The sequence below is a fragment of the Peribacillus sp. SIMBA_075 genome, assembly GCF_046534585.1.
This window is the reverse complement of the sequence record NZ_JAWRYN010000041.1, coordinates 1-45,583: the sequence shown is the minus strand read 5'-3', so window position 1 is coordinate 45,583 and position 45,583 is coordinate 1. Positions and strand designations below refer to the sequence as shown.

The 45,583-nt window shown below is 36.6% G+C and carries 43 protein-coding genes; 36 read left to right on the top strand and 7 right to left on the bottom strand.

Features of this window, described 5'->3' with window-relative positions:
- Window positions 1-1,299: 1,299 nt before the first annotated feature.
- On the bottom strand, window positions 1,300-3,312 hold the full coding sequence (mobQ, locus tag SB775_RS22060; RefSeq protein WP_410863320.1) for a MobQ family relaxase: 2,013 nt from the start codon (window positions 3,310-3,312) through the stop codon (window positions 1,300-1,302).
- Window positions 3,313-3,527: 215 nt separating this feature from the next.
- Between mobQ and SB775_RS22055 the strand changes: the two genes are divergently transcribed.
- The 5 genes from SB775_RS22055 to SB775_RS22035 all read left to right on the top strand — a co-directional run bounded on the left by SB775_RS22055 (window position 3,528) and on the right by SB775_RS22035 (window position 6,462).
- The gene (locus SB775_RS22055) at window positions 3,528-3,794 is read left to right on the top strand and encodes a hypothetical protein (protein ID WP_061466459.1); all 267 of its coding nucleotides are present in this window, start codon (window positions 3,528-3,530) and stop codon (window positions 3,792-3,794) included.
- A gap of 5 nt (window positions 3,795-3,799) precedes the next feature.
- On the top strand, window positions 3,800-4,072 hold the full coding sequence (locus tag SB775_RS22050; RefSeq protein WP_410863318.1) for a DUF3847 domain-containing protein: 273 nt from the start codon (window positions 3,800-3,802) through the stop codon (window positions 4,070-4,072).
- An 865-nt stretch (window positions 4,073-4,937) separates the two neighbouring features.
- Window positions 4,938-5,237 carry a hypothetical protein gene (locus tag SB775_RS22045; RefSeq protein WP_410863316.1) on the top strand — a complete coding sequence of 100 codons (300 nt, stop codon included), beginning with the start codon at window positions 4,938-4,940 and terminating at the stop codon, window positions 5,235-5,237.
- Window positions 5,238-5,474: 237 nt separating this feature from the next.
- Complete coding sequence (locus SB775_RS22040; protein WP_048687620.1) at window positions 5,475-5,885, top strand: hypothetical protein; 411 nt, start codon at window positions 5,475-5,477, stop codon at window positions 5,883-5,885.
- Entirely contained in the window at window positions 5,872-6,462 is a 591-nt protein-coding gene (locus tag SB775_RS22035) for a hypothetical protein (RefSeq protein ID WP_410863315.1), read from the top strand. Before SB775_RS22040 ends, SB775_RS22035 begins: the two co-directional genes overlap by 14 nt.
- A 760-nt stretch (window positions 6,463-7,222) precedes the next feature.
- Here SB775_RS22035 and SB775_RS22030 read toward each other — a convergent pair.
- Together SB775_RS22030 and SB775_RS22025 are read right to left on the bottom strand one after the other, a co-directional pair.
- Window positions 7,223-8,878, bottom strand: coding sequence for a helix-turn-helix domain-containing protein (locus tag SB775_RS22030; RefSeq protein ID WP_063596932.1), 1,656 nt, complete (start codon window positions 8,876-8,878; stop codon window positions 7,223-7,225).
- The gene (locus tag SB775_RS22025; RefSeq protein WP_063596933.1) at window positions 8,878-9,363 is read right to left on the bottom strand and encodes a hypothetical protein; all 486 of its coding nucleotides are present in this window, start codon (window positions 9,361-9,363) and stop codon (window positions 8,878-8,880) included. The genes SB775_RS22030 and SB775_RS22025 overlap by 1 nt, the downstream gene beginning before the upstream one ends.
- A gap of 1,413 nt (window positions 9,364-10,776) precedes the next feature.
- Here SB775_RS22025 and SB775_RS22020 point away from each other — a divergent pair.
- Window positions 10,777-11,898 carry a hypothetical protein gene (locus SB775_RS22020; protein WP_410863313.1) on the top strand — a complete coding sequence of 374 codons (1,122 nt, stop codon included), beginning with the start codon at window positions 10,777-10,779 and terminating at the stop codon, window positions 11,896-11,898.
- Between the two features lie 1,052 nt (window positions 11,899-12,950).
- On the opposite strand, the gene SB775_RS22015 is transcribed toward SB775_RS22020, so the two are convergent.
- Window positions 12,951-13,853, bottom strand: a complete 903-nt coding sequence (locus SB775_RS22015; protein WP_063596935.1) for a hypothetical protein — start codon at window positions 13,851-13,853, stop codon at window positions 12,951-12,953.
- A 729-nt stretch (window positions 13,854-14,582) separates the two neighbouring features.
- On the opposite strand from SB775_RS22015, the gene SB775_RS22010 reads away from it, so the two are divergent.
- The 25 genes from SB775_RS22010 (at window position 14,583) to SB775_RS21890 (ending at window position 38,429) form a co-directional block, all read left to right on the top strand.
- The gene (locus SB775_RS22010; RefSeq protein WP_410863311.1) at window positions 14,583-15,833 is read left to right on the top strand and encodes a ParM/StbA family protein; all 1,251 of its coding nucleotides are present in this window, start codon (window positions 14,583-14,585) and stop codon (window positions 15,831-15,833) included.
- 57 nt (window positions 15,834-15,890) lie between these two features.
- Window positions 15,891-16,364, top strand: a complete 474-nt coding sequence (locus SB775_RS22005; RefSeq protein ID WP_410863309.1) for a hypothetical protein — start codon at window positions 15,891-15,893, stop codon at window positions 16,362-16,364.
- Window positions 16,365-16,808: 444 nt separating this feature from the next.
- On the top strand, window positions 16,809-16,994 hold the full coding sequence (locus SB775_RS22000; protein ID WP_410863308.1) for a hypothetical protein: 186 nt from the start codon (window positions 16,809-16,811) through the stop codon (window positions 16,992-16,994).
- Window positions 16,995-17,873: 879 nt separating this feature from the next.
- Window positions 17,874-18,995: a hypothetical protein gene (locus SB775_RS21995; RefSeq protein ID WP_410863306.1), complete on the top strand. Its 1,122-nt coding sequence runs from the start codon at window positions 17,874-17,876 to the stop codon at window positions 18,993-18,995.
- Window positions 18,996-19,006: 11 nt separating this feature from the next.
- Window positions 19,007-19,336: a CagC family type IV secretion system protein gene (locus SB775_RS21990; RefSeq protein WP_307273721.1), complete on the top strand. Its 330-nt coding sequence runs from the start codon at window positions 19,007-19,009 to the stop codon at window positions 19,334-19,336.
- A 16-nt stretch (window positions 19,337-19,352) separates the two neighbouring features.
- Window positions 19,353-19,751: a hypothetical protein gene (locus tag SB775_RS21985; RefSeq protein WP_410863305.1), complete on the top strand. Its 399-nt coding sequence runs from the start codon at window positions 19,353-19,355 to the stop codon at window positions 19,749-19,751.
- Window positions 19,744-20,403 (top strand): TrsD/TraD family conjugative transfer protein, encoded by a 660-nt coding sequence (trsD, locus tag SB775_RS21980; protein WP_410863304.1) that lies wholly within the window; start codon window positions 19,744-19,746, stop codon window positions 20,401-20,403. The genes SB775_RS21985 and trsD overlap by 8 nt, the downstream gene beginning before the upstream one ends.
- A gap of 24 nt (window positions 20,404-20,427) precedes the next feature.
- Window positions 20,428-22,401 carry a VirB4 family type IV secretion system protein gene (locus tag SB775_RS21975; protein WP_410863302.1) on the top strand — a complete coding sequence of 658 codons (1,974 nt, stop codon included), beginning with the start codon at window positions 20,428-20,430 and terminating at the stop codon, window positions 22,399-22,401.
- 14 nt (window positions 22,402-22,415) lie between these two features.
- Complete coding sequence (locus SB775_RS21970; protein WP_410863301.1) at window positions 22,416-23,768, top strand: type VII secretion protein EssB/YukC; 1,353 nt, start codon at window positions 22,416-22,418, stop codon at window positions 23,766-23,768.
- On the top strand, window positions 23,769-24,821 hold the full coding sequence (locus SB775_RS21965; RefSeq protein WP_410863299.1) for a bifunctional lytic transglycosylase/C40 family peptidase: 1,053 nt from the start codon (window positions 23,769-23,771) through the stop codon (window positions 24,819-24,821).
- 12 nt (window positions 24,822-24,833) lie between these two features.
- Window positions 24,834-25,430, top strand: a complete 597-nt coding sequence (locus SB775_RS21960; protein WP_410863298.1) for a hypothetical protein — start codon at window positions 24,834-24,836, stop codon at window positions 25,428-25,430.
- A 62-nt stretch (window positions 25,431-25,492) separates the two neighbouring features.
- A complete protein-coding gene (locus tag SB775_RS21955) occupies window positions 25,493-25,927 on the top strand; it encodes a hypothetical protein (protein ID WP_410863296.1) in 435 nt (144 codons plus the stop codon).
- A 1-nt stretch (window position 25,928) separates the two neighbouring features.
- Window positions 25,929-27,518, top strand: a complete 1,590-nt coding sequence (locus SB775_RS21950; protein WP_410863294.1) for a VirD4-like conjugal transfer protein, CD1115 family — start codon at window positions 25,929-25,931, stop codon at window positions 27,516-27,518.
- A gap of 1 nt (window position 27,519) precedes the next feature.
- Window positions 27,520-28,011 (top strand): hypothetical protein, encoded by a 492-nt coding sequence (locus tag SB775_RS21945; RefSeq protein ID WP_410863292.1) that lies wholly within the window; start codon window positions 27,520-27,522, stop codon window positions 28,009-28,011.
- A 13-nt stretch (window positions 28,012-28,024) separates the two neighbouring features.
- Entirely contained in the window at window positions 28,025-28,867 is an 843-nt protein-coding gene (locus tag SB775_RS21940) for a conjugal transfer protein TrbL family protein (RefSeq protein WP_410863290.1), read from the top strand.
- 392 nt (window positions 28,868-29,259) lie between these two features.
- Entirely contained in the window at window positions 29,260-29,739 is a 480-nt protein-coding gene (locus SB775_RS21935) for a hypothetical protein (RefSeq protein WP_410863289.1), read from the top strand.
- A gap of 130 nt (window positions 29,740-29,869) precedes the next feature.
- A complete protein-coding gene (locus SB775_RS21930) occupies window positions 29,870-30,148 on the top strand; it encodes a hypothetical protein (protein ID WP_410863322.1) in 279 nt (92 codons plus the stop codon).
- Window positions 30,149-30,158: 10 nt separating this feature from the next.
- Window positions 30,159-30,287, top strand: a complete 129-nt coding sequence (locus tag SB775_RS21925) for a hypothetical protein (RefSeq protein ID WP_410863288.1) — start codon at window positions 30,159-30,161, stop codon at window positions 30,285-30,287.
- 596 nt (window positions 30,288-30,883) lie between these two features.
- The gene (locus SB775_RS21920) at window positions 30,884-31,492 is read left to right on the top strand and encodes a TetR/AcrR family transcriptional regulator (protein ID WP_410863286.1); all 609 of its coding nucleotides are present in this window, start codon (window positions 30,884-30,886) and stop codon (window positions 31,490-31,492) included.
- 47 nt (window positions 31,493-31,539) lie between these two features.
- The gene (locus SB775_RS21915) at window positions 31,540-32,874 is read left to right on the top strand and encodes a cytosine permease (RefSeq protein WP_410863284.1); all 1,335 of its coding nucleotides are present in this window, start codon (window positions 31,540-31,542) and stop codon (window positions 32,872-32,874) included.
- Complete coding sequence (locus tag SB775_RS21910) at window positions 32,871-33,959, top strand: S-methyl thiohydantoin desulfurase family protein (RefSeq protein ID WP_289348109.1); 1,089 nt, start codon at window positions 32,871-32,873, stop codon at window positions 33,957-33,959. Before SB775_RS21915 ends, SB775_RS21910 begins: the two co-directional genes overlap by 4 nt.
- On the top strand, window positions 33,959-35,524 hold the full coding sequence (locus SB775_RS21905) for an ROK family protein (RefSeq protein WP_410863282.1): 1,566 nt from the start codon (window positions 33,959-33,961) through the stop codon (window positions 35,522-35,524). The genes SB775_RS21910 and SB775_RS21905 overlap by 1 nt, the downstream gene beginning before the upstream one ends.
- A gap of 209 nt (window positions 35,525-35,733) precedes the next feature.
- The gene (gene sda, locus SB775_RS21900; protein WP_328097599.1) at window positions 35,734-35,859 is read left to right on the top strand and encodes a sporulation histidine kinase inhibitor Sda; all 126 of its coding nucleotides are present in this window, start codon (window positions 35,734-35,736) and stop codon (window positions 35,857-35,859) included.
- A 392-nt stretch (window positions 35,860-36,251) separates the two neighbouring features.
- Complete coding sequence (locus SB775_RS21895; RefSeq protein ID WP_410863280.1) at window positions 36,252-37,811, top strand: class I adenylate-forming enzyme family protein; 1,560 nt, start codon at window positions 36,252-36,254, stop codon at window positions 37,809-37,811.
- Between the two features lie 432 nt (window positions 37,812-38,243).
- Window positions 38,244-38,429, top strand: a complete 186-nt coding sequence (locus SB775_RS21890) for a restriction endonuclease (protein WP_486360703.1) — start codon at window positions 38,244-38,246, stop codon at window positions 38,427-38,429.
- Window positions 38,430-38,648: 219 nt separating this feature from the next.
- Here the strand turns inward: SB775_RS21890 and SB775_RS21885 are convergent, their stop codons facing one another.
- Entirely contained in the window at window positions 38,649-38,987 is a 339-nt protein-coding gene (locus tag SB775_RS21885) for a hypothetical protein (protein ID WP_369316758.1), read from the bottom strand.
- 819 nt (window positions 38,988-39,806) lie between these two features.
- Here SB775_RS21885 and SB775_RS21880 point away from each other — a divergent pair.
- From SB775_RS21880 to SB775_RS21860, 5 genes are all read left to right on the top strand, one after another.
- A complete protein-coding gene (locus tag SB775_RS21880) occupies window positions 39,807-40,481 on the top strand; it encodes a GntR family transcriptional regulator (protein ID WP_410863278.1) in 675 nt (224 codons plus the stop codon).
- Between the two features lie 14 nt (window positions 40,482-40,495).
- On the top strand, window positions 40,496-41,713 hold the full coding sequence (gene lhgO, locus SB775_RS21875) for an L-2-hydroxyglutarate oxidase (protein ID WP_410863276.1): 1,218 nt from the start codon (window positions 40,496-40,498) through the stop codon (window positions 41,711-41,713).
- Between the two features lie 30 nt (window positions 41,714-41,743).
- Complete coding sequence (locus tag SB775_RS21870; protein WP_410863274.1) at window positions 41,744-42,085, top strand: DUF3870 domain-containing protein; 342 nt, start codon at window positions 41,744-41,746, stop codon at window positions 42,083-42,085.
- A gap of 332 nt (window positions 42,086-42,417) precedes the next feature.
- Entirely contained in the window at window positions 42,418-43,356 is a 939-nt protein-coding gene (gene glaH, locus SB775_RS21865) for a glutarate dioxygenase GlaH (protein ID WP_410863273.1), read from the top strand.
- A 249-nt stretch (window positions 43,357-43,605) separates the two neighbouring features.
- Entirely contained in the window at window positions 43,606-44,280 is a 675-nt protein-coding gene (locus tag SB775_RS21860) for an IS6 family transposase (protein WP_410863271.1), read from the top strand.
- Between the two features lie 71 nt (window positions 44,281-44,351).
- Here the strand turns inward: SB775_RS21860 and SB775_RS21855 are convergent, their stop codons facing one another.
- Window positions 44,352-44,429, bottom strand: a complete 78-nt coding sequence (locus SB775_RS21855; RefSeq protein WP_252432727.1) for a helix-turn-helix domain-containing protein — start codon at window positions 44,427-44,429, stop codon at window positions 44,352-44,354.
- Between the two features lie 149 nt (window positions 44,430-44,578).
- Window positions 44,579-45,583, bottom strand: a 1,005-nt coding sequence (locus SB775_RS21850) for a sigma-54 interaction domain-containing protein (protein ID WP_410863270.1), incomplete at its 5' end; no start/stop codon positions are given.

The window sequence follows — 45,583 nt, the reverse complement described above, 5'->3', positions numbered from 1 at the left end:
ACCGGAGGTTTGCCGCTTGCTTCCTTCAGATTCTACGTCACCGTGGACACCCTTGCATTAAGCTAACCACTACTACTTCCTTCATGGTTCGGGACTTTCACCCTATAGATTGCACCCATGCCGGGCGCACGAAAAAGGTTGCCGCAGCAACCATTTGTTAAACTATCGACCTTTTAGTTGAAGAATGGTTAATTAAAACTTAATGTTTAATAATTCTTTCATTTCAAGAAGAATATCAGAAAGTTTATCTTTTGATAAATACATCATTTTCCGTCCTGCTCCATTTGCTTCTCGCTTCTTTCCGTACGGTTCTTGGAACAAGACTTAAAACAACAAGTGCAAGTGAAGCAATGATTCGATTTGGTCTGTTAATTTGGTTGGTAGTATATTAAGTAACTCTTTTTTAAAAGTACTATGACTTACCTTTTTTATGTTTGGATAGGACAGATAGAATGGATTGTTCTCCCTCCTCTTTATTTCCTAAAAGTTTCTTAGTTGTTAAATAAGAATAATGGTGTTTAGCTACTTATGTATAAATATTACTGTGCATATTCTAACGAGGTTTATTTTAAAATAACCACTGTGGTTCAGGGATGAACACATTGCCGTTGCCCTCATGCAGCCATGTGGCCGCCCTTTCGCCCTCGTCCGGAAGATTTAAGTTTTGAATCTTTGATCTGGTGAAATGCAAGATTACTGAGTTAGTAAAACAAAAACATGCACCTCCTCTCGATTAAGAGAAGAGCTTTCTTACTAAGAGTGACCTAGTGCTAGGCTTTTTTGTATTGGATTTTCCCCCTGTTTTCAAGCTCGCTTTTTAGCTCAGTGAAGAATTCCACATCTTGGCTCTGTTTTCCACTTTTCTTACGATTCAATAGCCTCTAATGAAGATTGCATCGCTTGTTCGCTCAAATTTCTCGGGTAACTCCAACATTGCTAAGAAATAAATGGTAAATAAACTCTCTTTATAATTAATTTTTTTAGTCATCTAATATGTTAATATGCTCTCATCCTAATGGTCGAAAATGATAACAAACCCATTAATCGCCATTTTACAAAGAGTGAACAATCAAAGCGTTATATGATTCTTCACCAAAATCATACAGTTTCGTACATAATCATTGGACCCATTGTTGTAGCTTCCAAAGCTTAAAAGACCCTCCAAAATGATTCAAGTTAATGGATCCATGTCTTTCAAATAAAGCACCTGATTCATTGTCACCTATGAAAAAGGGTGAGATAGCAAGCCTACGACAAGAACATTAGAAAGTGTTCGACCTCCATCAAATAACACCAATACTAGCGTTCCATTCCCTTTTGTCTTTTCCTCTTGTTTTTATTCTTCTGTTTAAGTTCATCTTCTCTCCATTTTCGATCAGCTTCACGGATGGCATTCTCAAGAATAGAAAAGAAATCAGAACCATCATAAGACAAGAAACTTGAATTATGATTAGTTTTCGGACCGAAAGTGGTGGAACGCTCAAGTTGGAAGTCCTCTTCTTTACCAACAGACTGGACATCAAATGCACTTTTAAACTGATTCATTCGTTCTTGGCCAATTTCATCTGAATATCGCATGCACTCATAATAGAACATATGTTTATAAGATTGATTATCCGTTTGGAAATCTGGATACTTCTTATTTAAGAGCTCAATAGATTGATTTCGTTTATATGAATTCATATGACCGTTACTAATTTGATAAAAAGAGGAAATAATTTCAATTTGTTCATCTTTAGAGTATTTTCTTGGTGGGTTTGAAAAATCCTTAGGCGTAATGTTTTTCTCATAATACTCTTCTGCCATGACAAAGAATTCCTTTTGTTCAATCGATAAATAATTACGTCCATCCCAATTAGGATACATACCTTGAAGCTGGTGGTCATAAAGCAGTCCCAACAGGCCTAATGATTTATTCAAATTCTCTTTTTGTTTTAATAAAAACTGCATTTTACGTAACTCTTTTTCAGAAGCACTTTTGATTGTTGATCCATCAGCAAAATTAACCCCATTTTTCAAACGCAAATTCTCGAACTGCTTTTCTGCACGTTGTATTTCTTTTTTTATGGAAAGAACAAACTGTGATCGATTGTTCAGTAAAGCATATAAATCCTTTTCGATTTGTTTTTTCTCTAAATCAATTATAACATTTTCAATTTCATGGCTACTTAACCTTTTATTCTGCGTGACCGTCGTTTCAACAACCTCAATTTTTTGTTCTTTAGAATAATCCTCAATATTAAAATTCGGATAATACTTTTCTAAAAACCTATTGGCCTCATTTTCCAAAATATTTTCAGCTTGATCTAACATGTCTGTTTCTCTTTCAATCCGGTTCATTTTTTTAAATGTATCAACGGAATCCTGACTAAACTCTAGTCGCGCATGCCATTTGTCTAACTGGCTCCTTCTAGTGTTAATGTTTTCGTAATTGATAAAAAGTCGTAAGGATTTGGCTGACTCACGCAGTTGTTTTTTCTCTAAAGGAGTGAAGCGGCGAACAAACTTCTCTGTTCTTTCTTTTATCTGTTTTTCTTTCTTCACTTCTGACAGTTCGATGATGATTTTGTTGTACTCTTTACGCTCCATGTTTATTCGAATTCTCTCAGATTCTTTCCCTTCATTTTGCAGTTGCCTTGCAACAACTCCTTCATGAATGGTCGGGAGTGTTTCAAGCCCTTGATCTCTATTCGATAAATGTGTGATCCTTTCAGTAAAACCATTTTTCTCTAAGAATTGATTTGCATAAGTCGCCCACTGCTCTCTCCAGTAAACAAGCTTTTCTTTGGTATTCCAATCGGTTGTATGTATGGCCTTTATTTGTTGTTTTCCATTAATGATTTCTTTCACCTTCACTTGTTTATTTCCCCATGTTCCCTCTTCAGTAAAAGGTCGAATGGTTAACATAATATGAAAGTGTGGGTTTTCTTCATCATCTCTATGGATCGCTAAATCTGCAACCATGCCATCCATCACAAAAACATCATTACAAAATTCAATGGCTAATTGTTCTTGCTCTTCATGAGAAAGTTCCTTTGGTAAGGCTACATTCATTTCACGGGCAAGTTGTGCATTCCATTGTCTTTCTACTTTCTCCACTTCATTCCATAATTGCTGACGATCATATACCCATTTAGGTGCATGACTAGGCGCAAGAATATGAGTAATCGGTTCCACTTGTCTTTTATAGAACTTCGACTCATTGGTTCTTTCATCTACCAACCTCTCACCAGACCGATATGCAGCTGCAGCAATGGTATTTTGTTGCTTTTTTCTTGAAATAATCTGATTGGAGAAATGATAGATGGCCACAGTTCAAGCACCCCACTTTCTTTTCATAACATGAGCGAAGCGAATTTTTCAGACGCTTCACGAAATTGGTTTCTTCGAAGAAGGAGCCAATGCACAATACCACGATAGTGGTATATAAGTGCGCCCTTGTTATAATCTTCGGGATCATTCTATCACTTTCCATATTATAGGACAAGTGTTACAATTAGGAAAAATATCCATGAGGGGTGCTTGTGTTGGTAAAACAGAATACGAAAGAACAGATCTTAGGTATTGAAGAGCAAATCAAAAGATTGAAGGAAAAACAGAAAAGGATATTGAACAACACTCAAAGGGAGATTGGGAAATATCTAATGGATTCATGGGAAGTGGAAGATGTGAATGAAGCAAAGGAATTAATTGATTCATTTAATCATCAAGTGAAATCATTAAGTGAAGCCTCTTCTTCAAAAGAGGATGATGAGGAAGAGAAGAATTTTCCACAAAATCCACCTAAAGGGTAATTCATATGCCTAATGAAGAATTACAAAAAATGAAGGACAGAATAAAGGTTCTGGAGCAAAAGAAGAGGGTTTTAGAACATAAAGTTTCAAACGAAGCCAGAAAAGAACGAACGCGCAGACTGATTCAAAAAGGAGCACTTTTGGAAAAGTACTTAGAAGAAGAAAGTATGTCGCTCAAGGACACTGAAAACTTACTAAAAGTATTAGCTAATTTTACAAATAAAAATAAAGAATATGTAATTCGACAGATAAAAAGTTTAGATGAAGAAATCCATTAAAAATAAAGATAAAGCCATTCTTGAACGCCCCATAAATCAACCACTCATAAACAGTTTCGCTATTTTCTTCATTTCAATTTTCGTAATAGAGGCATCATTTTTTATCCTTTTAGTTTTTTTACTTAGTATAAATTATTTAGTTCTTATCAGTAATGGTATTATTTTGTCTTTAAATTATCATTAATGAAAAAACCAAAATTAGATTAAGTAAAATAAACACGATCATAGATTGTGTCGCTTCAAAAAAAAGGCAAACACATATTAGCCATGACTAATATGTGTTTGCCTTTTTACATCATTTTTGGGTGGTAATTCTTGATAAGAATATGCAGCTCTCCTTGAACCTTTTATTCTCTTTGTCTTTTAATATCTTCTGGTTTCAGAACGTTCTATGGTGTCGATAACCCAAAATATGACTAAATGAAGCAGTTTTAGGGTTGTACAGTGTAGTGGTTATCAATCGATATTAATGCCGAGGCACACGTACTTTTGTCTTAAAAAGGGGATCCCTTCTTGCTATTCAAAATCTGGACTTGACCTTATCTTACTCTGTTTCAGGTAGGATATGCCCCCTCTTACCTTCTTAATCTAACGACGTAGTAGTAAAACAAACAGACGAATTTTCTTATTTTACCTGTCCCTCTTTATTGGAAGTTCCATGGATTCAAATAACAAAATAAACTAAATCACAACAAACTAGTCTAACCTAGATCAGACTAGTTTGTTTTTTTAAAAATCCAGACCAGACTAATCTAGGTTGATTATTCCTTGATCAACGTCAGAATTTTTGCACTAAACCATATTTGACCAAATGGCATTTTAACCAACAGACGTCCATATACTATTTAAAAAGGAGGAAGGAAAAATGGTGTATAGACCTACCGTAAGATACCCGGACGTTTATAAAAATTATATAGAGAAGGTGTATAAAGCGACCAATCTAGACCGTAATCAAATCATCCGTTTGGCCTTTTTTGTTGCCGCACATTCAAACGAGTATAAAAGTATCCTTCAAAAACATAAAATTGCTGACGTCCCTCTCCCCTGCCCAGATTGGGGGCGGGATGAAGATGGTTGCTGGACAGATCAAAACTATATTACAAAACAGAATCAAGCCCCATACAAACTCACTGAACAGGGTGGAATCAAGATTATTTTAGGCTAATTATTTCTTTTTAGATTCATTTGTGCTCTTTACGTAATGTAGTGTGGATGCCTTATTAGCAAGCTTTTCAGCCAGTTCTTTTGAAATATCTTTACTCATTTCGTATCACCTCACTTAAAAAAAGCCTTGCCACAATCCCTAGTAAATATACCTCCCCCACTCTTGGCATAGCGTAACGATGTAACCAACTGACCAACCAACCCAAAGAAAAAGACGATTCTGAAAGGGGAAAACCAAATGGGAAAGGTTAAACATTTGAATCCGGTTCTCTCTTCTTCTAATAAAAAAACGATTGAACCACAAAAAAGAAAAGTTCGTTCGGATAAGCTTCATGACATAAAAATCCCCGTGGACGAACCCATGGACATGATTTTAAGGCGGGAATCCCGACGATACTGGAATGGCTCCAAAACAGCATTTGGCACGGAAATACTGTTGTTTGGTCTTGAACAGGTGCTCGTATACCCTGACGTCACCTATACAGACCAGCCTTACACGGTTCATTGCAAAGTAGATCATGAAACGTATCAAAAGATAGGTGATTATGCGGCCGGTTGGAAATGCAGCGTTCGAAAAGCAGCTCATCGGATATTTATAGAAGCATACAAAAAAAGGCAACTAGGGGGCGTAACCGATGGGGAAATATAGCCAAGCCAATCTTATAAATGAAGAACTATCTTTAATTGGATCAACAAACTTTATCGGAAAGCTACTCCATAAAGTAAATAAATCTTCAACCATCTTACTGAATATAGACGTCCCCTTGAATCTATTTCTAAGAGCAGAAGTTTTCTGTGAAGATATTCAAGACCTATCAGACCTGCATTTCGAACAAAACGACTTGATGAATCTTTTATATAATGACTTTTTGCTGTTTGCGAAAAAGAATCCAGACTCAAATGCCATATTCCGATTGCTCACCTCATTGGATAAGTATGCTGGTAAAGATTCAAGACTTGAAAAGCATGGGGAATCTGCTTTTAAATTAATCCATAAAGAAAAGAACCAAGAAATAAAAACGTTGAATTTACGCATGAGAAGGAAATACGCCTTACGTGGAGAGATTTTGCTTGCCGATATGGAGGAAGTTCAGCCAGAACATGGTTACACACTAGAAAGGGTATTTGAGCTTCTTTATATAGACTTTATTGATAAATTTCGAAAAGGTGATCATGCGGGTGTCATAGAAAATATCCTGCGCCTGCTTGATGATGAAACCGAATAGAATATACGAAAGGCTACGGAACACATTTGAAGGGGAAAGTCCATTAATCTCAGACTAAATTTCAAAATATGAACCTATGCATACACAATGCAATTTGCATAGGTAATGAACTTGTATAAGTTTCTCCAAGCTCATTACCTATGCTTTTCGGTGTTCAGCACTAGCACCCTTCGTTAACCAATAACTTCTCTTCTATTTCATATCACCGGACTATTGATCCAACAATATTTGCATCAATAATCACCCCAAATTTATCGGATATTGAATTGGCTTACACAGGGAGACAAGTCCAATCTTTTGTTAGTATTTGTAGCAACTTTTGACTGACGGTTGGATAGTTACTTTTTCGGCCTGAACTTTTCACAGTTTGTTACGAATATGTAACATTAGCCCTTTGAGGGAATAGTATATTTCGAGCAAGGCAACTTAGTCACCAATAGCACTTTCACCAGCGATCCTTGCTCTCTGCTTCAATCACAAAAAATTATAATGGCCTCAATCTTTATTGCTTGTTCAATAAACTATAAACCTTCTTTTGTTTGTTTATTGATTAAAAGCATTTAAATCATCACTCGAGACACACTCATTTCAACATAAATATTTAACACCGTTTTATTTCACCTACAAAATAACTGATTATTCATCCTCCTCTCAATATTTATTTCAGTGAAAATTAGGATGAATTCATCTTAATTATTGAGATGATGCTCCGTATGATATGTTAGGAATATCCCCAAAAAAATAAGCACCGTTTAGATGCTTATTTTGCATTTAACCACTCTTTCATCTTTTCTAAGCTGACTGTATACGGGCGTTTAATTAGATTCCTTTCATACCTGGACAAAGTACTATGGGAGATTCCCATTTCCTTAGCTGCCTCTAAAATGCTTAATCCCCGATCCGTTCTTTCCTTATTTATCGTTTCAGGAGAAACCTGCTTTTCTTCAACCATCTCCTTGGTTGCACCAGTCTCCCTATCCGTCATACCCTTCAACATCGTTAGAAAATTCTCTGTGTCATAGTCCTGATCCTCAATCAATAATAAGTCCTGGTCATCTCCCATACCCGTGATTTCTGTAGGTGGGATGATTTGGACACGTGCCTTCAACCAGGTGTTTGCGAACCAATTTCTCTCCTGCTCAATTTGCTTCTCAAGGGTTGTTTCCTTATAGCTCCACCCTTTAATGATTCCATCCTGCTGCAGGGTGTCCAATATTTCCTCAAATTGTTCCCTGATCCTTGAACCATATCGCGGATTCACGTCCAAATCCATGACTTTTAAAAGCCCTTTGTCTCCCCCAATATGATAAGCCCTGAGATAGTCTGCACTCTTCTGGCGAATCCTCCACTGCCAGGACAGATACCTGGATAACCGTTTATGGTATTTTTGCTTAATTGGATGGTATTCTAGGGTCTTTAATGCAAGTAGCCCACTGCTCCTTTGGGAACCGTATAAGAAGTTTGCGAGCAATTCCCCTGGACGAATGCTGCATTCATAAATACCAATCGGGTTATCCCCCCGATAAGCTACCGTCACGCTATCCACCAAAAACAAGGGATTAAACTGAACTTGTCCAATTTCCTCAAAATCTCCCTGATCCTCATTGATAAACCTCAAATTCTCTTTTTCAATTCTTATCCATATCGTTGTGAGAGCGGCCAACCTTTTCATGATATCATCACGTTCTTTTTTTCGATAAGACATTTGATAGCCGTCTAAATCTTCTTTCCGACCTTGCAATCTCCTTAGATTCAAAGCATCATCCGTATGGAAATGAATCATTTGGTCCTTATGAGTAGCCTGTTGCATCCAAAGAATCGAGACAATATCAAAAATATCTGCGGTTAAGTCATCCATCGACGTGATGGCTTGTGAGGTGAGATTTTTCCATTGTTCGATGGCTACATTGGATTTCATCATCAGATAATCATTTTCTGCCCTCACTTGAGCCGTCGCTTCTAAAGCCCTCTCCGCAATCCTTGCAGTAGGAATTTCAGTTGCAATGTCGAATTCATTTTTACTGATGGTCTCCCTTAATTTATGAAACAATAAGGCTGAACCGGACTCGGCAAAATTTTGATTCAACAAGGCATTTATCACTTCCCTGTTGTTAGACTTTGGGGAAGGTGCTGAATTCTCTTCTCCTATAATCTGTATGTGTGGAAGGACAAAATTTCTAATTTCTTCTATGTAATCATCAACCCATTGTTCCATATCCTCGAATTTCAATCCATAATCTTTCACCAAGCTATCCAAAATCACAAAAAATGCTTTTAATGTTTGGCTAGGCTGGTAATCATCTTGACCGGACATAAGATGGTTAATATCCATATTCCAATCGACAAAGAGTTGAGGATAATCTGGAAAAATCGTTTTCATGACATTCAAAAATTTCGTTTGCAGGGGTAGTAACATTATTCTTTAAACCGCCCTTCTTTTGTCGACTCTATGTCCTCAAATGAGTACTGTTGGATGTAATCTTGAAAAACAGCGGTTTCCAAAATACCCAAATCGTGCAGAAAGCTAACGGACTCAAAAGAAAGGAACTGAACAATCGGATTTTTTTCTAGGATGGCTTTTTTCAACTGTTGGATGTCCTTTTCCTGATAAAGGATATAATTTCCCATCTGTTCTTTGATGTCGTTAGGGGAATAGATCGTATCTTTGAAGGGTTGATTATGCATACATTCATAGACCATATCATCTTTTATATAATAAGTCCTGACACCAAAATCTTTCCCAACCTTATAAATTTCGATTTGTTTTCGAAACCATATGGGACCACTGTATAATTGGACCACTGGTTTAGGAAGCACGCCACGCAGTTGATAGGTGGAAACCTTTCTCCGATCCCATCCGAGAATTTCCCCTACCTCTTTAACTCCTACTAAAAAATCCATATGTGTTCCCCTTCTAATCTAGTAATATGGTAATTATGAGTGAGTATTGTTGCTTTTGTCAACACATGAGTTAAACGTGCAACTTTTTATATTTTGACGTTTGCTTTCACAATGTGCACAAAACACTTCTTGTCTTCTCTGTTCACTTGCAATTTTTTCCCTTTAAACTTGCAAATGGCTAAAAGCGCATCTGTTCACCAAAGGGGATGCTTTTAGCCATTTGCAAGTAGGTAGAACGAAAAAAACGCATAAACAATCGGTTCAGGGCTAGCTGGGCACTTAGTTTTTTAAATTGCGCTAGCGTCCGTAATTATAAAGTTTGGTGCCCGTTGGACTATTGGCTAACCTCTTGGCTCCAGCGGGAAGGTTAGGCTTATGCTGTTTTACCTTCGGAAGGCGGATAGTAAAAATAAATCAAAAAAGCAGCTGGGCGGCTACTCTCCACAAAATTGCAACTTATCTTCCCTTTGACGTTTCCTCTCACAATGTGCACAAGCCTGTTTATAAAACTTCTATTAAAATATAGGTTCTTTATCAAAAGCCTTGCATAAAGTAATCTCCTTTGGTCAAATAAATAGGGAAATGACGTTTCCTTTCACACGTTTTTGTGCAAGTTTTACGCTTTTAGTTCGATTATAAATGGCTTTTTTCATTAGAATGTTGATATACCAGTGGTTATCTCAGTCCTCTTAATGATTAAAGAATGACGTTTCCTTTCACAACATGCACACCATTATATAGGATTGCAACTTTTCCTTCATTGGACGTTTGCTCTCACAATGTGCACAAAGATAAGGATATGCAAGTTTATCTTCCATTAACAACATCACATAAGCTTGACGCCTTCTTGCACATATCAATCATCCATAATAAACTGTGCAACTTTTCTTGTTTGACGTTTCCTTTCACAATGTGCACAATTCCCTGTTTTTGATCTGGGATTTTTTAAAACATTTTTAATAAACCAACCTTCCCCCCCCTACATCACCAACAAAATTTCAGAAAAAATTAGGAACCCCACAAAAATAGTGAATAAATTTATCTCTTTTTGTTCTAAAATGAAGAATTATGACGTTTGCTCTCACACAAACTTGCACACATTTCGGTGCAAGTTTTTTTATTCTTGTCCATTTATGGATGGACTATTTTATGAAAACATTGATATATCAACGTTTATCCTAATTTGTTTATCCATGAATGCATGACGTTTCCTTTCACAATATGCACAAACAGTGTGAAAAAATGACGTTTCCTTTCACACAAAAATATTTAGAGTTTTTTTCAATCCCTTGCCCCCCAAGGGATGAGCACACGTTGTGCAACTTTGAAAATCCCCTAATAAAGGACACCATTTCCTGTTTTTCCATTCTGCTATAATTCAAACTAGAAAAATAGACGAGAGGAGGGCCTAAAATGAAAGAATCCAGAATAAGAATCGATGGTTTTAGAATGCATCACGCCATCTTAAAAGAATTCCATTTTCTTCGTGATCAGTCATTTGAGCGCCCTCCTGCCTCTGCCTATGTCGTATATATGACCATGTTAAACCAATTACAAGTAGAACAGAACCAACGAGGCATGCTTAAGGAATATAATCTTTCTTACTGGGCAAAGAAGCTTGGAATCTCTTATTCTACCCTTTGGGGAGGAAAAAAGTTTTTAGAAGATCATCATTTTGTAAAAGAGGAAATCCACGAAGGCTTACCTGTTATCATGTTAAAAGATGTTGATAAGTATAATACACCTGAACTTAATGGTGTATCTCTCAACTACCTGATCATACCGCACGCCCTTTTTGAAACGAATATTTTAGCAGAATTCGTACGTACCTCGAACCCTGAGGGTATCGAACTTCTCTTATCCTTACTTAACCAGTTCCGGACTGGTCTGTCTTTCAGCAAGACAGGTGAAATGGAGAAAATAAAACAAGAACGGACAATGAAGACACTTAAACTTCAACTAAACAAAAATGCAAAAGGGGTTCGTAAAACTTTAAGCGTTTTAGAAGCTCTTTTTTCCATTGAATTCACAGGGATAGAGATTCGTGGCAAGCAAATATGGATAAAAAAAGCCACCTTTTCCTTGAAGCCGGAATGTGTGGAAGAAAACACGGATGAATTCAATGTCAACTCACTCATGGCGAAACTATCAAAAGAGCTCACCTACTTCTTTGATGGACAGCAAATTAAATTTAAACCAAGAGACCAAATCGATGTCATGATTTCCTTTAAGCAGGAAGTAATGAATAAACTGAACTATCTTATGGATGAGGACTATGAAAGCTTCACCATACGTGATCGATTCATTAAAACCTTCTTTTTACAAACAATGGATCAGATAGGAATTCATATACATACAGAAAAACAACGAAAAGGTTCTTTCCATTTCTACTCGATTGGCGCCTTTTTCAGAATGGCCTTTAGAAAGTATCTTCCTGGGGCCTTAAAAAATATTCCTTATGAATTAATCCATGAAGCCAAAATCAGAGAGTACACCAAAACAGGCCAAGCACCAGAGCTACAGGGTGTAATTTAATAGCTTAACCCAGCCTTGTGAAAAAATAAGACATTCACAGGGCTATTCGAATATACGCAAAAAATATATTGAAGTATTCCCTTAAAACAAAAGTCTTTCCTTCCCTCTTCTGTCACGAATTCTGGCAGAATTTTCGAGAAGGATTATTTTTTTACACTTAATAGATTCCGAATGTAGCCTTGTGAAATAGTGGATATTAAAAATACTCTCCTGTGAATATGTAAATAGTTTAAAAAAAGCCCTGTGTATATGTGACTTCATTTACATGCTTTATGTGGGAAAGTGGAAACTCTGTTAAAACGACTCTTAGAAATGGCTAGAACCCTTGTCGCTCAAGGGATATACCTAACAATAGAATAATGCCTATTACTTCTGTTTTTTTTATTAAATCTGTTTTCTCTTATTAAATATGCCTTTTTATTAAATTTGTTTATTTACGAAATAAATCACATCAAACAGAAGTGAAAATAATAGATTATTAAGAATAATGTACTCGCTGTAAAACAATGAGACTTTCAAAAATTAAATATTGAAAACTAATGAACAGATTAATCAACCACATTAGTTAGATTAAGGTTCATTTATTATAAATTTTATACTATCTACAGAAGAAACCTCCAATTAGTTGGGGCGAGCTTAAAACGGCAGCTATGAAAATTCAGCACAAGTGAAATGAGGGGCATTCTATAATACCTTCACGAAATCGCTTTTCACCAAAAATTCTGCAAGCAATACCTTAAAAATGAAAAAACTTTGTAAAAAAATAGACCAACCAAGACGGTGGCCTAAACTTATATCCTTTTCCTGCATTCAACGTATTTAATTAAGGGGCAAGGACCCTTTTACTTGCTATAAAGCTCTAGAGAGCTCATAGAGAAGCTATAGACCATCATTGATCTTCATAAAGCAAAAAGACATTCTTATTCCTAATTTGAATCTACAAATTGAAATGTTAAATATCCATCTTCCAGAAAGCGTACTACATATAAAAGTTTGGGAGGTTCCAATTTTCCGCTTTATCCCATAGACCAAAAATAAATAAAAAAGAACCATTAATCTTCCATAGTTTGTTCTAATACTTCCCTTTCATTTGTTAGAAGTGCTGTTTCAGATTTTAACCTTTTTTCTAAAGCAAGTGATTCTTCTTCCATTTGACTAATCTTCTGCCTTATTGTATTAATTTCTTCAATGAGTTCCACTTCTATATGGTCAGCTTTGATATCCCTTTCATCCACTAGTATGTCAGATTCTATATTCAGAGTATCTTCTGTACTTTTTTTTGCAAAGAAAGAGAAAAAGCCTGTATTTTTCTTTTGCTCCAAACTTTTTCGTAACACATTCGCTGCTTGTCGATCCATTTTTCGATTTAGCCGATGATTTTTAATCTTTTCTTCTATAACTTCAATTTGTCTTTGTCTATCAGCTATTCCAGTTCTCCTTCTCAGCAACTCCACTTCGATTAGATTGATTGTGTTTTGTAGCGTGAAGGTTCTCATCATTACATTCTGCCTTCTATCAAATTCCGAGAATAATTGATCTAAGGTATCCTCATTATATTTACTCCCTTTTGCTTTTCCACCATTTTGTTGAGGAATCGACTTTAGCGATAACTTAACTTGAATATCGGAAATCGTTTCTCCCCTCTCAATTGACAGTAAAGTCATGTGGATTTTAAAAACAGTGAGAAATGGCAATCGCTTCTTTCTACCTTCTACATAAATCTCTAAGTATCCCTCTAGCATCCTAACGTAATACCTTAACGTCGAATTAGCGATATTAAAGATCTTATCGGAACAATCGGTGGTTGAATACATGGCATTCGGATCCAACTCTAGTATATCTTCTTTAAATAGTTTGGCACTGTATTCCTTATCAAGCACCAACGAAGTGAATAAAGCATCGTCACGAAGTGCTTCTGTAATGAAATCCTTATTTGCCTGGACTCTGTTTGTCACGATAACCCTCCTCTTAACGCTAGTTTAACTATAGCTTATTTTTATCCACCTATCGCTAAGCGTCAATTTATCTGTATCTATAGTTTACCTACTAGATAAAGACTAATCAACTAAGTTTGTTTGCTTTAATAGAAATAATGAACTAATTCGCCCAAATTTAATCTAGTCTAGTTTAATCTAGAACCACAATAATAACCAATCTAGTCTAATCTAGATTGGTTATTTAATGCGTTTCTTCTACATTTCGTGCGTTAAATAACCGATAACATTAATTCAGCGGTAGAATGCAACAATTTGAAATTATTAGCGTTAATTTGTGGATGATTATCTCATCACTAATCTAATCTAATCTAGTCTAGTGTAGTTTAATGCGGTTTATATGAAGTGAATTCTCCTACAACTTCCAGCAAATAACCGATAACGTTAATTTGGCGTTAAGTAGCCGTGACGTGGAATGGATTAGCGATAATTTGCTGTTAATTCTCTCGTAATTAAAGGCGTTAAAAAATCGATAACGTCAATTCACCGTCAAATATACAGTTAAAATAAACCGACTGATCACAAGGGCGTGTGTTAAGCGGTGGAATATCGCTAGTTTAACGATATTAAAAAAGCGCTGAAGTATCGTTAACGTCAATCTAGCGCTGGTTTTTCATTGACTTTAACAGGGAGTCTCTATATATTGGATAGTAAGTAGACTAAACTAGATTAGTCCGAAGGAGGAAGACCATGACAAAACTTGATTTTTTATTTAAAGAGGATTATTTAATTGCAGGAGTGGATAGCGGGAACATTTCGAATAAAATTACGTATATCGATCAAAATGGAAATGTTGTTTCATTAAATATCGCGAGTATTATCGGGGAAAACGCGGAAACGACTGCCGAAGATATGCCAGATGAAAGCGCAGATAAATCTTTTCCTGATGATATGATTCTTCATTTACATATTAAAAGTAAAGCCTTACCAAAGAATCGAACAAATGCTTATTATACAGTAGGGGAATATGCTCAAATTTCAACGAATGACAAAAATAATTTAAGAGAAACCAACAGTGATGCAAGAGATAAATTAGGGAATGAAATCCATGTTGTAACAACTTTAGCAGGATTAGCCTTAGCTGCTTGGAAATCTGGTAAGACCAATAAGGTAGACGTTCCATTGAGTTTTGGGCTTCCAATAGAAGAGGCCAAACAGGCGTCTTCGGAAAAAATCAACTTATATATGGGTGAGCATGAAATTACAGCAATAAAAGGGCCTTATAAAGGCAAATCCATAACCATTAACATTACGGATGTTCAGCTTAATGTGGAAGGCGTAACGAGCTACTTAGCATTGGCCTTTGATTTAGTGGATGGGGAAGTGGTGGAAACTGAATTTTCATCACAAATCCATGATGAGTTTGCCATAGCTGATTTGGGAGCTGGAACATTGGATTTAGCTCTTTATGATGAAAATGGTTTAAATTCAACTAAATCTACAAACCATCTGATAGGTACAAATAAATATATTGATTTAATCATGAAAGAAGCAGCTGAACTAAAGGAATTCGACAGCATAAGGGCTCGTTTTGAAAGGGTGAATAAAACTCCTAAGATTTCGTTTACACGTGAAGAATTCATGAGGAAGTTCATCAAGCCGGAAATCGATAAAATGGTTAAAAAACCTAAATATTCTCCTGTCTTTAAAGCGACATGGCAGTCCAAAACAGCAGATATCACCAAGATTGTAGAAAAATATACAAAACAATATGCCGAAGAAGTGAAAGATAAAGTCATCCGGTATTTTGTTGATACAAACGTTGGGCAAATGATTATCGTCGGGGGAGGGCTTCTCTTCGCTTATCAATACCTAGCGGAACTTAAAGATGAAGATTGTTTATTTCCTCCGAATATCGATCAAGCCAGTTTCTTTACAAGTAAGGCATATCTCTTGAAAAATATTATTGCTGAAATTGAAAAGCAATCAATTGAAGCATAAATACTCAAGAGTAGGAGCAGCATCTTCTTTTAGTTGTGATACAAGGTGGTGGTAACGTTGTCCAATAGAAAAATCACTCCAGGTAGGGGGATTCAATATACCCCAAAAACCTCGATAAAATGGGCTAATGAATTTAATGAGTTGGTAGACAGCTTTAAAAGCAGAAATGAACTTATTAGTGCGCTTATTGAAGATGGATTAAAGGTTCGGAATGGATCTTATAAAGAACAAGGTATTTACCTTCCACTAGACACCTTTGAGAATGATCAATTAGCACTTTTGAAAACGGAGGAAGGGCAAAGGATCCTTTATAATATCGTTTCTTTAATTGTAGGGAATCCCGAAGGGACGGCGCTTGCCCAGCAAATGGTGCAGCCGGTATCCCAGAAAAGTAAGTCAGCTTCCTCACCAATCGTTCCATCTGAAGCGCCTGTGAATCATGAAGAAGATGCTAAGGAAGGTAAGGGTCAATCAAACGAAGCCCTTTCTAAACTATTAAAGTTGGGGAAGATGACCAATTTAAAGGGATAAAACACTTTTAAAATAAAGCTCAGATATATGTAAGAGGCTGAATCAAAAGGTCGTTGAATAACGACTAATTTGATTCAGTCTCTTTTTTTGTTAATCTTACATCCAAATCAAATGGAAAGAGCCCCTTTTAATTGGGAATTTTTATGTAGGGGGTTCCATCGAGTGGCTGGATCTTTAAACAAAGTTCTCAAAGCAGGACGTACATTTTATATTCAAAGGTTTTGTCAAAATTTGTATTACAGTAGCGTTGGAAGATGTGAGCGTTTTCTTTTATAATAAAAACATGCGATGGTATCTTGGCGTAGACAGGGCCAATACTACATTTATAAAAATGATTATTCATTAAAAAATTACTATTTCCAAACAGAAAAAGTAATGAACTTCAAATTGGTGTATGCTTAAGGTTCTGGATGATATAAAAGATAAAGTAAAGGGGAGGAAAAGATGGAAGAAGAAAATAAAACCTCATTTGTCAATGTTATTCAGGAAAATCGATTTGAACTAAACGCCTATCTTAATTATTTATTTAACCAATTTAATGAATATGTTCCAAAGCATATGGAAGACGTTAAGATGATGGAACAATATCGAAAATATAACAACAAAATACGCGGCTGTATTATTCCTTGAGAATAATACAGCCGCGTATTTTGTTTTCTTTCTTCTTAAAAAAAGGTTTTTACCGTTATGAACTTAAAAAACTTAATTGAAATCAGTATCTAGCAGTTGATCTAGCCAGAAAAGAATAGATCAAGAATTAGTAAAAAGGATAATAACAAGACTAAAGTCTCTAGAATACTAACCAGAAAAGTTAGGGTTATATGACTACGAATCCCATCAATAGGTTCATTTTTTGTATTTTTTTGGCTGATTTAATCAATAAAAGGAATATCGCTGGTAAAATACAAGCAAGAGAGACGTCAAAGGTATTGCAATAGCATCCTTTTTAGTGGGGAGGGAAAATTGTTTGTGTATGAGATACAGATGAACAAATATCACGTGAGTTTCTTACACTATCATATCACCTTTTTTATAAAACAATTCAGGTCCCTAAAAGATGAGGAAAAGACTTTTATTAAAAAATATTTTCAATCCGTATAGACCCGTCATGAATTTAAAATAGTGGAAAAGGGATATCAGGGAGTGCAGAGTGAATTTAATCATCCATTGTAAGACACTCATTATATACCCAAAATCATGAAAGCTCTTAAAGGGGGTTTCAGCACGGTTCATGTATAAGGCGTTTCCAGAAACTTAATTAAATGACAAAGGTAGCCTATGGGACCAAAAGTATTTTATCGCAACCGAGGGAGGATACGCAACTGGATAAAATGGTTCAGCGGAATATGGATGTAAACAAGCCCATTCAGAATTAAAGTGGGGAGAATGATTTTTTGCAATTTTTCACATGTTTTGGGTGAATTAATGTTATTGAAAGTCTCTTTCCTTGTACGCTAAGTTGTTTCATTCTGTAAAATCATTACGACCCAGTAAGGAGATGATCTTGTTATGAGAAATGATTCGATTGAAAAATCGGTCAACGATTCCATGCTTACGATTGCCGACTCTATTCTACAAATGATTGAACATTCTAAACAAAAAAGTTTAAATAAGACAAGTCTCATGAACCAGGAAAAGAAGAGTTTGAAACAAGATTCCACTTCTTGGTCAACCGAAGAGAAGACAGAGGCTGAGTATGAGCTATATTACGCCATGATAAAGGAACATCACCCTCAGTTATTTGAAATAAAAGGAAATTATATTGAAACATTCCCAGTCGATAAGGAAAAAAGTGTTTTCTTCATCCTGAAGGATAAAGATGAGTACTTCGGGGTCTATAAACAAGAATCTAAGGAAGCGCACATCGTCACACCAGTATTTCCAACCAAAGAGGATTTGCTTCAAAAAACACTCGGAACCTCCCAATTTGAAAAGTTTAGAATGCACTCATTCTTCATTGTGGATGATGGAAAAGCATTCTCCCTCCATGACAATAAACAACTTCGGCTAAATTTAGCAAAATCTTACAAAACCCTAACAACTTATGAAAATATCGAACAAGCACGCACCTTTGTTGTAAAAGAGGAACTTAAAAATGATCCTAAACTTAGAAAACAAGCTCTTCGTAGGGCTTTAGAAGAGCATTTTATTCCTTCAGATCTTTTAGGAAAGACCGTTACAATCCAAAATATTTCAAATGATGGTCAAGGGACAAGGCTATCATTAGTAGAGAATCAAAAAGAACGAAACGTCTGGTTGCCTGACATTGCAGAAAAATGGATGGAAAGAGTAAGAGATAACCCTGGAATGAAAGTAATGTTTGATGAAGTTATCATGGATAGTCGTTCTATTGCAGAAGGTTTCCTTGCGTTTTATGGCATGGAAATAAATAAAGAAAGCCAAGCGAAGCAACATGATTTTGAGGTGATTTCAAATCAAGTTGGCTCGTATATTGGGAAATTGAGTGGCAATGGCAAAGTGAAAAAAGTTTCCCCTTACTTCTCTGAGAAAGAGGCCGAGAAACAGTTGGGAAATTTAAATAATCACATTCAACTAGAAAAGCGGAAAGAAATACAGGTACAAGAGGTGGAAACCGATATTCAATTCAAAGAAATTAGGGAAAACGACTAAGGAGGAAACATATGATTTCGTTAAAAAAATTACAACTCTTATTGATGTTTGCTGCCATTCTTTTACTTTTACATATCGCCCCAGAGCAAGCATCTGCAGCAGCCAATGTATCAGCAAAAATCAAAGAGGGACTGAAACAAGTTCAAACATTGTTAACGGGGCTTGTTGTTACAGTAGGCATCTGCGTATCCATATGGATCATCATTAAAAAATTACCAGGCGTGGATGATCCCCATACCAAAAACGAAATGTTTCGTGGAGTAGGAATGGCTTTGGCAGGGGTAGGGTTAGCAGCCGCAATCGTATGGCTTGTTCCGTGGATGTACGCGTTATTCGCTTAATTGAGGTGAACTAGAGATGACAGAAAAAGAAGTGCTTAGAGAGGCTCTCAAAGAGTTACTTGGGGAAAAAGACAGTCGCAAGGGGAAAACGTTTGTTTTCCCTGATAATGTCGATCGATCTTATAACATTGTTAAAGGCTTATCATTAATGAATTTCTTTAGATATATATTACCGGCGGTCGTTATTTCCGCCATTATCTTGTTCATTCCCCCTTATTCATTGGGATTTATGATGGTTAAATTGTTCTTTATGGCCCTTTTGCTGTTAGGCTCCTTAACCTTCGCTGTTTTACGTCCTATATCTGCTCGGCCAAATATCACATATAGTATCTATTTAAAACGAATTATTCATTACAACAATAGACAGAAGATGTTCTTTATGAAATCGAATAAAAGGGATGATTTCCGTGGTTAATCATAATAAGAAAATGGATAAGGAAGAATTTGACTATGAAGTAGAAACCCTAATAAAAAAAGGAAAATCGACAATTCAAGACATAAGTATTATAGAAGGGATATACAAAGACTATGTACTATTGAAAAATGGATATCTGACGTCCATCCTGCAAGTGAGTGGTATCAACCTAGATTTGTTGGCGGAGTATGAACAGAATCGTTTATTTGAAGATTACGGTTCATTCTTAATGAGTCAAGTCCATGATCAATTACAAACCATATCAATGACAGTTCCAGTGGATTTCCGTTCCTATAACTTAGGTTGGAAAAAACGCTATTTGCATGAACTGGAGAATAAGGATAACCCAGGTAATGAATACAAGCGAACCCTAATCACATCTTACATTGATCACTTCCAAGGGATAAGGATGAAGGATGAATTGTCGACAAAACAACATTTTGTTGTCATTAGGGAGAAAATGAATAAACGTACGTTCCAAGATTTAGAACGTGCTGAAACTATTCTAACAAAAAAGGTGGAGGAAATGACAAACTCCCTGCGATCCACTTTTGAATCGTACGATATAACGATTAGAAAATTGTCTGAGAAAAATACGTTATCGTTGCTATACAGATCCTTTGATTTTGAAATGTCAAAACTATATGGATAACCGGTTCGGAAAGGAGCGAGTCAAATGCCTTTTTCTTTAGCTACTTTATTTTCTTTAATAAAACGTGAAAATAAGCATGACGAACAGGTGAAACAAAGTCCCGAAGACATTTTACATGGGATGTTAGAGACCGAAGAACTTAATTCCATTTATCCTTTTGTCTGGAAGGAAAACAAGAATTATATCGAAAGTGGTGGCAACTTTATTAAGGTGCTGGCTGTCGTTGCTTATCCTAAAGAGCAAAAAGGGAACTGGCTATCGGATCTGAAGCGATTAAAAGGAAACATATCCTTTGTCCAGTACCTAGAACCGTCCAATTCAGAAGGCATGATTAGCTATTACAATGACTCTATTAAAAATAAAGATGCGGAACTACTAAAAACAAGAGATCCAGCCACTCGCATCAGGTTGCAATCCGAACTGGAAAGCGCAAAATATCAACTAAATCAGGTATTATCAAACAGTTCTACCTTTATGTATCTGTATACATACATTTTCATTCAAGCTGCATCCTTAGAAGATCTGAAGACCTTAGAAGACAATGTCCAGAGGATATTAACGAAACTAAGAATGAAAGCTCTAAACCCTCATTACGCAACACCGATGGCATTCTGGTCGGCTCTGCCTTTAGGGGATAATCAATTAAAGGATTATACCTATCAGATGTGCAACAGTGAAGCGGCCTCCTCTTTCTTTCCGTTCGACGATTCAGAGATTTGCTATTTATCCCCGACGGCTCAGGTGGAAGGGATCAATAAAACAACCAATTCGTTGGTTGCGATAGACTATTTGGACACACAACGTACATTAAATCAAAATATGGTGGTCATTGGGACATCAGGTGTTGGAAAATCTACCTTTATGGTTCAGAAGATTCTTCGCTGCTACGCCATGGGAATCAAGATATATATCATTGATCCAGAAAATGAGTACTCGCATATTGTGAAAATCCTTGGAGGTGAAGTTGTTCATCTCAGTAGTAATAGTTCAACGAAAATCAACCCTTTGGAGATATTCTCCACAGAAATTACGGACACCGAAGATTTTAATGATGATTCGGAATTCATAAGGGACCTTGTTAAACAAAAGGTTCAACGTCTTAAGGCCTTTTTCAAAGTTTTAAAAGCTGACTTATCCCAGGTTGAATCTAGTATTTTAGATAAGACACTGATCAACCTTTACAATCGTTTTTCCATTAATGAAGAGAGCAATTTTACAAGTTTAATGGCAAAGGACTTCCCGATTCTCGAGGACTTTTATGACGATTTAGGTACATTGAAGACAAATGATTTAGAACGCTATAAAAAAATACAGGATTTTTATCTTATCCTGGAAAGTTATGTTCATGGATCTAACTCGTTATTCAATGGCCATACGAACGTGAATATCAACAACTCTCTATTCTCTTTTAATCTAAAATCCCTACAAAATGAAGTGGATGTGCAGGCTGCTTGTTACTTTAATATCTTTGGTTTCCTATGGGATGAAGTGACGAAAACAAAAGAGGAATTGGTGTACCTATTTATTGATGAATTCCACTTCTTATCAAAGAACCCGGATTCGATGAGATTCTTTTATCAAGCTTATAAACGATTTAGGAAGTATAATGCCGGCGCCATCGCAGGCACGCAACAAATTATCGACGTACTGGATACCGAGGATAACCTAGGGGCAGCTATGGTTGAAAATAGTCACACAAAAATATTTTTTGGACTAGACAATAAGGGTGTTGAAGATGTGGTTAAAAAAATCAATCTATCATTCTCTGATGAAGAGATTTCCTTATTACGAGCGAAACGTCAGGGAGAGGCATTAATTGTTTACGGGTCTCAACGTGCATTTATTCGGGTTGAGCTCACGCAAGAAGAGCTACGACTTTGGAATAAAAAACGGTACCTTGAAAAATATGGTTTAGATCCTGATGAAATCCCTGATTATGAGGGAAGGAATGAAATGACTCCCATTGAAAAAGAAGAAGTTCGAAATTTTGTTCTGTAAAGGGGGAGACAACAGTGAAAATCCAATTATTTGAACTCGGAACGTTATTCATCCTTAAAAATAGGCACTATCGTTTAGAAATTGCGACAAATAAGGTGTTGGCTGAACGGGTAGAGGACCTTACAGAACTTCAGGAAGAACACCCGTATTTCTTTACACTGAAAGATATAAAAAAAGAAAACGATCGCTTGATTCTTGATTATGAAATGGAGGAATGTTACCAACCTCTACAAATAGCCAAATCATATTCAACCGTATTCCGGCTTGCTTTATTAAATCAGTTGCTAGAATTGGATCCTTTACACAATTTTAAGGGGAAAGTGCTGATTCACCCAAGAAACATTTTCTTTAAAGATATGAAAAAACTAAAGTTTCTATACAGAAGCAATCAATGGTTGCCCTTTGAAGGCCATATTAAAAAACTAGAACAATACAAAATTCTAACCCTATCAATGTTTTCCCGTTTTTCCTATGAAAAGTATAAACGGGAAAAAGAAAATCTGCTTAAAAAGGAAAAAGATGAATTTTTCTTCCGGATTGAAAATGCTGGCTCCGTTGAGGATTTGAAAGAGCTGATTGCTAGTAAACTTCAGGAGGAGGAAACGCTGCATTTTTTCGGATTAGAAGCGGAAAAACAAAAAATCAAAAAGCAAAAGAGGATCCTGACAGGAATTTCTATCGGAATCTCTGCTGCAGTCTTTACTTTAGCACTTTTTCTTCAACAAATTGCAGTCAAGGAAGCTGAAACGGTGTATGCAACAGAACTTGAAAAAGCTGAACAAAAATCAACATTTTATAAACTATTAAGTGAAGACAAATATGATGATGCCCTTTCCTTGTTGAAGAAAACGGGTGGTTCAAAAAAAGAGTTTGCGAATCTTTACTTTGAAAAAGGTGAATATCAAAAGGCAATAGAGGGAGACGATAACTTGATAAAGCCTAGTGTGGAAGCCTTATATAAAGCGAATAAAAAGGAAGAAATACTAGGATTAGAAGCCGAAAGTGACTATCTGGACATCGAAAAGAAAATAGTAAGCTATGATTACAGTGTTTTGTTATCGATGCAAGCTTTTACAAAGGATGAGGACCAACAACTTCGAATCGGACAAGCCTTTGCTGAACACGGGGATCTAACAGATGCCAACGATCTCAATAAGAGGTTAAAAAACAAAGAATTAACGGTTACGATCAGAAAAAAGGAATTGCAAAACCAAGTGGCTCAATTAGAACAACAAATAAAGAATCTCAAGAAAAAGAAAGACGGGAAATCAAAAGATATTAAGGAACAGCTTGATCCAAAGAATAAGGAGCTCACAACATATAAAACGGAACTTGATAAACTTGATAAGAAATTGGGTTTTAATTAAGTGTCCGCAACAGTTGCTGTGAAGGGAACCGTTTTTGTCGTCCGGTACTGGAAGGAAATTACGATATGCGTCGTATTCTCCTTAATATTAATGGCGGGCTTATTACTCGGAACTCAATCTCAAGAGGAGCCAAAGGGATATATCAACTCGCCATTTGGAACGGCTAATGTTCCACCTCATATTGAACAATGGAAGGGCCTGCTTCAAGAATATACGACGAAGTACGGAATACCGGAATACACAGATTTTCTACTGGCCCTCATGTATCAGGAAATAGGAAACTCACAAACCTTGGATATTATGCAAAGTTCTGAATCTGTCGGGTTACCGCCAAACGCCATTCAAAACCCGGTAATGTCCGTGAATTTAGGGGTTCAACATTTTAAATCGGTGTTAGAGGATGGACAAAAGAACGGGGTGGATTTTCCGGCTATTGTTCAGTCATACAATTTCGGTTCTGGTTACCTGAGTTTTATTTCTTTAAACGGAAAAAAACATTCCATTGAATTAGCTCAACAATTCTCCTTGGCCCAAACTGAAAAACAAGGATGGAGTTGTTCGGATTGGAGGGCACCTTACTGCTATGGAGACTATACGTATGTGGAAAAAGTGATGGGAAACCTAATGCCAACGGGAATTGCTGTCGGTAGTGAAGATGTTTCCCCATTGGGGGAACAAGCATTTAATGCGATTATCACAGAAGCGAATAAATATGTAGGCTGGCCATATGTATGGGGAGGTTCAGATCCCCATAGAGGATTTGATTGTTCGGGATTTACACAATGGATATTTGCTAAAGTGGGGATAAAGCTACCACGAACTGCTCAAGAACAATATGATGTGTCGTCGAAAATCCCGCCATCTGAAGCAAGACCAGGTGATTTTATCTATTTTACTGGAACTTATGAGACCAACAAATATATCACACATATCGGGATTTACATAGGAGATGGCAAAATGTTTGATTCTAACGGTTCGGGTATTGGAATCCATGACATACATTCGTCTTACTGGAAATCTCATTTAGCTGGTTTTGGTAGAGTGTCCCATTAGGAGGAAAACACCATGAATAAATTTTTCGCTACGTTGTTTGGACTATCCATCCTAGCGAATATGATTTTAGGATTTATGTATGTTGGTCAAAAGACCATAATGACTCAAGCAGAAGATCAAAATATCGAAACCAAAAAACAGATGGGTCAGTTGAAAAGTAAAGTGAATGCAAAAGACAAGGAACTGAATACCTTTCAACGGAATGCAACCTATTATGAAATTGAACATAGTGAAGAGGTTAAAAGCTTTGTAGACGAAACTTTTAGAGGACTTTTTAATTACGATAACAAAAATTATGCTTCACGTTTTGATCAGGTCAAAGGTCGGTTAGCGGAGTCCGTTATTTCAAAATTGAAAGCTTCAGGAGAAATGGGCAGTATGGAAATTGAATTCAAAAATGAAGTGAAATCTTTACATGTTTATCTAAGTGCTGTTGAAAAAGACCAAGCAAAAGCGCTGGTAAAGATGGAAACACAATACTCTGTAGGTGGCAGTGCATTCCCCAGGAAAAATCAACTGTATGAGGTCACGATCGCTTTGGATGGAGAGAAAAGGCTCGTTGATAAATTAGAGTTAATGGGGTCTTTCGAACCTTTTGAAGAGAACTGAGTGTATCGAATGTTTTGTCGGATTTACAGAGATTGAAAGTAATCAAAAAGGAGTGGATCCTTTTGAAAGTGATGGGAATACGCCTATTGTTAATGGCCTTTTTATTAGCCATATTTGAACTGATTGTGATCAACATAGCGGGTATTCTTCCGTTTCTTGCGACACATCAAGCCAACATATCCGGTGCCCCGTTAATGGCCTTTGTCATTGAAAACCTCATGAACCCTATTGGAACATCCACCAGCATGATTGAAAAAAAGAATCCACTTTTCCTCATGGGTAGTGCAGCTGTAATCGTATTAGCCGTCTTTATGGTCTTTTTTACGAATGGCGGCAAGGGTAAATATGAATTAGCGGATAAATACGGTGTTCATGGTTCAAGTAGATTTGCTCAAAAGCACGAAATATTTACGTATGGTGAGACGGTTGAGGTTCCAGCCAAACAGCTTATGCAGGATCTTGATGCGAGTATGCTAGATTCGAAAGGGGAGAAATGACGTGGCTTCCGATTTTATGAAAAATAATGGGATCATAGCAGGCGTTTTAAACCATTCAGTGATTGTGCAGCCAACGGATTCGAATCTTCCAAACCGAAACCACTTTGTAGTCGGGGGCCCTGGTTCATCCAAAACGCAAGGGTATGTTGTGCCCAATGTGTTACATGAAAAAGAATGTTCCTTAGTGGTAACGGATCCCAAAGGCGAGGTCTATGAACTAACTTCCGAAGTCAAACGTAGACAAGGCTATGAAGTCCATGTGGTGAATTTTTCAGAAATGGGATACTCAGATCGATATAATCCCTTCGATTACGTTAGAGAGGAAATACAGGCTTCCACGGTAGCGAATGCCATTATCGCTTCCAAAAATGACCCGAAACGAAAAGATTTTTGGTACAATGCCCAATTTAGTTTGTTAAAAGCACTTATCTTATACGCCGTTCATGAATTACCACCCGAACAACGGAACATGACGGGTTTGTTAGATTTCTTACAGGAATTTGACCCGGAAGAAAGTAAAGACGGTGCAAGTGAGCTAGATGGACAGTTTTTAAGAATGGACAAATCACATCCAGCTAGAAGGGCTTATGAGTTAGGATTTAAAAAATCCCAAGAAAAAACGCGTGCGAATATTATTATTTCTTTACTTACGACGATAGGTGATTTTACTTCAAGTTCAGTCTCTCGATTTACAAGCTTTTCCGACTTCTTTTTAGGCGATGTGGGAAAAAGGAAAATGGCCTTATATGTGATTATTCCCGTTATGGATTCTACATGGGAAGGGTTAATTAATTTATTTTTTAACCAAATGTTTCAGGAGTTATATAAAGTAGGAGCTCAAAACAGAGCTAAGCTTCCTCAACCAGTGATCTTTATTTTAGATGAATTTCCGAATTTAGGAAAGTTTCCCGACTATGAAAAATTCTTGGCAACCTGCCGGGGCTACGGAATTGGTGTACTTACCATCGTTCAAAGCATCACTCAATTGCAAGAGAAGTATGGTCGGGAACAAGCAGAATCCATTTTAGGGAACTGTGGAACAAAAATCTGTTTGGGGAATGTCAATGAAACGACCGCTAAATACTTTTCAGAGTTAATGGGGAAAACCACCGCAAAAATGGAAACTGGTTCAATTTCAAAATCAAAAGGACAATCATCCAGTTTGTCTTCTTCCTCAAGCTTTTCTTATTCAGCACGCAACTTGATGAATGTTGATGAAATTTTAACGATGCATAAAGATGACGCTATCGTAATCATCACTGGAAAACACCCAATAAGGGTTAAAAAAGCATACCAATATGTCCTGTTTCCAAATGTAACGAGCTCATTACGTGTAAGCCAATTAAGTTATCAGAATAAACCATCACAAGAAGTGTTGGATTGGCTTGAAGAGAAAAGAGAGGAATTTGATGAGTATTTTAAATCAACGGAACGGCAAGAAACATTAGAAAAAGCGGACGTTGAAATGCATGAGAAACAGGTCGTAAAAGCTGAAAAAGAGGCTGAAAGACAAGAGGAACTAGCCATGAGCTTCTTTTCTCAAATGAATGCTACTTCTAGTACCAATCCATCAAAAAAAGGAGGATCTTAAGTTGAAAAAAGTACCTTTGTTTATACTATCATTCATTTTACTTCTATTACTGGCTGCTTGTAATGGAGGCGATGAAAGCTTTGATCGAAAGGATGAGCAAGAAAAGGCGACATCAGTGATAAACAGTGTATTAAGTTCATTTGAGGATCAAGAGAAGGTGGCTGAAGCAAAAACAAGTGATGAAGCAAATGTAACCGCTTGGAAGAAGTTAAAAGAAAAAAATATTGCTGCTCTCTCAGAAGATTTAGAAGTAGAGGATCAAAAGAGGTTACTTTATCTTTTGACGCTTAATAAAGCTGAAGATCTTAGTAATGGAGAAACAAAATCTAATATTTTATTTACACATAATACAGAAATTAAAGATGTTTCACTTGACCAAGAAAAGAAGATATTTACTTTTGATATAGAGCGCAGTGGATTTGATCACAAATTGATTACCTTAGATAAACAGGAAGACGTTTGGAAAATCGTAACCGTTCAGGATCCTGAATAAGAGGTGAATCAATTTGTTTGATTTTAAAGAAAAGATTGTAGAAGCCATTCAGGGGATGCTAGAGGATTTTATTGAATGGGCACTTTTAATGTGTAATGATCTTTTACTAAAGCAAAATGCTGAAGTAGAGTTCTTTTCATCCGTAAATAATCTTTTGCTTGCCCTAACCTCAACGATAGCTGTAACGATCATTTTATATAAGATTATAGAGGTTATGTCAAGAAACGCAGCAGGAGATGCCATTGCATACGGACCTGTGATTGTAAATACGTTAAAAAGCGCCCTACTGATTCCAGCGATGCCTTTTGTTCAGAAAATCTTATTAGAAGAAGTTGCTTATAATATGGGAAACTGGATGATTGGAGAAGGAAGTAGGGTTAGTAAGGAAAAAATAGCAGCTATGTTAGAACCCAGAAACTTTGAAACACTTCATTTCCAAGGGGCTGCTCTTCTTATATTGTTAGCTGTCTTTGCAATAGCGTTTATAGCATTCTTATTTTCAGTAGCCATTTTCCACGCGGACGTGATGTTTCTATATTTATTAAGCCCTTTGGCTTGTGTGTCGGTTATTGCGGATGATAATGAATATTTAGGAGTTTGGTGGCGTGAATTACTAAGTCTGATCGTTACGATTCTTTCCAAAATCTTTTTATTTGTAATAGCTTTAAGTATATTAATCAATGAAAACCTTACATTTCTTAATTTTCTATTACTCATGGGATGCTGTATTCTCTTGATTAAGAGTCCTTCGGTCCTTAGAAACATGTGGTATTCATCTGGGTCGGGCAGAGGCATGATGGGGGCTATGGGTGGGACAACAAAACTAGCTGCTAGAAGATTTTTATTAAAAAGGTAGAGAAAAGGCGACTTAATTGTCGTTTTTATTTTGCACGCAGAATAAAGGTGTTGAATTACATATTCTCTTATTCAACATTGCATCGTCCTAGTTCTGGTATACATAAGTAAGTTGAACCAAAAAACTACTCGATAGGAGCGTTAAAAAGAACAATCATAATAGATTCCAGGAGAAAAAATTATCTTGTTGCTCTAGTGAAGTTTGCTTATAAATTATTTTAGAAATAACCTCGATAGAATATACATTTCAATCTAAAATGCAAGTATACAAGGTGATTCAAAACAAATGTTTCAAAGTGATTTGATTCTGATTCGAATTGTATACAGGATGATTTGAAGGAAGTATGGTGATGAATACAGAATAAGTGAAAAGATGATTTAGGAGGGAATTGCATGACATACTTGGAACAATTTGCACGTAATCGGAGAAGAAGAGAAAAGACCGAGGTATTAACCGCACGCATTCCAGAAAGCTTGTACGGTGATTTCAAAGGTTACTGTGACGAACTGAATTTATCTATCAGTGAAGCGGTTTGTCTCCTGGTAGAACGTGAAATGGCAGGGAATGAAAGGGTATCTGGAGAACAAGCAATCACGGATGAATACAAAATGAATGATGATGTAGTCAATGTGAATACAGAGGTAGTCAATAAGGTTGCGAAAAGAAGTCATTCAAATACAAATAGATTCGTAACGACACAATGGCAAGTAGACGCACAGCTTCCATGTCCATATTGTGGTCAGTGGTTGGCAGCGACTAACTTCGCCAGACATGCCAAGCGACACTTAACAACCACACAGGATATTTTTACGAATGAGAAATTTAGAGAGAAAATCAAAGACATGATCCAGGTGAAAAAAGCTGAAAAATGAACTAAATGAAGAGGTGATTTTGGGTTAACAATAGTATATAAGGGTGAAGGGAGTTTATTCCTTGAAAGAGCAATCAAATAATAAAAACACAGCTTCAATTAGTGAAAAAAGCATAGGCTGATGGAAAGCAATTATAGAGTCAATCAATGACGGTGTTCTAATGATTAATCAAAATGGGTATGAACGAATGATCAATCTTGAATATACACGTATTACTGGTTTACCAACAGATATCATAGGGAAGCCACTGGAAAAATATCGGCCCGGGCGTAATCTGAACTTCCGCAGATTCATTGAGACCATTAAATCTAAACGTTGTAAATCCACATTTGCTTATGCTACCCCAATTATGTTTTTACTCTTGGAAAAATCTTTCAATCTACACTATTTTTTTGTATGGTCTTATTAGGAGGTGATTTATGGTGAAAGAAAAATGTTCCCTTTACAATAAATTACCGTTAGATTTATTTGCTGGGTTTTATTTTGATATAAATAAGAACATTGAAAAGGGAATCTTTCTGATGCCATGTATCATGAAATTAGATTAATGGAACAATCAGCATTAAGAAGGGGGATCTCACTTGAATACATATATGATAAGGGTCCCCGTATAATTGAAGCTGAGAAACTACTAAGAGGAACAACCAAGCAACACTAAATGGTAGAGTAAGAATTCTAAAAATGTTTTCTAGTAATCCTTGGAAATGTAAGCGCTTTCTGTTATAATGAAAATAGGTTGGATGGCATGTGTGGCTGTCATAGTATCTGGCGTAGGCGGGGCCGATACCGGAAGAGGGCTTAGAGAAAATATCCTTTTTTAATTGAATAAAATCATACATAAACAATAAAAGTGAAAAACGATAGACCCTTTGGCTCCCAAAGGGTCTATTTTGGTGTAACTTCCTTTAATGGAGATGTGACTTTTAATTTAATCGATTAGAGAGAATTGCTCCTAGAGCGAAAGCTAGGCCTTTTTTGTGAAGGATGTTTTTTCAAAAGAAACAGACCGACAGCCAATCTTTCATATTTGCCCTTTAACTGAAATTCAACAGTTGGTTGAAAGAATTTTCAGAATTTAGCTATTATAATTTGTCAGAATAGTTAGTATTATTATACCTAACTAAATTAGTTAGGTGGTATGTTGATGACGAAAAATAAAATTAAAGACGTTGCATACAAGCAATTAGCTGAGAAAGGCTATGAGCGTGCAACTCTTTCAAGCATTGCTAAAGAGGTGGGGATTAAAACACCGTCCATTTATGCTTTTTATAAAAGTAAAGAAGATCTATTTATGGCGGTATATAAAGATCTGTTGCAAGATAATCACCGTCACATAAAAAGTTCAATTGACAATCTAACAAATGGAACGATAAAAGAAAAGCTCTATCAAATATTAGAAGCGATATGTCATTATCATTTAAGTCAACCTGAGAAAACGGCAGCCTATATGAAATTTACCTTTTTCCTTCCTCCGACTTTAAACGATGAAGTAAAAGAAACGTTTAGCGATATGGAAGAGGTTCTTGGTGAGATGCTTGAAAGTATCTTTTCGGAGGGAATTAGGCAGGGGGTGTTAAAAAATCAACCTATTGATGACTTAATTGCCTCCTTTCTATGTTTAATGGACGTTATCTTTTTGGAATTGCTCTATTATCATCACCAGGAAGACAAATTTAAAAGACGGGTAGAGCAAACTTGGAGCATTTATTTGAATGGAATTTCTAACGATCATAAAAAAAGCAGTTTACTCTGATGAAAGTAAAAAAACAAATTGTGATCAATGAATAGGGGGCTGCGTCTATGAAAGAGGAAAAAGTTACTTCAGATTTTGCACGGGAGGCTGTACCAAAGGAATTGCGAAGGTCATGGTTTTCGATGTTTTCGGTATTAGTCGCTATCGGGGTCGACTTATCTGCGGTTATTTTAGGCGCGGAATTAGCGAATAGGATGCCGATAAAACAAGCGATTCTATCGGTTTGTGTCGGTTCGCTCCTTCTATCCATTTTATGTACGATTTGTGCAATTGTTGGATCTTCCACTAATCTTTCTACAGCAATGATTACAAAGTATGTATTTGGAAAATACGGTGCTCAAGTGTTTTCTATTGTCCTCGGAATATCTTTACTTGGTTGGTTTGGGGTACAAGTGGGTTTTTTTGCTACCAATGCGCACACAGTTTTACAAGACGCTTTTCACGTATCCATCAACGTTAAAGTCCTTTCTTTAATTGGCGGTCTACTGATGATGACGACCGCTATTTTTGGGTACCGGGCTATTGAGAAATTAAGCGTATGGTCTGTGCCGCTATTATTAGGATTAATGCTGTTCACCTTATTTTTAACGCTGAAAAATTATTCAATGCCCGTAAGTATTCCTAAAGCAGGAGGATTTACGTTTGGCAGTGCGATCTCGCTTGTTATTAGTATTTTCATAGTAGGAGCAACGGTGCAGCCGGATATTTCACGTTGGGCAAAAAGTAAAAAGGATGCAATCATTGCTACATTTTTCGGAATTTTTATTGGAAACAGCTTCATGATTATCCTAGCTATTTTAATGTCAAAGGCAATGGGAACTGATGATATGATGAAAATTTTTATCACGCTTGGACTGGCGATTCCAGGAATACTCGTATTAACGCTCGCACAATGGACGACGAATACGTCGAATTTATACTCTTCTTCGCTAGGTTTTTCGATAGTTTTCACGAAAATTCCGAAAGAATGGTTAACGATTATTTTAGGAATCATTGCAACAATCCTGGCAGTTCTCGGTATTTATGATCAATTTCTTTCATTTTTAAATATTTTGGCGATTATAATTGCACCGATTGGTGGTATTTATGTAGCTGAATACTTTTTTGTCAAAACAGAGTTCCAACGCTATGACCTACATTTAGAGGCAAAGGCAGCCGTAACTCGTTCGATCATTGCCTGGGTTGCTGGAATGCTGATTACTTATTTGACAACTGCACAGCCGTCAGGATTAGCTTTATTTTCCCTTACAAGCGTCTCTGCCCTTGATGGCGTTTTAAGTGGATTTATTGTACAAACGGTATTAGGAAAACTATTGAAACAAAAGGATTCGTTTCAACAAGTAACGATCGACAAAAAAGAAAATGAGGAGTTTGGACAATGAGATATATAGATGAACAGACAGTTGAAAAAATCGCATTAGGCGCGGCCGTTTTAGGAACAGGCGGCGGTGGAGATCCTTATATTGGGAAATTGATGGCGAAAGAAGCCATTAGAAAATATGGACCCGTGAAGTTAATTTCATTAGATGAATTGGAGGATGACCAGTTGGTAGTAACTGTATCTGGGATGGGTGCCCCAACTGTCGCAATTGAAAAAATACCGTCAGAAAATGAAATGACAGCACCATTGGAAATGTTAGAAAGAGTGCTGGGGAGAAAAGTCGATGTGGTAATGCCAATTGAAGTAGGGGGGATCAACTCTTTATTTCCAATTATCGCTGCTGCTAAAAAAGGTTTGCCAATGTTAGATGCGGATGCGATGGGGCGTGCGTTTCCAGAAGCACAAATGGTAACCTTCTATTTGGATGGTTTTGACCCATCACCTGTTACAATGGCTGATGAGAAAGGAAACACGGTCGTGTTGTATCCACAAGATGGAGTGTGGACAGAACGATTAGCACGTGCTCTCACGATTGAAATGGGAGGAAGCTCATCCGTTTGTGAATATAGTCTGTTTGGAAGGAATGTCAAGACGTCGGTTATTCCTGATACACTTTCTTTGGTTGAACGAATAGGTGAATATTTGTTAGATAATCAAGTGAAAGAACAAATAGGAATCAATAAAATGTTAAAGGAATTAAATGGATATTGTTTATTTGAAGGCAAAATTGCAGACATTGAACGGAGGCTTAGTGGAGGCTTTACAAGAGGTAGTGCAAAGTTGGAAGGTAGTCGCAATGACCAAGGGAAAACATTTTCCATCTATTTTCAAAACGAGCATTTAGTAGCGAAAGAAGGCGAGCATTTATTATGTTCTACACCAGATTTGATTGCTGTTTTAGATGCTGAAACGGGTTTTCCTATTACAACAGAAAGAATGAAATATGGTACACGTGTTGTAGTCGTTGCATTTCCTTGCCATGATAAATGGAGAACGCCAAAGGGAATTGAAACAGCAGGACCTCGTTATTTTGGGTACGATTTTGACTATCAACCAGTAGAAGTTCTACAGAAGGAGAGAAGATAATGTATCGCTTAGGAGTAGATGTTGGAGGAACTAATACAGATGCTGCTTTATTAGACGAACGTTTACAGGTTATTCATACGGTTAAAGTACCAACTACAAAAGATGTAGAAAGTGGGATCTTTGAAGCCATCGCAAAAGTGGTACAAGAAAGCAGAATAGAGTCTAGTGATATTGGATATGCCATGCTTGGAACAACGCATTGTACGAATGCTATTGTTGAGCGTAAACGTCTAAATAAAGTAGGTGTTATTCGAATTGGGAAGCCTGCTACAACAGCTATCCCTCCGTTTACAGATTGGCCACAAGATTTAAGAGAAGAAATTGAAGGAGCTTCTACTATTGTTTCTGGTGGCTATGAATTCGATGGACGATTGATTTCTGAGATAAATAGAGAAGAAGTGTTGAAATTTTGTAAAGAAATAAAGGGGAGTGTAGAAAGTATTGCTATTTCGGGTGTGTTTGCGCCTGTAAATAAAGAACAAGAAGAAAATGTTGCAATCTGGGTAAAGGAAGAGCTTGGAAATATTCCTATTTCTCTTTCTAATGAAATTGGTAGTATCGGTTTACTAGAACGTGAAAATGCCACTATTTTAAATGCAGCCTTAATGACAACAGGTCAAACTGTTATTAATGGATTTTCTAAGGCATTAAGTAATCTCGATATTAAAGCGGAAATGTTTTTCAGTCAAAATGAGGGGACATTAATGAATGCAGCTTATGCCCTTCGTTATCCGATTCTGACCATGGGGTGCGGGCCAACAAACTCTATTCGGGGTTCAGCCCATTTATCAGGATTAAAGGATGCCATTGTACTTGATGTTGGAGGAACAACAAGTGACCTTGGTGTATTAACAAGAGGATTTCCAAGACAGTCTTCTTTAGCTGTAACAATTGGTGGTGTGAATACTAATTTTAGGATGCCTGATATTTTATCAATTGGGCTGGGCGGTGGAACTCGCATTTTTGGATTAGACGAAAATTTTACGATTGGGCCGGAGAGTGTAGGCTATGAGATTACCAGAAAAGCACTTCTTTTTGGTGGAGATGTATTAACTACTTCAGATGTTGTGACTCGTTTAGGACATGCTTTTGAGGATAAAGCAATGCAGGTTGACCAGTTATCAATAGAGCTTTGTAATAATGTATATAAAAAAATGACAGATATGTTAGAGGATGCAATTGATCAAATGAAAACGAGCTCAAAAGAAGTACCACTTATTTTGTCAGGTGGTGGGAGCATTATTGTTTCGAATTCTTTGAAAGGGGTTTCAGAGGTCGTTAGGCCAAAACATTTTGAGGCGGCAAATGCAATTGGAGCAGCACTTGGTCAAATTAGTGGTGAAGTTGAAAAGGTTTATAGTTTAGAAGGAATTTCTCGTGATGATGCTATCTATCATGCTAAAAAGTTAGCTACTGAGGAGGCAATAAAGGCGGGAGCAAATAATGCCACTATATCGGTAATTTCTGTAGAAGATATACCACTTTCGTATTTACCTGGAAATGCATTACTAATTAAAGTAAAAGTAGTCGGCGACTTAGTTGGTTCTGGTGTAGAAATTATTTAAAAAAGTCACAGGATATTACCTTTAAGAAAATTAAGAAGGTGCTTATAGATTTTTATAAGGTTACAAGAAAACAGAGTACTAAACCACATAAACAACGACGTAATTGAGTAGAAGATTACTTAAAAACGAATTATCTTGATTTTGATGTTAAGGTGCGTGGCAAGGAAAGAATTGAGAGTTCTAAAAAGGTGTTGAAAGGGGGAATAATATTGCTTCAAAAGTTAAGCGATGAATTATTAATTAATACCTATCTTAAAGCAAAAAAATTAGAAATTGACCCCCGTTTTATATCGTTATTAACCAAAGAAATAAATAAAAGATTTCGTTTGATATAATAAAATCATTAAATTTTCTAGAACTATCATAGAAATACACCCAAACCAACAGATAGGCTTTGCAAATGAAATTGTACAACATCGTTGAAAAAAATTTATAAGGAACAAAAACAACTCAAAGAAAAGTAGAGCAGTTAAAAAATATTTTGAAATAATTGGAAAGTGATATTCAAAAGAAGAAGTAGAGACAAGTATCCAGTTAAAAAGCCTATTAATTAGGCTTTTGCTTTTTAAAATTAAAGCAGAGGTCTCAGTCATTACTAATGGTTGGCATAAGAAGCTCGATAATATATAAGAGGTAAAATTAATTTTTACCAAAAAAATAATTTTTTAACAGATTGTTTTAAAATGATATAATTTTCTTAAAATTATATTTATTTGAGTGAGGACTGATGGAGAGTATGCTGACATTCGGAACAATTATAAAGCAAAATGCAAGTAAGTACAAAAATAAGCCGGCTGTTATTTTTCAAGATACAATCAAGACATATGAAGATTTAAACATTCGCGCGAACAAAATTGGAAACGCTTTCTTGGAACGTGGCTTTCAAAAAGGCGATAAAGTAGCTGTCATGTTAAAGAATCATGCTGCTTATGTCGAGATCATGGCCGGGCTGTCCAAAATCGGAGTCATCATTGTACCGATAAACTATCGCCTGGTTGGACCTGAAGTAGAATATATACTAAGAAACTCTGAAAGCCGGGGATTCATTATTTCAAAAGAATATGAAGGGATTGCCCAAGCGTTGCTTCCAAAAAACTCTCAATTAGACACCGTACTGGTTGTGGGTGGTGCGTCCAATGAAAATATAAAAGGGTATGTCGATTTTCTTGCTTCAGGCTGTGATTCGGAACCGAACATAGAGGTTAATGAGAAAGATACTTTCTATCTGGGCTACACTTCCGGTACGACCGGAAAGCCAAAAGGAGTGGTCATTTCCCATCGATCCCGAATACTGACAGGAATGGCCGCAGCTTATGAATACAAGATCGACGAATCAGATATCCACCTTGTTGCCGGGCCCGTTTATCATGCAGCCCCATGGATTTTTCTTGTCATGCAGCTGCTCGTGGGCGGCACCCTTGTCATTCATGAATCATTTAATGCAGAACAAGTGCTTGAAGACATTGAGCGATACAAGATCACAAACACGTTCCTTGCACCAACGATGTACAATTTCTTGATCAACACGAGGGAAGACACAAAAACAAAGCATGACATCACCTCTATGCGCGTGTTGATATCAGCAGGCTCGCCGCTACCGACACAAACAAAAGTGGATATTCTGGAATTTTTCAAAAATGCCGATTTGAACGAATTTTACGGTTCGAATGAAAGTGCGATTACACTGAACATTAAACCGGGTGACATTCGCCGGAAGGAACGTTCAGTGGGACACCCTTTCCCGCTTGTGGAATGTGTAATTTTGGATGACGAGAAGAACCCGGTTTCGAACGGTGAAGTAGGGGAGTTGTATTTTAAATCACCGTACAACTTAGACGGCTATTATAACAATCCGGATGCTGGCGCCGCTTCGTTTTATCATGGTTTTTTTACAGTGGGAGATATGGCGCTGCAGGATGAGGAGGGATTTTACTATATTGTAGACCGAAAAAAAGACATGCTGATCAGCGGCGGTGTTAATATTTATCCGCGTGAAATTGAGGAAGTCCTTTATTCACATTCCGGGATTCTCGATGTTGCGGTGATCGGTGTACCGGATGCCATGTGGGGGGAATCGGTTAAAGCCATTGTTGTACAAAGAGAAGGGGCTAATCTCAAAGCAGAAGATATCATTAGTTACTGCGAAGGAAAATTAGCCGGCTATAAGAAACCAAAATCGGTAGACTTTGTCCATGAACTCCCACGCAACCCAACGGGGAAAATATTAAAAACAACATTGCGGGATTCCTTTGCAAATGATAGAAATGGAATCTTTCATATTAATTAATTTTTTCTATTACGGAAACAAGATAAAAAGCAACTGCGTTGATTAAGCAGTTGCTATTTTTTTGCAAAATAGACAAATAGGAATAGGAATATCGATAATAGGTTTTTTATTAAGTTTATTGGTATATTATATCTACTTTACACGTTTAAGTACTATTATTAATTACGTCAAGCTCAAGGTACTTTTAAAGACAATCCCATATTCAGTGTAAAAATAAGAAATAATATGGGAGAGTACAAGAAGTGGAATTGGTAGAGAAGGGTAAAATACGCCATTGTGGAAATGACGGAACAAAAATTATCTCGACGATAACAAGCACCAAGTTAGAAAAAAACAGCGACATTTTCAATATAAGCGTGTAGTAGAGGAGTCAGAAAATAATACCGTCGCCGAGTATTAATTCAGTTTTAATAAACCAGTGGTAAGACTATAGTGGTTCAAGCTAAACGGTATAAGAATAAGGTAGGCCTAAAAGCCATCCAAGAAATTGTTTCGGCAAAGAGCTATTATGGTGCTGATGAATGTTGGGTTATTACTAATAACTACTTCACGGCTCCAGCTATGAAGCTAGGGAATATCAATGACGTACTTATTAATCGAGTGGGACGAATTGGTTGAATGGATGCTTGAAGAGGATAAAGGCGAAGGACTCGCTTAACTTAATGCAGCAATTAATACATCAGTTTCGTCCGTGGATAATGGGAAGCGATCAGCGCCTCTTCGCTTCCCTAGTTTCAAGCAATTAGCCTACTTAGAAAAGTATTCATTCAGTAAGCCTACAACTTCTTGGCGAAGAATCATGCTAAGTAGCTTCATCTAAAATGATTAAAAATTCAATCACATATCAACCTTTACATGCTTTAACTCACGTAAAAAACCATCTAATTCATCATCTGATTGGAATTTATAAGCATACCCAAAGCAAATTGGTCCATTACCTGTGTGTTCTCTCTTGGGGAATTCTAGGAAAGCTGTATTATGATTAAACCCCGTAGATTTTTCTTCTAATTCTTTATTTTCTTCAACTGTTTTTGGATTTAAAACAATAGTAATCTCTTTATTTGGAAGTAAATAAATTACTTCATTGTTTATAATATTTTTAAATTCAACAGCTTTTGATGTTTCTTTCATCGTTTTGAAATTGTTTAATCCAAAAGTATTTTGTATATTTCCCATATTACAATTCACCTCTTACTATAATTATATGACTAATTCTATTATAAGGTATAAATCAATCATAATGCCGTTAAGTAATAGAAAAAGTGCAAGAAGATTGATATATTCTTTGCTATACTTTGTCATAAAAAAACTACATCTCCAATTGGTTAGAGGGTGTCTTACAATTGGGGTGCAGTTCATCGTCACAGCTCTTTAAAGAACTATTGTACTTGTTAGTTTAATTAGAATCTTCACAATCTCACTAGAGTAAAGTTTAATGAGGCATAATCAAATCACATTCAATTAGACTTCATTATATCTCATAAGACTTGTACCAAATGCTTATTGTTGTAGATCTACATTTTCCTGATGCTACCGGTTATAGACTGTAAGTATTGGTATGTTATAACTCTATACTTCACTCTTTGATAAGGAGAACAACTTAGCACAGTAGCAATTATTTGAAAGATGCCTAATTTTCTTTGTCCATTATCTTGAGTTCCTTAATTTCGTAGATAAATTAATAAATTCATTAGCAAAAAAACGCTTGGAATCATAAAATCATCCAAGCGTTTTGCGCTTATTTCAATATATTTCATTTGTTAATTACATTTCCCTATGAAAATTCGACTTATCTCAACGTGATGAAATTATTTAGTTAGTTATTTAAATAGTTAAATATAAACGGGTGGTCCAAAATGAAGTAGATGTTTCCCTTATGTATTGTATCCAGTGTTTTTTAAATTGGATACAAAATATTTAATTTTCAGCATTGTAATCGAATAATATAGTTGATATAGTTTAAATTGTATCCAATATTGAAAGGTGGACGCTGAATTGGATAATGCAAATTCTAAAAGAGATAAATCTACAATCGTTAAAAATGTAACGAAAAGTCTTAGGAAAGCGATTTTGAATGGGACGTTGAGAAAGGGGGAGAGACTCATCCAAGAGGAATGGGCCGATCGCCTAGAAGTAAGCAGAATGCCCATTCGAGAAGCCCTTACACAGCTTCAAATGGAAGGTTTGGTGGAAATGGTTCCTCATAAAGGAGCTATCGTCACACCGATTACCCGGGATGATATTGAAGAAATTTATCATACTAGGTCTCTGCTTGAAGGCCTTGCTGTGGAAAAGTCGCTTCCTTATTTAACAAAGGAGGATAAAGAAAAATTAGAGGGTATTTTGATTGAAATGGAAGGAATTCAGTTATCTGATGAAACCAATGAGCATTATATCCTTTTAAATGCGGCTTTTCATGAAACCCTCCGAAAAGGGTGCCCATGGCCAAGGGTTCAAAAAATGGTAGAAACACTGGGTATCTCACCCATTGCGCCGAATTTGCTGATTGATTATTACCCAGAAACGCAACGGGAACACCGGATGATATATGAAGCGGCACTAAGAGGAGATCCTGCAGAACTAAGGGCAGCAGTAGAATTTCACATCTTACGGACTAAAAATAATTTAATTACGTATATGGAGTTGCTGAATACTAAAAATCATCAATAAAAGGAGTGTTAATTGTGTATGATTTCGCAATTGTTGGTGGGGGGATTGTAGGATTATCGACTGGAATGGCCCTTTATCAGCGTTTTCCTAATGCTAAAGTGGTAGTCATTGAAAAAGAGGCTGTTGTTGCAGACCATCAAACGGGGCATAACAGCGGCGTCATCCATTCAGGAATTTATTATAAACCAGGTAGTTTCAAGGCACGGTTTGCCCGTCAAGGAAGCAAATCAATGACGGAATTCTGCAGGATGCATGGTATAGAACATGATATTTGCGGGAAGGTCATTGTTGCAACAAAGCCAGAAGAGTTGCCTCTTCTTGATGATTTATATTCACGCGGTATGCAAAATGAGCTAGCTATACAAAGAATCGGTGTGGAAGAGTTAAAAGAAATCGAACCACATGTAAACGGACTTGGTGCGATTCGAGTCCCGCAAGCGGGTATTGTAAATTATCGTCAGGTCAGCGAAAAAATGGCCGATATTATCAAAGAGTATGGCGGGGAGATTCAGCTAAATACAAAAGTAGAAAAAATTAACGAGGAAACAGATAGTGTAACAATCGAGACGAACACCGGTACCCTAAAAGCACGAATGGTTATTAATTGTGCTGGGTTGTACAGTGATCGTATTGCAGCAGCAGCGGGGTACAAAACTGATATGAAAATTGTACCATTCCGTGGCGAGTATTTTAAATTAATACCAGAAAAACGCTATCTCGTTAACCATTTAATTTATCCTGTTCCAAATCCAAAATTTCCGTTTTTAGGGGTCCATTTTACACGGATGATTAGTGGAGAAGTAGATGCTGGTCCGAATGCTGTGCTAAGTTTTAAACGTGAAGGATATAAAAAAACGGACTTCAATGCAAAAGATTTAACAGAAGTTTTAAGTTACAAAGGTTTCTGGAAACTTGCGAGTAAATTTATGAAAGAAGGGATGGATGAATATGTCCGTTCTTTTAGCAAAAAGCAATTTACGAAAAGCCTTCAGGAGTTAATTCCTGAAATTCAGGAAGATGATTTAATTCCGGCACCAGCTGGCGTTCGAGCGCAGGCCCTACAGGACGATGGGAATATGGTAGATGACTTTCATATTATTATGGGGAAACGTACTATTCATGTATGTAACGCTCCGTCTCCTGCAGCTACAGCTTCCATTGAAATTGGAAAAGAGGTTATTAACCGTATCCCAGAACAATCGCACTTATTGGAAGCTACATTAACAAAATAAATAAATCATTTGTAGAGAGGAAGAAGCCTCATGTTTAATGGTAAAACTATATTTATTGCAGGTCACGCACGTTTACCCCAGGGAATGGCAGCAAAAAGTGTCTTTGAAACGTTAACCATTACTGCAGAAGTCGATGCAAAATATGGGGTTATACTAGAAGCTTCTTGTACATTGGCAACAGAACATGGACGTGAATTTATTGGACGAGTGTTAAAAGGGACTAGTTTAAATGATGGTGTTGATAATGCGATAGAATCTATTCAATCATATTATAGGGGAAAGGCAACAAATGCCTTGATCGCTGCATTAAAAGACTTAGACCTCCATTTTCAGCAAATTAAGTCCGAGGAAAAACCAAAACAACCAAACTAGAGTTATAATTTAATTTATCTGAATAATAAGTAAAAAGAATTGACATTAGAAGGCGAAAGTGTTTTAATTGAATTAAGCCATTGTTATGACATTATCACCTTTTGTAAAATACCTTTTCAAAATCGTGAATAGATTATAATAATTGGAAACAGGAAACATAAATAATACATAAACTGCATATTCGCTGTGACTCTATTTGTATAGAGCAGTGAAGTGAATATAAGCCAGTTGTACAAGTAGAATCCTATTTTAATAGGGAACTTGTGCGACTGGCTTTTTATATTTCCCGTTAACTCATTAACCTATTCTACAAATAACAGGAGGAATTATTCATGAGTATTGCAGAAAAAAGGAAAGCTAAGTTTGAAAAGAAAACTGAAAAATATGAGGTTAAAGTTCACTCGCAAACAGATCGTTTGTATCATATTGAAATCTCAAAAGAGGCAATTGAAAGTTTTTTGGAAGTAGTATTAAAGGATAATCAATCAGTACAACATTTGGAATATACACCATACGCACGTCACATTGTCGCTTCTTACCTATTGGATCAAGTAGGAGAAGAGTTTGGCGAAGTACTTCGTAGTATCGTTCATGATCGAGAGTCCGGCGGATTTACTCTTGGTTTAGAAGGCGTCACTGAAAATACTGATGAATATGTTATTTTCGCAACAGCGATTTCTTACTTACTTGGAACTCCAAATCATGATGCAATGTCTGGAAAATACTATGCACGTTTTAGTGTACAAGATACAGATAGCAGCGATTCATATCTACGTCAGGCGTATCGTTTATTTACACTTCATACAGACGGTACGTTTGTAGATGAGCCGACAGACTGGTTGCTTATGATGAAAACGATCGAAAAAAATGCCCGCGGAGGCGAATCACGTTTATTACACCTTGATGATTGGAAGGAACTTGATAAGTACATCAAACATCCATTATCAAATCAAAAATTTACGTATAAGGCTCCAAAAAGTAAAAATATTGATCAAGAGATTGAACGTTTAACTTTCTTCAATCATAATAACAAGCCCGGTGTTTGTTTTATCGATCAATTTGTTTATCCTGAATCCATTGAACAGGCAAAATACCTACGTGATTTCTCTAATTCATTGGAAGCTGATGAAAGTGTAATTGAACTAGAACTTCCTGTTGGTGATTTGGTTGTCGTCAATAATAATTTTTGGCTTCACGGACGTGCTGCATTTGAAAAGGATCCAAACTTGAACCGTGAATTACTTCGTCAGCGAGGACGTTTTAACCAATAAGTTTTACCTGTAAACCCTATCGTTTATTTCCATCCCCAAAAACCTTTTAAAGATAAATTCTTTTCCTGCCTTTTGGTTTGGAACGAGAATTTATCTTTCTTTTTTTATTTCTCTAAATTCGAAACTGATATACAATTGCATACCGAAAAGAAATACCGGTTCTTGTGCAAAAACTTCAAAATAATTGCAATGAATCTCTAAATCTTGGACATACTGATACTATTACTCTAAAAAAGGTGTGTGTTCGATATGGAAAAACAAAATTTGTTCAAATGGAAGCATTATCAGCCTGATATTATTTTGTTAACGGTTAGATGGTACCTACGGTACAGCCTTAGTTTTCGTGATTTGGTGGAAATGATGGAGGAACGCGGCTTATCCATAGCTCACACAACCATTATGCGTTGGGTTCATCAATACGGGCCTGAATTAGATGAAAGAGTACGGCGTCATCTTAAGCCAACAAATGACTCCTGGAGAGTCGATGAAACGTATATCAAAGTCAAAGGCCAATGGATGTATCTATATCGTGCTGTGGATTCTGAAGGAAATACAATTGACTTTTATTTAAGTAAATCAAGAGATACCAAAGCAGCCAAGTGCTTTTTCAAAAAAGCCTTGGCTGATTGTCATTCTACAACACCACGTGTCGTTACGGTTGATAAAAATCCAGCGTATCCTTTAGCCATTGAGCAGTTAAAAGAGGAAAAGATGATGCCTGAAGGCGTTAAAATCAGACGAATACGGTACCTTAACAATATAGTGGAACAAGATCATCGTTTCATTAAGAAACGTGTGCGTTCTATGTTGGGATTCAAGTCGTATGAAACAGCCACTTCTATATTGAGTGGCATTGAAGCGATGCATATGATGAAAAAAGGACAACTTCACCAACGGGTGAAGTTGTTTGGAATTGCATCATAATCTGGCATTAAACAAGCCATGTAGGTTCTATGTCTCTATTGTTTTTTGCACCAGAACCAGATTTCTTCATTTTACTGTTTTTCTAAATACCGATAAATCGTTGTTCGAGATAAACCCCATTTTTCTGCGACGTCTTTAATTTGGATCATCGAAACTAAATCCAATAAATAAAAATGTTTTAGAAATTAAATCTCCTCGTTAAGGAAGCCGAGTGCTTTTGAATCGTATCCGTACAAAAACGGCTTATATTTCATTACCCCAGACAACAAGCTAAGCTTCGCAACATCCGCCTGGATGTTCAATCCTCCTTCAAGTCCTGACAATACTCTCTGATCAATTTGGCTGCATGTGTTTGGCTGATTTGTAAATCCTTGGCGACACGCCTAGAGCTTCGATTCAGTTTGTAAGATGTAAGAACCATCTCCTTTTTTGCCAATTCTATTGCCTCATTGAGGGAAGTAGGGGCATTTTTTCCAATATTCAGCTGGCTATGGTTATAAATTCCTTCGGGTAGGTCATCGATACCGATGACATCATCGCTTGTAATGACAAGCCTTTCAATGAGGTTTTCTAATTGCCTTACGTTTCCGGGCCAGGAATAATGGGTCAGCCATTTGAGACAATCTTCCGAAATTAATTTATTCATTTCATAGTTTCGATTAAATTTATATAAGAAATAATAAGTGAGCGGGCTGATATCTTCCTTTCTTTCTCGAAGGGGAAGCATTTTGATATCCACTACGTTCAGCCTATAATATAAATCTTCCCGAAACGTTTTATTTTTCACCATTTCGTTCAAGTCTTTATTGGTCGCGGCAATAATACGGATATCCACCTTCTTTTCTTTATTTCCACCAATAGGAATGAATTTTTTCTCCTGAATGACTTGAAGCATTTTGGCCTGAAGAGGCAAAGGCATGTCCCCGATTTCATCAAGAAACACTGTACCTCCATTAACACTTTCCAGCAGCCCTTTTTTTCCGGAACGGTTTGCATTTGTAAAAGCTCCTGGTGTATAGCCAAAAAGCTCGGACTCCATTAATTCAGCAGGAATAGCTGCACAATTGATTGTTAAAAAGGGACCGTTCTTTCTGCTGCTGTTTTCGTGGACATATTGGGCCAAAACGCTTTTGCCTGTTCCGGACTCACCAAGAATTAATATAGTAGAGTTTGCAGCCGCTACCTTCTTGGCAAACTTCAGTACATATTTCATTTTTTCATTATTGGTGATGATGCTGGCGAATGGGTCTTCCGTTTCTTTACTTTGATCTGAATCCTTTTCTTTTACCTTCAGCATTTTATA

Excerpts from the sequence above, each read along its gene's own strand:
- SB775_RS22040 (WP_048687620.1), top strand. The coding sequence starts at position 5,475 with ATGGGAAAGGTTAAACATTTGAATCCGGTTCTCTCTTCTTCTAATAAA.
- glaH (WP_410863273.1), top strand. The coding sequence starts at position 42,418 with ATGAGTATTGCAGAAAAAAGGAAAGCTAAGTTTGAAAAGAAAACTGAA.
- SB775_RS21990 (WP_307273721.1), top strand. The coding sequence starts at position 19,007 with ATGATTTCGTTAAAAAAATTACAACTCTTATTGATGTTTGCTGCCATT.
- SB775_RS21895 (WP_410863280.1), top strand. The coding sequence starts at position 36,252 with ATGGAGAGTATGCTGACATTCGGAACAATTATAAAGCAAAATGCAAGT.
- SB775_RS21915 (WP_410863284.1), top strand. The coding sequence starts at position 31,540 with ATGAAAGAGGAAAAAGTTACTTCAGATTTTGCACGGGAGGCTGTACCA.
- SB775_RS21905 (WP_410863282.1), top strand. The coding sequence starts at position 33,959 with ATGTATCGCTTAGGAGTAGATGTTGGAGGAACTAATACAGATGCTGCT.
- SB775_RS21910 (WP_289348109.1), top strand. The coding sequence starts at position 32,871 with ATGAGATATATAGATGAACAGACAGTTGAAAAAATCGCATTAGGCGCG.
- SB775_RS22000 (WP_410863308.1), top strand. The coding sequence starts at position 16,809 with ATGGAAGAAGAAAATAAAACCTCATTTGTCAATGTTATTCAGGAAAAT.
- SB775_RS21885 (WP_369316758.1), bottom strand. The coding sequence starts at position 38,987 with ATGGGAAATATACAAAATACTTTTGGATTAAACAATTTCAAAACGATG.
- SB775_RS22030 (WP_063596932.1), bottom strand. The coding sequence starts at position 8,878 with ATGTTACTACCCCTGCAAACGAAATTTTTGAATGTCATGAAAACGATT.
- SB775_RS21860 (WP_410863271.1), top strand. The coding sequence starts at position 43,606 with ATGGAAAAACAAAATTTGTTCAAATGGAAGCATTATCAGCCTGATATT.
- SB775_RS21995 (WP_410863306.1), top strand. The coding sequence starts at position 17,874 with ATGAGAAATGATTCGATTGAAAAATCGGTCAACGATTCCATGCTTACG.
- SB775_RS21920 (WP_410863286.1), top strand. The coding sequence starts at position 30,884 with ATGACGAAAAATAAAATTAAAGACGTTGCATACAAGCAATTAGCTGAG.
- SB775_RS21870 (WP_410863274.1), top strand. The coding sequence starts at position 41,744 with ATGTTTAATGGTAAAACTATATTTATTGCAGGTCACGCACGTTTACCC.
- SB775_RS21935 (WP_410863289.1), top strand. The coding sequence starts at position 29,260 with ATGACATACTTGGAACAATTTGCACGTAATCGGAGAAGAAGAGAAAAG.
- SB775_RS22020 (WP_410863313.1), top strand. The coding sequence starts at position 10,777 with ATGAAAGAATCCAGAATAAGAATCGATGGTTTTAGAATGCATCACGCC.
- SB775_RS22035 (WP_410863315.1), top strand. The coding sequence starts at position 5,872 with ATGGGGAAATATAGCCAAGCCAATCTTATAAATGAAGAACTATCTTTA.
- SB775_RS22050 (WP_410863318.1), top strand. The coding sequence starts at position 3,800 with ATGCCTAATGAAGAATTACAAAAAATGAAGGACAGAATAAAGGTTCTG.
- SB775_RS22025 (WP_063596933.1), bottom strand. The coding sequence starts at position 9,363 with ATGGATTTTTTAGTAGGAGTTAAAGAGGTAGGGGAAATTCTCGGATGG.
- SB775_RS21960 (WP_410863298.1), top strand. The coding sequence starts at position 24,834 with ATGAATAAATTTTTCGCTACGTTGTTTGGACTATCCATCCTAGCGAAT.
- SB775_RS22010 (WP_410863311.1), top strand. The coding sequence starts at position 14,583 with ATGACAAAACTTGATTTTTTATTTAAAGAGGATTATTTAATTGCAGGA.
- SB775_RS21925 (WP_410863288.1), top strand. The coding sequence starts at position 30,159 with ATGGTGAAAGAAAAATGTTCCCTTTACAATAAATTACCGTTAGATTTA.
- SB775_RS21985 (WP_410863305.1), top strand. The coding sequence starts at position 19,353 with ATGACAGAAAAAGAAGTGCTTAGAGAGGCTCTCAAAGAGTTACTTGGG.
- SB775_RS21975 (WP_410863302.1), top strand. The coding sequence starts at position 20,428 with ATGCCTTTTTCTTTAGCTACTTTATTTTCTTTAATAAAACGTGAAAAT.
- SB775_RS21855 (WP_252432727.1), bottom strand. The coding sequence starts at position 44,429 with ATGATCCAAATTAAAGACGTCGCAGAAAAATGGGGTTTATCTCGAACA.
- SB775_RS22045 (WP_410863316.1), top strand. The coding sequence starts at position 4,938 with ATGGTGTATAGACCTACCGTAAGATACCCGGACGTTTATAAAAATTAT.